This window comes from Kouleothrix sp. (assembly GCF_046328425.1).
Classification (GTDB): domain Bacteria; phylum Chloroflexota; class Chloroflexia; order Chloroflexales; family Roseiflexaceae; genus Kouleothrix.
Map to the genome: position 1 here is coordinate 111,848 of NZ_JAXLWP010000015.1, position 57,671 is coordinate 169,518.

The 57,671-nt window shown below is 67.2% G+C and carries 46 protein-coding genes (2 of these 46 running past the window's edge); 23 read left to right on the plus strand and 23 right to left on the minus strand.

Going from position 1 to position 57,671, the window contains the following annotated elements; genetic code table 11:
- Positions 1–687 carry the 5' portion of a 2-oxo acid dehydrogenase subunit E2 gene (locus U0177_RS15420; RefSeq protein WP_409571532.1) on the minus strand. It extends 366 nt beyond the left edge of the window, so the window shows 687 of its 1,053 coding nt (coding positions 1–687); the start codon lies at positions 685–687; its stop codon lies beyond the left edge, outside the window.
- 24 nt (positions 688–711) lie between these two features.
- Positions 712–1,785, minus strand: coding sequence for a CAP domain-containing protein (locus U0177_RS15425; protein ID WP_409571533.1), 1,074 nt, complete (start codon positions 1,783–1,785; stop codon positions 712–714).
- Between the two features lie 378 nt (positions 1,786–2,163).
- Here U0177_RS15425 and U0177_RS15430 point away from each other — a divergent pair, with 378 nt between their 5' ends.
- Positions 2,164–3,057, plus strand: a complete 894-nt coding sequence (locus U0177_RS15430) for a tetratricopeptide repeat protein (protein ID WP_409571534.1) — start codon at positions 2,164–2,166, stop codon at positions 3,055–3,057.
- A 77-nt stretch (positions 3,058–3,134) separates the two neighbouring features.
- Here U0177_RS15430 and U0177_RS15435 read toward each other — a convergent pair whose 3' ends face one another.
- The 8 genes from U0177_RS15435 to U0177_RS15470 all read right to left on the minus strand — a co-directional run bounded on the left by U0177_RS15435 (position 3,135) and on the right by U0177_RS15470 (position 15,655).
- Positions 3,135–4,124: an electron transfer flavoprotein subunit alpha/FixB family protein gene (locus U0177_RS15435; RefSeq protein WP_409571535.1), complete on the minus strand. Its 990-nt coding sequence runs from the start codon at positions 4,122–4,124 to the stop codon at positions 3,135–3,137.
- 128 nt (positions 4,125–4,252) lie between these two features.
- Positions 4,253–5,011: an electron transfer flavoprotein subunit beta/FixA family protein gene (locus U0177_RS15440; protein WP_409571536.1), complete on the minus strand. Its 759-nt coding sequence runs from the start codon at positions 5,009–5,011 to the stop codon at positions 4,253–4,255.
- A gap of 145 nt (positions 5,012–5,156) precedes the next feature.
- Positions 5,157–6,401, minus strand: a complete 1,245-nt coding sequence (locus U0177_RS15445; RefSeq protein ID WP_409571537.1) for an acyl-CoA dehydrogenase family protein — start codon at positions 6,399–6,401, stop codon at positions 5,157–5,159.
- A gap of 116 nt (positions 6,402–6,517) precedes the next feature.
- Positions 6,518–7,318: an IclR family transcriptional regulator gene (locus U0177_RS15450; RefSeq protein ID WP_409571538.1), complete on the minus strand. Its 801-nt coding sequence runs from the start codon at positions 7,316–7,318 to the stop codon at positions 6,518–6,520.
- 310 nt (positions 7,319–7,628) lie between these two features.
- Positions 7,629–9,437 (minus strand): ABC transporter ATP-binding protein, encoded by a 1,809-nt coding sequence (locus tag U0177_RS15455; RefSeq protein WP_409571539.1) that lies wholly within the window; start codon positions 9,435–9,437, stop codon positions 7,629–7,631.
- Between the two features lie 89 nt (positions 9,438–9,526).
- Positions 9,527–11,353 carry an ABC transporter ATP-binding protein gene (locus U0177_RS15460; protein WP_409571540.1) on the minus strand — a complete coding sequence of 609 codons (1,827 nt, stop codon included), beginning with the start codon at positions 11,351–11,353 and terminating at the stop codon, positions 9,527–9,529.
- Between the two features lie 186 nt (positions 11,354–11,539).
- Positions 11,540–13,144, minus strand: coding sequence for a heme o synthase (locus U0177_RS15465; protein WP_409571541.1), 1,605 nt, complete (start codon positions 13,142–13,144; stop codon positions 11,540–11,542).
- 189 nt (positions 13,145–13,333) lie between these two features.
- Complete coding sequence (locus U0177_RS15470) at positions 13,334–15,655, minus strand: protein kinase domain-containing protein (RefSeq protein ID WP_409571542.1); 2,322 nt, start codon at positions 15,653–15,655, stop codon at positions 13,334–13,336.
- A gap of 133 nt (positions 15,656–15,788) precedes the next feature.
- Here U0177_RS15470 and U0177_RS15475 point away from each other — a divergent pair, with 133 nt between their 5' ends.
- The 3 genes from U0177_RS15475 to U0177_RS15485 all read left to right on the plus strand — a co-directional run bounded on the left by U0177_RS15475 (position 15,789) and on the right by U0177_RS15485 (position 19,095).
- On the plus strand, positions 15,789–16,907 hold the full coding sequence (locus U0177_RS15475; RefSeq protein ID WP_409571543.1) for an ArsA family ATPase: 1,119 nt from the start codon (positions 15,789–15,791) through the stop codon (positions 16,905–16,907).
- Positions 16,908–17,566: 659 nt separating this feature from the next.
- On the plus strand, positions 17,567–17,761 hold the full coding sequence (locus tag U0177_RS15480) for a hypothetical protein (RefSeq protein ID WP_409571544.1): 195 nt from the start codon (positions 17,567–17,569) through the stop codon (positions 17,759–17,761).
- A 176-nt stretch (positions 17,762–17,937) separates the two neighbouring features.
- The gene (locus tag U0177_RS15485; RefSeq protein WP_409571545.1) at positions 17,938–19,095 is read left to right on the plus strand and encodes a 6-phosphofructokinase; all 1,158 of its coding nucleotides are present in this window, start codon (positions 17,938–17,940) and stop codon (positions 19,093–19,095) included.
- A 183-nt stretch (positions 19,096–19,278) separates the two neighbouring features.
- Here U0177_RS15485 and U0177_RS15490 read toward each other — a convergent pair whose 3' ends face one another.
- Positions 19,279–21,258, minus strand: coding sequence for an ATP-dependent helicase (locus U0177_RS15490; RefSeq protein ID WP_409571546.1), 1,980 nt, complete (start codon positions 21,256–21,258; stop codon positions 19,279–19,281).
- 452 nt (positions 21,259–21,710) lie between these two features.
- Here U0177_RS15490 and U0177_RS15495 point away from each other — a divergent pair, with 452 nt between their 5' ends.
- Together U0177_RS15495 and U0177_RS15500 are read left to right on the plus strand one after the other, a co-directional pair.
- Entirely contained in the window at positions 21,711–25,907 is a 4,197-nt protein-coding gene (locus U0177_RS15495; RefSeq protein WP_409571547.1) for an alpha-amylase family glycosyl hydrolase, read from the plus strand.
- A 300-nt stretch (positions 25,908–26,207) separates the two neighbouring features.
- Positions 26,208–28,268: a carboxypeptidase-like regulatory domain-containing protein gene (locus U0177_RS15500; RefSeq protein WP_409571548.1), complete on the plus strand. Its 2,061-nt coding sequence runs from the start codon at positions 26,208–26,210 to the stop codon at positions 28,266–28,268.
- Positions 28,269–28,455: 187 nt separating this feature from the next.
- On the opposite strand, the gene hemW is transcribed toward U0177_RS15500, so the two are convergent.
- Positions 28,456–29,766 carry a radical SAM family heme chaperone HemW gene (gene hemW / locus U0177_RS15505; RefSeq protein ID WP_409571549.1) on the minus strand — a complete coding sequence of 437 codons (1,311 nt, stop codon included), beginning with the start codon at positions 29,764–29,766 and terminating at the stop codon, positions 28,456–28,458.
- 120 nt (positions 29,767–29,886) lie between these two features.
- Between hemW and U0177_RS15510 the strand changes: the two genes are divergently transcribed.
- Entirely contained in the window at positions 29,887–30,606 is a 720-nt protein-coding gene (locus U0177_RS15510; RefSeq protein ID WP_409571550.1) for an SDR family oxidoreductase, read from the plus strand.
- 143 nt (positions 30,607–30,749) lie between these two features.
- Here U0177_RS15510 and U0177_RS15515 read toward each other — a convergent pair whose 3' ends face one another.
- The 8 genes from U0177_RS15515 to U0177_RS15550 form a co-directional block, all read right to left on the minus strand.
- Positions 30,750–31,754, minus strand: a complete 1,005-nt coding sequence (locus U0177_RS15515) for a hypothetical protein (protein ID WP_409571551.1) — start codon at positions 31,752–31,754, stop codon at positions 30,750–30,752.
- 350 nt (positions 31,755–32,104) lie between these two features.
- Positions 32,105–33,142: a phosphotransferase family protein gene (locus U0177_RS15520; protein WP_409571552.1), complete on the minus strand. Its 1,038-nt coding sequence runs from the start codon at positions 33,140–33,142 to the stop codon at positions 32,105–32,107.
- Positions 33,143–33,510: 368 nt separating this feature from the next.
- Complete coding sequence (locus U0177_RS15525; RefSeq protein ID WP_409571553.1) at positions 33,511–34,263, minus strand: WecB/TagA/CpsF family glycosyltransferase; 753 nt, start codon at positions 34,261–34,263, stop codon at positions 33,511–33,513.
- A 322-nt stretch (positions 34,264–34,585) separates the two neighbouring features.
- On the minus strand, positions 34,586–35,239 hold the full coding sequence (locus tag U0177_RS15530; RefSeq protein ID WP_409571554.1) for a 50S ribosomal protein L25: 654 nt from the start codon (positions 35,237–35,239) through the stop codon (positions 34,586–34,588).
- A gap of 118 nt (positions 35,240–35,357) precedes the next feature.
- Complete coding sequence (folP, locus tag U0177_RS15535; protein WP_409571555.1) at positions 35,358–36,260, minus strand: dihydropteroate synthase; 903 nt, start codon at positions 36,258–36,260, stop codon at positions 35,358–35,360.
- Between the two features lie 118 nt (positions 36,261–36,378).
- The gene (locus U0177_RS15540; RefSeq protein WP_409571556.1) at positions 36,379–36,609 is read right to left on the minus strand and encodes a hypothetical protein; all 231 of its coding nucleotides are present in this window, start codon (positions 36,607–36,609) and stop codon (positions 36,379–36,381) included.
- A gap of 69 nt (positions 36,610–36,678) precedes the next feature.
- A complete protein-coding gene (locus U0177_RS15545; RefSeq protein ID WP_409571557.1) occupies positions 36,679–37,329 on the minus strand; it encodes a DedA family protein in 651 nt (216 codons plus the stop codon).
- A 125-nt stretch (positions 37,330–37,454) separates the two neighbouring features.
- Positions 37,455–39,209, minus strand: coding sequence for an NFACT family protein (locus U0177_RS15550; protein ID WP_409571558.1), 1,755 nt, complete (start codon positions 39,207–39,209; stop codon positions 37,455–37,457).
- 188 nt (positions 39,210–39,397) lie between these two features.
- Between U0177_RS15550 and U0177_RS15555 the strand changes: the two genes are divergently transcribed.
- The 8 genes from U0177_RS15555 to U0177_RS15590 all read left to right on the plus strand — a co-directional run bounded on the left by U0177_RS15555 (position 39,398) and on the right by U0177_RS15590 (position 46,910).
- Entirely contained in the window at positions 39,398–40,030 is a 633-nt protein-coding gene (locus tag U0177_RS15555; RefSeq protein WP_409571559.1) for a guanylate kinase, read from the plus strand.
- A gap of 82 nt (positions 40,031–40,112) precedes the next feature.
- Positions 40,113–40,619, plus strand: coding sequence for a GatB/YqeY domain-containing protein (locus tag U0177_RS15560; protein WP_409571560.1), 507 nt, complete (start codon positions 40,113–40,115; stop codon positions 40,617–40,619).
- A gap of 19 nt (positions 40,620–40,638) precedes the next feature.
- Positions 40,639–42,858, plus strand: a complete 2,220-nt coding sequence (locus U0177_RS15565; RefSeq protein WP_409571561.1) for an HD family phosphohydrolase — start codon at positions 40,639–40,641, stop codon at positions 42,856–42,858.
- Between the two features lie 143 nt (positions 42,859–43,001).
- The gene (ybeY, locus tag U0177_RS15570; protein ID WP_409571562.1) at positions 43,002–43,472 is read left to right on the plus strand and encodes an rRNA maturation RNase YbeY; all 471 of its coding nucleotides are present in this window, start codon (positions 43,002–43,004) and stop codon (positions 43,470–43,472) included.
- Between the two features lie 92 nt (positions 43,473–43,564).
- Positions 43,565–43,954: a diacylglycerol kinase family protein gene (locus U0177_RS15575; protein ID WP_409571563.1), complete on the plus strand. Its 390-nt coding sequence runs from the start codon at positions 43,565–43,567 to the stop codon at positions 43,952–43,954.
- A gap of 25 nt (positions 43,955–43,979) precedes the next feature.
- Positions 43,980–45,248 (plus strand): glycosyltransferase family 4 protein, encoded by a 1,269-nt coding sequence (locus U0177_RS15580; RefSeq protein WP_409571564.1) that lies wholly within the window; start codon positions 43,980–43,982, stop codon positions 45,246–45,248.
- A 109-nt stretch (positions 45,249–45,357) separates the two neighbouring features.
- Positions 45,358–45,813, plus strand: coding sequence for a hypothetical protein (locus U0177_RS15585; protein WP_409571565.1), 456 nt, complete (start codon positions 45,358–45,360; stop codon positions 45,811–45,813).
- The gene (locus U0177_RS15590; RefSeq protein ID WP_409571566.1) at positions 45,813–46,910 is read left to right on the plus strand and encodes a phospholipase D-like domain-containing protein; all 1,098 of its coding nucleotides are present in this window, start codon (positions 45,813–45,815) and stop codon (positions 46,908–46,910) included. Before U0177_RS15585 ends, U0177_RS15590 begins: the two co-directional genes overlap by 1 nt.
- A gap of 76 nt (positions 46,911–46,986) precedes the next feature.
- On the opposite strand, the gene U0177_RS15595 is transcribed toward U0177_RS15590, so the two are convergent.
- Positions 46,987–47,325 carry a hypothetical protein gene (locus U0177_RS15595; protein WP_409571567.1) on the minus strand — a complete coding sequence of 113 codons (339 nt, stop codon included), beginning with the start codon at positions 47,323–47,325 and terminating at the stop codon, positions 46,987–46,989.
- Between the two features lie 442 nt (positions 47,326–47,767).
- Here U0177_RS15595 and U0177_RS15600 point away from each other — a divergent pair, with 442 nt between their 5' ends.
- Both U0177_RS15600 and fabF read left to right on the plus strand, forming a co-directional pair.
- Entirely contained in the window at positions 47,768–48,664 is an 897-nt protein-coding gene (locus tag U0177_RS15600; protein ID WP_409571568.1) for an undecaprenyl-diphosphate phosphatase, read from the plus strand.
- A 294-nt stretch (positions 48,665–48,958) separates the two neighbouring features.
- Positions 48,959–50,404 carry a beta-ketoacyl-ACP synthase II gene (fabF, locus tag U0177_RS15605; RefSeq protein ID WP_409571569.1) on the plus strand — a complete coding sequence of 482 codons (1,446 nt, stop codon included), beginning with the start codon at positions 48,959–48,961 and terminating at the stop codon, positions 50,402–50,404.
- 7 nt (positions 50,405–50,411) lie between these two features.
- Here fabF and U0177_RS15610 read toward each other — a convergent pair whose 3' ends face one another.
- Positions 50,412–50,807, minus strand: a complete 396-nt coding sequence (locus U0177_RS15610; RefSeq protein ID WP_409571570.1) for a response regulator — start codon at positions 50,805–50,807, stop codon at positions 50,412–50,414.
- A 223-nt stretch (positions 50,808–51,030) separates the two neighbouring features.
- Between U0177_RS15610 and holB the strand changes: the two genes are divergently transcribed.
- The 6 genes from holB to U0177_RS15640 all read left to right on the plus strand — a co-directional run bounded on the left by holB (position 51,031) and on the right by U0177_RS15640 (position 57,015).
- Positions 51,031–52,059, plus strand: coding sequence for a DNA polymerase III subunit delta' (holB, locus tag U0177_RS15615; RefSeq protein ID WP_409571571.1), 1,029 nt, complete (start codon positions 51,031–51,033; stop codon positions 52,057–52,059).
- Positions 52,060–52,127: 68 nt separating this feature from the next.
- Entirely contained in the window at positions 52,128–53,228 is a 1,101-nt protein-coding gene (locus tag U0177_RS15620) for an ABC transporter ATP-binding protein (protein ID WP_409571572.1), read from the plus strand.
- 81 nt (positions 53,229–53,309) lie between these two features.
- Entirely contained in the window at positions 53,310–54,215 is a 906-nt protein-coding gene (locus U0177_RS15625; RefSeq protein ID WP_409571573.1) for an ABC transporter permease, read from the plus strand.
- Positions 54,212–55,078 carry an ABC transporter permease gene (locus U0177_RS15630; RefSeq protein WP_409571574.1) on the plus strand — a complete coding sequence of 289 codons (867 nt, stop codon included), beginning with the start codon at positions 54,212–54,214 and terminating at the stop codon, positions 55,076–55,078. Before U0177_RS15625 ends, U0177_RS15630 begins: the two co-directional genes overlap by 4 nt.
- Positions 55,079–55,195: 117 nt before the next feature.
- On the plus strand, positions 55,196–56,449 hold the full coding sequence (locus tag U0177_RS15635) for a PotD/PotF family extracellular solute-binding protein (protein WP_409571575.1): 1,254 nt from the start codon (positions 55,196–55,198) through the stop codon (positions 56,447–56,449).
- A 74-nt stretch (positions 56,450–56,523) separates the two neighbouring features.
- Positions 56,524–57,015 carry a GNAT family N-acetyltransferase gene (locus tag U0177_RS15640; RefSeq protein WP_409571576.1) on the plus strand — a complete coding sequence of 164 codons (492 nt, stop codon included), beginning with the start codon at positions 56,524–56,526 and terminating at the stop codon, positions 57,013–57,015.
- Here U0177_RS15640 and U0177_RS15645 read toward each other — a convergent pair.
- Positions 56,969–57,671, minus strand: partial view of a hypothetical protein gene (locus tag U0177_RS15645; RefSeq protein ID WP_409571577.1) — the 3' portion only. 131 nt of this gene lie beyond the right edge of the window; the window shows 703 of its 834 coding nt (coding positions 132–834); the start codon falls outside the window, past its right edge — the gene reads right to left on this strand; it ends in the stop codon at positions 56,969–56,971. The two genes, U0177_RS15640 and U0177_RS15645, sit on opposite strands and share 47 nt — an antisense overlap.

Consider the following 57,671-nt stretch of genomic DNA (forward strand, 5'->3'; position numbering starts at 1 on the left):
CCGCTGCGGCACGACAATGCGCTCGTCGTCCCACCAGCCATTGAGCAGCGGGAAGCTGAGCAGCGCCTGCACGGCGGCGTGGGCCACGCACAGCCACGGCTCGATCGCCAGGCCACGCCGGGCAAGCGCGGGCGCCAGGCGTGCGCAGGCATCGATCGCCATCGCCATATCGGCTTCCATCGCGCTGAGCACTGCGGTGTCGGGCGGCGCGAAGGCCCCCACCAGCGGCGCGCCCTGCGGCACTGGCGCTGCATGCTGCTGCGGCACAGGCGTATCGGCGCCGACCGCCGCCAGCACATCGGCCGCGACGACGCGCCCGGATGGGCCGCCGCCAGCAACGCCGCGCAGATCGAGGCCGTGTGCCGCGGCGATGCGCCGGGCCAGCGGCGTGGCGCTCGGCGCGCCACGCGCCGGTGGCGCTGTGGGCGAAAGCGCTGGCGCGGGCTCCCCCAGGGCAAGCACAGCCACCGCCGCGCCGACGGCGGCGCTCGCGCCGGCGGGCACGAGCACGCGCTCGACGCGGCCGTCGCTGGGCGCGGGAAGCACTGCCTCGACGCGATCGTTAAGCGCGATCAGCAGCGGCTCGCCGGCGAGCACTGGCTGGCCGGGCGCTTTCAGCCAGCGCAGAATGGCAATATCGGCGCCGCCAAGCGGCAGCGCGGGCAGGCAGTACTCGGTCGACATCATTGTCTCGCTTGTTTCAAAACGCAATCAGCGCGTGCCAAACACCTGCGTCCAGTATGCGCGGTACCCCAGCCGATCGTCCGGATCGTCGACATAGCCCACACCGGTGTCGCGCAGCGCGCAGTTGAGCATGTTGGCGCGGTGAGGCGGGCTATTGAGCCACTGCGCCACGGCGTCGGCGGGCGTGCGGCCGCCGGCCGCGAGGTTCTCGGCCGCGCGGCGGTACGCATATCCGGCGTCGGTCATCCGCTGAAACGACGAGCGGCCATCCGAGCCGGTATGGCTAAAGAAATCGTGCGCCGCCATGTCCTGGCTATGGGCCTGCGCCACTTGAACCAGCGTGGCGTCGGGCGCGAGCGCCGGGCAGCCTGCAGCGGCCCGCTGGGCATTCACCAGATCGAGCACCTGGGCCGCCTCGGGCGGCATAGTCGGGGCGGCCGAGCGCGAGCCCGCCTGCTCGGCGCCGAGCAGCCCCAGCAGCACCACGTAGGGCGTGCCGGCGTTCTCCGGGTGGTACTCGAAACGCGCGCGCTCGAACCACTGCGTCAGGTAGGTTCGGCCGTCGGTTGGATGCTGCTCGCGGGCAGCCTCGGAGAGCGGCATACCAAACAGCGCCAGGCTTTCGGCGAAGCTTGCGCCGGGCCGCCCGTCGAACTCGAGGCCCTGGCTCGACCAGGAGCGCCAGAACTCGGGCGCGATCGCGTGGCCGGTTTCGGCGAAGCGATGCGCGGCGCCGGCCCTGGCCTTGGGAAAGCTATACCAATCGCGGCCGGCACGCGCGAGCGCGTCGGCGCCCTGGCGGCCCAGCAGCACATCATACGGCGCGGCGTTCTCGGGATGTAGCTCCAGCCGCTCGCGCTCGAACAGCTGGGCCTGAACCTGGCGCCCTTCGACCGCCTGGGCAGCCTGCGCTGAGATCGGCAGGCCAAACACCGGCAGGCCACCATTCTGCTCCCAGTAGCTCAGCAGGCGGCCACATACCCGCTGGCCAGTTTCAGAAAAATCGCGGCAGCGCTCTTGCGCGCCGGCCCGGGGCGGAACCAGGCCGGCGAGCGCGAGCAGCATCAGCGCGACTGCTAATCGCCGGTACGTGTGGATCATGGCTTCCGCGATGCGCGCTGCCGGCGGCCTGGCGTCGCGCACTAATAACCGAATGAACAGGCGTGCATTATACCATCTCGCCTGGCGCATGCTGGCCTCACACGGCAAATGCGGCGCCAAACCATCCCGAAGGGAGTTGGTCACAAGGCTTTCCATCGCCCTTGGTACAGGCTCATGCAGGTTCGATCCGCGTTTTCAGGGCAACTGACGAAAGGCGAAAGACGGCGCTAATTCGTCTTTCGTCTTCGTCAAACTCGGTTCGGATGTGTGATAGCCTGCACTTAGAGCCGCGTAATTGCCGCTTGACAGCGTACGGCACATAGTAGTACATTTGTGCTGCAAGAAACGGCTTCCCACATAATTTCCAAGGAGTGACGCATGGCCACCGACACGCCGGCCGATTTCGACAAACTATGGGACTACAGCCAGCCAGCCGCGAGCGAGGCGCGCTTTCAAGCGCTGCTGCCACAGGCCGAGCGCGCCGGCGACGCCAGCTACCTCGCGCAGCTTCTCGCCCATCTGGCGCGGGCGCAGGGCTTGCAGAACCACTTCGATTCAGCGCACGCCACGCTCGACCGCGCCGCCGTGCTGATCACGCCCGAGCTGCACAGTGCGCAGGCACTCTACCTGCTCGAGCGCGGGCGGGTCTTCAACTCGGCCGAGCAGCCCGAGCAAGCGCGCGCGCTGTTTCTGCAGGCTTGGGAGCTGGCACGAGCGCACGCCGACGACGGCAACGCCGTCGACGCCGCGCACATGCTTGGCATTGTCGAGCCGCCGGCGCAGAAGCTGGAGTGGGAGCGGCGGGCGTTTGAGCTGGCCGAGCGCAGCGAGCAGCCGGCGGCGCGCAAGTGGTACGCGACGCTGCTCAACAACATGGGCTGGTCGCACCACGAGCTTGGCGAACACGAGCAGGCGCTGGCGCTATTCGAGCGGGCGCTGGCCGCGCGAGAGGCGGCCGGCGACGCGCAGCTGATACACATCGCGCGCTGGTGCATCGCGCGCGAGCTGCGCGCGCTGGGCCGCTACGGCGAGGCGCTGGCAATGCAGCAGCAGCTTGCCGCCGCCCTGGAGCAATCCGGCGCGAGCGATGGCTATGTCGACGAAGAGATTGCCGAAAACCTGCTGGTGCTCGGCCAGAGCGACGCGGCGCGCCCATACTTCGCGCGGGCGCATGCCGCCCTATCGCAGAATGCCTGGCTGGCGCGCAGCGAAGCCGCGCGGCTGGAGCGGCTCAAAGCCCTGGCCGAGGCAGATGCGCGAGGTGATAGCTAGCAATACGCGGCAAGTGGCAGGCAGCAGAAGGCAGCAGGCACGCTAAATGCCTGCTGCCTTCTGTTTACGAGCCCGCGCTAGTGGCTGGCGCGCTTCTTAATCTCGTTGGTGAGCAGCGGCAGCAGCTCGTTCACATCGCCGACGACGCCATAGCTCGCCACGCGGAAGATCGGCGCCTCGGGATCCTTGTTGATCGCGACGATCGTGCGCGAGGTGCGCATACCCGCCAGGTGCTGGATCGCGCCGGAGATACCGCAGGCCACGTACAGCTTCGGGCTGACGGTCTTGCCCGTCTGGCCGACCTGGTGCTCGTAGGGCACCCAGCCGGCATCGACCACCGCGCGCGACGCGCCGTACGCGCCGCCGACCGACTCGGCCAGCGGCGGGATCAGCTTGAAGTAGTTCTCGGCGTTGCCCAGGCCGCGCCCGCCCGACACAATAATCGAGGCGTCGGCCAGGTTCACCGCGCCCTGCTTGGGCGCCACATTTGTCACCTTGGTGCGGATAGCAACGGCAGGCAGCGGCTCGCTCAGCACCTCGCCGGTGCGGCCGGCCTGCTCGGCGGCCTCGGCAAAGCTCTGCTTGCGCACCGACACCACCGCAGGCCGCGCGGCGCCGAACACCAGCGTATTGACGACATTGCCGCCGTGCGAAGGCCGCGTCGCGCTGATCTGGTCGCCGTCGATCGCCAGGTTGGTAGCGTCGGCGGCCAGGCCCACGCCCAGCTCGGCGGCCAGCGCGCCGCTGAAATCGCGCATCTGGAAGCTGGCGCCGGTGAGCACAAGCTGTGGCTGGTACTTCTGCGCCAGCGCCGCCGCCGCGCCCACGAAGCCGTCGGTGGTGTACTGCGCCAGCGCCGGGTCGTCGACCACATACGCTTTGTCGGCGCCGTAGGCGAACGCGCGCTCGGCCAACGCGCCAACGCCCGCGCCCAGCACGAGCGCGGCCAGCGGCGCGCCGCTCGCGTCGGCAAGCTGGCGGCCCTTGCCCAGCAACTCGCGCGAGATCGCCGCGATATTCTCGCCCTGGCGGGCCTTCTCGATCAGAACCCAGATTTCATTCGACATACTATGCTCCTGAGAATTCAGAATTCAGAGTTCAGGAGTCAGAAGTTCAATATCGCAGATCCGAGGCGCCTCACATGCAGGCGCTGCGGCGGCGATCTTCTGTTTTCTGACTTCTGGCTTCCAAATGCTCAAATCACCTGGTTTTCCATCAGCTTGTCGACCAGCTTGCGAACTTTTTCCGCCCCGTCGGCGCCCTCGACCAGCTCGCCCTTGGGGCGCGGCGGCGGGGGTACGCGCGCGGTAATGCTGGCGGCCGTGCCATCGGCGCTTACGCCCAGGTCGGCGGCGCCCCAGGTCGGGATCTCGACCTTGGCGACTTTTTTGATGCGCAGCAGCGAGGGATAGCGCGGCTCGTTGATGTCTTTCACCACGGTTGCCACCACCGGCAGCCCGGCCTCGACCGTCTCGATCTGCTCTTCCAGGTGGCGCTCGACCACGATCTTCTTGGCGCTATCGCTGATGTCGAGGAACTTGCCGACATACGTCAGCTGCGCCCAGCCGAGCGCGCGCGCCAGCGCCGGGCCAAACGCCCCGCTCTCGTCGTCGGTCGAGTTGCGGCCGGCGATCACCAGATCGACATCGCCGAGCTTCTTGATCGCCGCGGCGACAGCCTTGGCGGCGCCCAGCACGTCGAGCTTGGCGAACGAGGGATCGTTCAGCAGCAGCGAGTCGGTGGCGCCCATGGCCAGGGCGCGGCGGATCTGATCTTTCCACTCGTCGGGGCCGAGCGAAAGCACGGTGACTTTGCCGCCGAGCTTCTCGTTCCACTGGAGCGCCTCTTCGACGGCATACTCGTCGAACAGATTCATGATCTGCTCGATGCCTTCGGCGTTGATGCTCAGGTCGGCGTTGATCTTCACCGAGTTATCACGCGGAACCTGTTTCATACATACGACGATATGCATTGACACTCTCCTATCGAAATCAAGGGGTATAACGCGCTGCATTGTAGCATACGCCCCGCGCCCCATTAAGATCGAATTGACAACTGTACTGTGCATGTCGGCAACTCAGCCGCACAGATCGTGGCGTTTACTCCCACTCGGCGGGATCGTAGGCCGGCAGCTCGCGGCGCAGCGGCTTGTTCTCGCGATTGCCAAGCGCGAAGTCGGCCTGGAGCAGCTCTTGCAGCTCGCGCGTGCCCTCGTAGATGATCGCGCCGCGGGCGTTGCGCAGGTAGCGCTCGACCGGGTACTCGTCGGAGTAGCCATACGCGCCGTGCACCTGTATCGCGTCGTCGGCGGCCTCGAAGCTGCTGACGGTGGCGTGCCACTTGGCCAGGGTGGTTTCGCGGGTGTTGCGGCGGCCTTGGTTCTTCATCCAGCCGGCGCGGTACACCAGCAGGCGGCTGGTGTCGAGCTTGCGCACCATGTGGCTGAGCATGCGCTTCACCAGCTGGTGATCGGCGATCGGCACGCCGAACGTCTGGCGCTCGACGGCGTACTTGAGGCTGGCCTCGAGGCTGGCCTGGATCAGGCCGGTGGCGCCGGCAGCTACAGTGTAGCGGCCGTTGTCGAGCGCGGCCATGGCGATCTTGAAGCCCTCGCCCTCCTCGCCCAGCAGGTTGGCCGCCGGGACGCGCACGTCCTGCAGCACCACCGAGCCGGTGTTGCCGGCGCGCACGCCTAGCTTGCCGTGGATCGGGTGGCTGCTGACGCCCGCAAACGCGCGCTCGACGATGAAGCACGAGATGCCGCGGTTGCCCTTGGAGGTGTCGGTCTTGGCGAACACCAGAAAGTGGTCGGCAATATCGGCCAGGCTGATCCAGGTCTTCTCGCCATTCAGGATGTAGTCGTCGCCGTCGCGGCGCGCGGTGGCAAGCATCGCGCCGGCGTCGGTGCCGCTGTTCGGCTCGGTGAGGCAGTAGCCCGCGAACTTGGTGCCCTGCGCCTGTGGCGCAAGGTACTTCTGCTTCTGCTCTTCGCTGCCCCACTGCAGAAGCGAGAGCGAGTTCAGGCCGGTGTGCACGCTCAGCACCACGCGCAGCGCGCTATCGATGCGCTCGAGCTCTTCGCACACTACCGCCAGCGCCAGGTAGTCCATGCCGGCGCCGCCGTACTTCGCCGGGATGCAGATGCCGAGGAAGCCCAGCGCGCCCATCTTCTGCAGCAGCGGCCGGATGTGTGGGCGCGCCTCGGGGCCTTCGGCCTGCGCGCCGCTGCGATCCCACTCGCGGATGTACGGCGCCACCTCTTTCTCGGCGAACTCGCGCACGCTCTTGCGCAGCAGCTCGTGCTCTTCGCCCAGAAACATGTCGTAGTTGGCGGTGAAGTCCATAGCCACTCCTTATCGATGCGGGTTACAGGTTTACAGGTTCGCGGTTGCAGTATATGTTGCGCGCCTAGGCATTGCGCCGAATTTGTGCCTTTCTGGCTAGTTGAAACGTATTGGCGCTAGCCGCGCGCAGCGGCGTAGCCCAGCGCACGCGAGATCCGATCGGCGGTGGCCACGACGGCGGGCGCCAGCTCGCGCTCGAGGCGCGCGCGGCTGATGGTGGCCGCTGGCCCCGAGGCGTTGATCGCCGCCACCGCGCGCCGCGTATGGTCGCGGATGGGCGCTGCGACGCCGCGCAGCCCCACCGCCAGCTCCTGGTCGCTCACTGCATAGCCGCGCGCGCGGATGGCCGCCAGCTCGGCTAGCAGCGCCTCCCGGTCGCCAATCGTGTGCTCGGTCGTGCGCGCGAGCTCGGCCTGGCTCAGGCGCGCGGCCAGCTCGGCCTCGGGTAGCTCGGCCAGCAGCACTTTGCCCAGCGAGGTGCTGTGCGCCGGCAGGCGCGAGCCAAGCCCCAGCACCAGGCCGACGATCGCGCGATTGCGCACGCGGTCGATGTAAATGATGTCGAGGCGCTCGAGCACCGCCAGGCTCACGGTCTCGTCGAGCCGCTGGGCGAGCCATTCGAGCTGTGGGCGCGCCAGCTGCGGCAGCTCGAGGCCGGCAAGCGCCGCGAACCCCAGCTGGAAGACCTTCAGCCCCGGCCGGTAGCGCCGCTTCTCGGCGTCGTGCTCGAGGTAGCCCTGCTGCTCGAGCGTGCTGATGATGCGAAACACGCTGCTCTTCGGCAGCCCAAGCTCCGCCACGATCTCGTGAAACGACAGCGCCGGCCGCGCGGCCGTGAAGAGTGTGAGCACCTCCAGGCCGCGCGCCAGCGCTTCGATCGTATATCGCGACTTCGTTGTCGGCTCAAGTTGTTCCATTAGATGAAACTTTGTTTTATTGGGCGAACCTGCCCGATTGTAGCACTGCAGCTCGTGCTTGTCAATGCTGGTCGGATGCCGGCCAGGGCTCGTGCAACGTCGGCCCTCACCCCCTTCCTCCCCTCTCCCGCGCGCCGGGAGGGGGATTATTGTTGGCGGTGTGGTGCGATCGCGGCGACGACCGCACCACACCGCCAGCTGTGTTCACCCCGTCCCCTGACAGGGGAGGGGTAGGGGGAGGGGTTGACAGACTTTGCACGAGCCCTGGGATGCTGGCGCCCGGCGCGAGCACCCGACCAGACAAGCAACACTACGGCTTGGCGCTGAGCTGCTCGGCAAACTGCATCTGGTAGAGCCGGTGATAGTAGCCGCGCCGCGCGAGTAGCTCGTCGTGGCTGCCGTCTTCGACGATATGGCCCTTGTGCATCACGATGATCCGGTCGACATCGCGCACAGTCGAGAGGCGATGCGCGATCACGATGCTGGTGCGGCCGTGCAGCAGCCGCGCGAGCGCGGCCTGGATCAGCGCCTCGGTCTCGGTGTCGACGCTGCTGGTGGCTTCGTCGAGGATCAGCAGCACCTCGGGGTTGAAGGCTATCGCGCGCGCGAATGCCAGCAGCTGGCGCTGGCCGACCGACAGGTTCGAGCCGCGCTCGCGCACGGTGTAGCTGTAGCCGCCGGGCAGCCGGGCGATGAACGGCGCGGCGTTGGCCACTTCGGCGGCGCGCTGGAGCTGCTCGTCGTCGATCTGCTCGTTGTGCAGCCGGATGTTCGAGGCGATCGTGCCGCTGAAGCACACCGGATCCTGCGGCACGGCGGCGATGTGGCGGCGCAGCTCGGCCTGCGCCAGCTCGCGGATGTCGACGCCGTCGAGCGTAATCGTGCCGCGCTGGATGTCGTAGAAGCGTGCCAGCAGGCTGATCAGCGAGGTTTTGCCCGCGCCGGTCGCGCCCACCACCGCCACCGACTGGCCGGCCGGGATCTTCAGCGAGATGCCGCGCAGCACCCAGTCGGCATCGGTGGGCTGCTGGCCGTAGCTGAACCACACGTCCTTCAGCTCGATCTCGCCGCGCACCGGCTGAGGCAGCGCGCGCGGGTGCTCGGCCTCGCGCACGTCGGCCTGGGTGTCGAGGATGCGGAAGATGCGCTCCGACGAGGCCATGGCGCTCTGCAGCGTGTTGTAGTTTTCGGCGATCTGCCGGATGGGGCCGAATGTTTGGTCGGTATACTGGATGAAGGCCACGAGCACGCCGATGCTGGCCAGGCCGCCCAGCACCATGGTGCCACCCAGGTTCAGCAGCAGCACGGTAGCCGCCACGCCCAGGAAGCTAACGGTGGGGAAGAACAGGGCGAACGCCATCAGCACGCCGAACTGCGCCCGCCGGTAGTCGGTGCTGAGGTCGTCGAAGCGCAGGCGGCTCTGCTCTTCGCGGTTGAACAGCTGCGTCACCAGAATGCCGGTGATCTGCTCGTTGAGGTAGGCATTGATCCGCGCCAGCCGCTGACGCACCGCGCGGAATGCCGAGCGCATCACGCGCTGGAACAGCATCGTAGCGACGCCCATGACCGGCAGCATGATGAAGCTGATCAGCGCCAGGCGCCAGTTCAGCGCCAGCATGGTGATCACCACCAGCACCAGCCGCGCGCTGTCGCCCAGCAGCGCGACCATGCCCTGCGCCAGGAACTCATTCAGCGCGTCGACATCGTTCGTCAGGCGCGTCAGCAGGCGCCCGACCGGGTTGCGGTCGAAGAACGACAGGCTCATGCGCTGGATGTGGCTGAAGATGCGCATGCGGATGTCGACCATGATCTGCTGGCCCGACGACTGCATGATATACGTCTGGCCGTAGCGGCAGGCGAACGCGGTAAGCAGCGCCAGCAGGTACAGCACGAAGATCGGGATGACGCCTGCGGGGTCGCGCGCGGCGATCGGCCCGTCGATCGCCCGGCTCACCAGGTAGGGCGGCGCCAGCTCGGCGAACGCCGCGCCGAACAGCAGCAGCATCGCCACTGCCAGGCGCCGCCAGTACGGCCGCACAAACACCAGCAGCCGGCGCATCAGCCGGCCATCGTAGGCCTTGCCAAGTATCTCGTCGTCTTCGAAGTTGGTCTGAGACATGGATACCTCCTCGTTCGACGGGAGCCAGGAACCAGCGGCCAGCAGCGCTTTGGTGCGTGTATCTTCGCCTGCTTCCTGCCTTGCGCTGCCTACTCTTCGTCACCCAGCTCGGCCTCCAGCAGCTCGCGCCGGTACATTGCTGCGTAGCGCCCGCCCTGCTGCAGCAGCTCGCGGTGGCTGCCCTGCTCGTCGATGTGGCCCTCGTGCAGCACAATCACCTGGTCGGCGTCTTTCACCGTGGCGATGCGCTGGGCGATGATGATGCTGGTGCGCTCGCGCATGACATCGCGCAGCCCGGCGAGGATCTGCGCGGCGGTGTGCGTATCGACGCTCGAGAGCGCGTCGTCGAGCACCAGAATGGCCGGGTCGCGCAGCACGGCACGCGCAATCGCGGTGCGCTGCTTCTGCCCGCCCGAGAGCGTCACGCCGCGCTCGCCGATCAGCGTGTCGAGGCCGCCGGGCAGCTGTGCCAGATCGTTGCTCAGGCGCGCGATCGTCACGGCACGCTCGATCGCATCGTCGCCGGCGTTGGGCCGGCCGAAGGTTACGTTCTCGCGCAGCGGCACGCTGAACAGAAACGTGTCTTGCGGCACGTAGCCGATCGCGCGGCGCAGCTGCTCGAGCGGCAGGCTGCGGATGTCGTGCCCGTCGATCAGCACCTGGCCCTCGTCGGGGTCGCGCACGCGCGCCAGCAGGTTCACCAGCGTGGTTTTGCCCACGCCAGTCGCGCCGACGATCGCGAGCGACGAGCCAACCGGTACGCTGAACGAGATATGGCGCAGCACCCAGCTGCCACGCGCAGGCACGCCGTGCAGATCGGGTGCTACGGCGTGCGCGGCGCTGTCTTTGTCTGCGCCGCGCTTTGCTTCTTCCTCGTGCGAGAAGCGGACGCCGACATCGCGGAACTCGATTGTCCCGGCGAGCGTCGCCGGATCGGCCGGCAGCTCGGGCGAGGCAATGCCGGGCTTGCGGTGCAGCACCTCGGCGATGCGGCCCATCGAGGCCGACGCCTGCTGATACAGGTTCACCGTCCAGCCGAGGTTGACCATCGGCCAGGCCAGCAGGGCCAGGTAGGTGTTGAACAGCACCAGGTCGCCGAGCGACATCGCGCCCGAGGCTACGAAGCGGCCGCCTACCAGCAGCACCACCGCGCCGATCAGGCCCATCACCACGGTGATCGCGGGCCAGAGCAGGCCGCTGAGCAGCACGTAGCGTACATTCGACGCGCGGTAGCGCTCGTTCTCGGCATGAAACATGCGGATCTCGTCGTCTTCCTGGGCGTAGGCCTTGATCGTGCGGATGCCGCTGAAGTTCTCCTGCGCGCGGGTCGAGAGATCGCCGAACTGATCCTGCACGCCGCGAAAGATCCGCTGCATGCGCCCGCCGATCGCCACGAACAGGATGGTAATGATCGGCAGCAGCGCCAGCACCAGCAGCGCCAGCAGCGCATTGGTGCGGAACAGCAGCGTGCCGGCGATCGAGATGAACAGCGTGGCGGTCATCAGCGAGTTGAGGCCGGGGCCAAGAAACTGGCGCACCGCCGAGAGATCGTTGGTCACGCGGGTCATCAGGTCGCCGGTGTGCGCGCCGCCGTAAAAGCCCTGGTCGAGCGTCAGCAGGCGGCGGAACAGCGCGCCGCGCATGTCGAACTCCACCAGGTAGGCGGCGCCGGCCACGAACAGGCGCTGCCCGAAGCGGCACAGGCTGTCGGCCAGCGCCAGCAGCAGCATCACCCCGCCGGCGCGCAGCAGGTCGCCGGCAACCACGCCGCGCGTATTCAGCTCGTCGACCACCGCGCGCAGTATCTGCGGGATGATCGCGGTAAGCACGGCCGACCCAGCCGCGCACATGAGGCCGAAGATCAGCCGGCGGCGGTAGCGTGCCACAAACGGTAGGACATGGCGCAGATGTTCCACGGCGGCACCTCCTTTGCGGGTAGCGAGGACGGAGTGGGGACGGCAAGAAACGCGCCATTGCACATGGCGCGTCAAACCTGGACAGTATAGCACCAGCAGTTGGGCGAGTCAGTAGGACTTTTGACGGAGGTTTGTGGCGAAGCGCACGCGCGGCGTCAGCCAAGGCCGCGCGTGCGTGCAGGCTCGCTAGGCAAACACCAGCCGATCGACGACCATGGCCACGAACAGCAGCGCGAGGTAGAGCAGCGAGTACTTATACAGCGCCCACGCGGCCGGGATCGTGCCGTCGCGGCGCAGCAGCAGGGCGTAGCGCAGGAAGATCGCGCCGAACGCCAGCGCCATGAGCATGTACGGCAGGCCAAACATCCCCAGCGGCGTGGGCAGCAGCGACACCACCAGCATGATCAGGGTATAAACGACGATCTGGCGGTGCGTCTCAGCCTCGCCGGCCACCACCGGCAGCATCGGCACGCCCGCGCGGGCGTAGTCCTTCGCGCGGATGAGCGCCAGCGCCCAGAAGTGTGGCGGCGTCCAGTAAAAGATGATCGCGAACAGCAGCAGCGACGGCAGCGAGAGCCCGCCGGTAACGGCAGCCCAGCCGACCAGTGGCGGGAACGCGCCCGCGCCGCCGCCGATCACGATATTCTGCGCGGTGCTGCGCTTGAGCCAGCGGGTATAAATGATCACATAGTACAAGTAGCCGGCCAGCGAGAGCAGCGCGGCGACGAGGTTCACAAATACCGCGAGGATGGCGAAGGCCAGCGCGCCAAGCGCAATGCCAAGCACCAGCGCGTGCCAGGCCGGAATACGGCCGCTGGGGATCGGCCGGCGGCTGGTGCGGCCCATGTTGATGTCGATATCGCGGTCGGCCCAGCAGTTCACCGCGTGCGCGCCCGACGCCATCAGCCAGCCGCCGAGGCACGTCCAGGCCACCAGCGCCAGCCCCGGCACGCCAGCCGGCGTAATATACATACCCACGATCGTGGTAAGGATCAGCAGCGTGATCACGCCCGGCTTGGTCAGGCTGATGTAGTCTTTCAGCTTCGAGGGCTGCGTGCTGCGCGCCACGGGCTGCGCGCGATCGGCGGCCTTGTACGCCTGAAACGACTGCGGCGGCAGGTACATCACCAGCGCCACCTGCACAATCAGCGCGGCCCAGGCGGCCACGCCCATCGCGAGGTGCGCGCCACGGATCGCATAGAGCGACATGATCGCCCCATTCAGCGCCAGCGCTACCTGGATCATGCCGACGACCACCTGCACCGCCATGAACGTAAGCGCCCAGAACGCCGCGCGATGCACCGAGCGCACCGCGCCTTGGCGCCAGCCGGCATACGCCAGCAGCCACACGCTCAGAGCGGCGATGCCGGCAAACACGCGGTGGCCGAGCGCAATCAGCGCGAGGTTATGCTGCAGATCGCCGACATCGCCGGCCGCGCAGAATGGCAGCGCCAGGCAGGCCCACAGCGCGCCGGAGTTGGCCACCAGCGTGCCGGCCACCAGCGTTAGGTACACCAGCGCCAGCGTCACCAGCGCCAGCCTGCGGTAGCGCTGCAACGCGTGCTGCGCCCGGCCGCCCAGCCTGGCAGCCTCGCGGCCAGGCATGCGCGCGCCCACAAACGCAAACAGCGCCACGCCCAGCACCGCCAGCGCGGCCGCGCAGAGCGCAGTGGCCCCGAACGCCGGCGCGGCGCCGCTGATCACGGCTACGAGGTACGCCAGCGCCGCAGCGACGATCAGCAGGCGTTGCGCTGTGGCAGTACGAGCAAGCGAGGCGATGGTTGTGTCCATGGCGTCTTTCCAGCAATGGCTGCGCGCCAGCACAGGGCCGGCTCACAGATGGTGATAAGCATTGGTTCTGGATCGGCGCGAGTGTAGCATAGGTGCATAGCTGTGTCAAACATCACAAAAATTGACACGCCGCATTGTTTTGCCCTGCATGCGGTCATCGCTCGGCGCGCGCCACGCGGGCGGGCTGACTCAGGGCAGCTTCGCCAGCTCGGCATCCACCAGCGCGCGCTGCTTTTCGTCTTTCGCTTCGGCCGCCAGCCGCAGCGCTTCCTGAAAGTCCTCGCGCGCGCCTGCGGTATCGCCTGAGGCCGCGCGCGCCTTGCCACGCTCGAAGTACACCACAAACGTGCCGTCCTGCTCGGCCGCGCCGTTCAACGCCTGCAGCGCGTCGTTGGGCTGGCCGAGCGCCTGATATGCGCGCGCCAGGTCGACCGAGGGCATCGCGCTTGTGCCGTAGAACAGCTCGCCGGTGCTTCCGACTTGGTCGGGGTGCTCGCGCGCGGCTTTGAGATCTTCGAGCGCTTCGCGCGCGCGGCCCTGCGCCAGCAGCACGACGCCGCGGCCATAGCGCGCAGGCCAGGCGGCGTCGCCGCCAATCAGCAGCGCCTGCTCAAACGCCGCCAGCGCCTGGTCCTCGCGGCCAAGCGCGTGGAGGATGAAGCCACGTAGCCCGTGCGCCTCGGGCGAGGCTACGTCGAGCGCCACAAGCCGGTCGGCGTCGGGCAGGGCGGTGGCGTAGTCGCTCTGCCGCACCAGAAACCTGGCCCGGTCGATGATCACGTTGCGGTCGTCGGGCGCGGCCGCCACTGCCGCGTCGAAATCGCGCCGCGCCTCGGCCACATGCCCCTGGCGCTCGTTCAGCAGCGCGCGCAGGTACAGCGCACTGCTGAGCTTGGGCTCGAGCTTGAGCACATAGTTGGCGTCGCTCAGCGCGCCGTCGAGCTCGTCGGAGTAGTACTGTATCCACGCGCGATCAATACGCGCCGGCACAAAATCAGGGCCGACCTCGACCGCGCGATCGAGATCGCGTCGCTTGCCGGCGGCGTCGTTCTTCGGGTAGCCGAGCAAGCTCGCGCGCTGGTAGTATGCGCGCACAAGCGTCGGCTCTAGCTCGATCGCGCGCGTGTAGTCGGCGATGGCTTCGTCGACTTTGCTGGTGCGCCCGTTCAGGTAGCCGCGCGCGTAGTATGCGAGCGCGTTGTTTGGCTCAAGGCTCAGCGCACGCTCGATATCGGCGCGGGCCGGCTCGGCCCCGTTGTAGATCGCGTTGGCCACGCCGCGCGCCGCAAGCAGGCTGGCGTCGTCGGGGTGGGCTGCCAGCGCGGGCGCGAGCGTCTCGAGCGCCGCCGAGCCGTCGTTGATGTCGAGCTGGCGCATGGCCGCTTCGAGCGCCTGGCGCGCGTCGACCGCCGGTGCACCTGTTGCGGCGGCAGCGGCAGGCACTGCCGGCGTAGCAGCCGTCTCTGTGGCGCCGCCGCCGCGTGTCAGCGCAAACGCCAGCGCGGCTACAATCACCAGCGCGAGGGCGCCCGCGCCAACCAGCCACGCGCGCGAACCTGGCCGCCGGGGTGCTGCACTCGCGCCCTGGACTGTCGCGGGCGGCGCCACGGCGCTCGCGGCGCTGGGGCCAGGTTCGGCGGCCAGCTCGGGCAGCGTGAGCGTCGCGGGGCGGCCGGGCTCGGCGGCCGGTGCCGCCACCGCAGCGCGCAGCGCCCGTGCAAACACCACACAATCTTGGAAGCGGTCGTCGGGATTCTTGGCGAGGGCGCGCAGCACCACGCGCTCGATCGGCTCGGGGATCGCCGGGTTCAGCTGGCGCGGCGGGCGCAGCGGGTTGTGGATGTGCATCAGCGCAACTGCCAGCGGCGTCTCGGCTATGAATGGGCACTCGCCCGTAAGCGCCTGGTATAGCACCACGCCAAGCGAGTAGATATCGGTGCGCGCGTCGACGGCCTGGCCGCGCAGCTGCTCGGGCGCCATATACGCCGGCGTGCCTACCATCATGCCCTCGCCGGTGAGCTGCGAGGTATCGCTGTAGATCTTGGCGATGCCGAAATCGGACAGCAGCGCGTCGCCGTCGCGGCCGATCAGCACATTCGCCGGCTTGACATCGCGGTGGATCACGCCAAGGCTGTGGGCGTAGGCCAGCGCGTCGGCCACCTGCGCGACAAGCTCGGCAGCCCGCGCGGTCGTCAGCCCGCCGGCAGCGATCAGGTCGGCCAGGTCGCCGCCGTCGGTGAAGCGCATCACCAGGTACGGCACGCCATCGTCCTCGGCGACATCGTACACCGGCAGGATGTGGCGGTGCTCGAGCCGGGCGATCGTGCGCGCCTCGCGCTCGAAGCGTGCGCGAAAGCCTGCCTCGCGCGCGAGGTGCTCGGGCAGCACTTTGATCGCCACATAGCGATCCATCGCCGCGTGATACGCTTTGTACACTGTCGCCATGCCGCCAACGCCAAGCTGCTCGAGCACCCGGTACGGACCAAGCTCACGGCCAATCAGGTCAGGCATTTCGCGCCTCGCTTGCAAGCTGTCTGATGCTGGATGGTGCTGAGTATACCATGCCAGGCTACTCCCCGAAGCCACGCGCAGAGCAGCTGTGGTACACTACCTGCGATATTGGCACAGCGTCGAGGCAAGCACTATGGCCGCCATTCTGGTCTTCACCGGCGCCGCCAGCTCGGGCATTCTCAGCGCCGCGGCCGCCACCGCCCTCCATGCCGCGTCGCAGCAGCGCGTGCTGCTGCTCAGCGTCGGCGCCCCAGGCGCGCTCGGCGCGCTGCTGGGCGCGCCAGCCGGCTTCGCGCCGGCCGAGGTCGCGCCCGGCCTCGACGCGCTGGCGATCGACGGGCTGGCCGAGGCCGCCGCAGCCTGGGAGCGCAGCCGCAGCCGCATGCCTACTGGCGCGGCGGCCGTCGCCGGCGACGAGCTGCCGATCGTGCCGGGCGCCGAGATGGCTTTCGCGCTGGCGCGGCTGCGCGAGCTGGCCCCGCGCTACGATCTGGTGGTGGCCGATGCCGGCCCGCACGACATGCTGCTGCGCGCGCTGGCGCTGCCCGACGCGCTACGCTGGGGCGTGCGCCTGCTGTTCGGCCTCGATCGCGGGCCGGGCAAGAGCAACGACTCGATCGGCCGCGCGCTGCTGCCCACCAGCCTCATTCCCACCGACGCCTACTCCGGCATCCAGGACGCGCGCGTCGGCATTGAGTCGCTGCGCGACATGCTGCTGGAGCCGGGCGCTGCGGCCGTGCGCTACGTGCTGCGCCCCGACGCGCCGGCCTTCGCCGAGGCGCAGCTGGCCGTGCCGGCGCTGCAGCTGCACGGCCTGGCGGTGCAGGCGATCGTCGCCGGGCCGCTGCTGCCCGCGTCGCTGGCGGGTACGCCGCTTGGCGGCGCGCTCGCGGCCCAGGATCGGCTGCTCGAGAGCGCGCGCTCGGCCTGGCCCTCGCGCTCATTCCAGCGCTTCGAGCTGGCCGACGGCACAGGGCTCGGCGCACTACGCGCGCAGGGCGCGCAGCTGGCCGCTGCGCCGCCCGGCCCGGCCGCCGCGCCGATCGCGACGGTATGGCAGGGCGCGCCGGCGCTGGCGATTGCGCTGCCGGGGTTGCCCAAGGGCGCGCTGCAGCTCACGCTCAGCGGCGACGAGCTGATCGTGCGCGTGGGGCCATACCGCCGCCACCTGCTGCTGCCCGATTCGCTACGCGGCGTGGCGAATATCAGGGCCACCCGCGAGGGCGAGCACCTGGTGGTGCGGCGGCGCTAGCACACCCCCGCAGGGCTCCGCCGCATCCCAGGCGTCAGCACCGAGCCGGCCGGGTGGCCGGCGGCGGCCTACCGCGATGCGCGCGCGCAGGCCAGCGCTCGGCAGAGCGGCCGGGGCCGTTGGGCACAAAACCGACACGTTTTAGCTACCGTTTAGAGCATGCATCCCCGCTCGTTTCCCCGTATACTGAGGCAGTCGGGTCGCGCTGGTAGGCTCAGCATACGTAAGCACGAGTTCCTTCTCGGCGTTCAGCCAACGTTGAAAAGTGAAGATCGCCGTACAGCGTATGAAGTGGATGGTGGTGGTGGGGAAGATCGCTGGTACGACAAGAGAAGCAGGCAGTGGCGACCGTGGTGCATGCCACGGCGACGTGTGAAGAAACGGCAGCGACGGCTGAAGATCGGCGGCCAACGCCCGAAGTAGCCGGCGATGCACATCACACCGGCAGCCACGCAGCCTGCCCGGCATACGCGCCCCTGGCCAAACGCGTATGTCCGCTCTTCGCGATCTCTGCCAGCGCGCACCGACACCCGGTATTGGTTAGGCATGGTTCAAACAACTTCCCAGGTCGTTGCCCTAAAGGCGTTCCGGCGCGAGCAATCGCGCCGGTACAGTTTCACGCCGAAACCCTGTGAAATAACCCTGCCTTCGCATCGAGCATGAGCGAAAAAGCGGCGCTCGACGCGCTTAGCGCGTGGATTGCGCGCTACCACAAGATTGCGAAGATTGCGCTACGCGACAAGCCCGCGCTGATCGAGAAGATCGGCGGCAGCTCGCGCAACAGCCGCACTTCAGCCCAGCGTGGCGCGCCGAAGAAGGCTGCCGCTACGCGCGCGGCCAAAAAGAACGCTTAGCTCCGCACGATCTCCGCGTAGCCGCGCTGCCTTGCGGCGCGGCTGCCCCTCCAGCAGCGTGCTGCCCCCCGGTTGCTTCAGCCTCAACCCGTAGTACAATAGCTGCCCGCACAGCGCAGTGTGGGAACAGCGAAGCCGCTTGGAACAACGCCCATTTTGCTACTGGAGGAGCAACGATGCGTATCGGTATTCTGACCGGCGGCGGCGATGTACCGGGCCTGAACCCGTGCATCAAGGCGGTGGTCAACCGCGCCGGCGACGCCGGCTGGGATGTAGTCGGCATTCGCCGCGGCTGGGGCGGATTGCTCAACTTCAACCCCGACGACCCCGCCAGCGCCGATGAATGGATTCAGCCGCTCACTCCCGCCTCCGTCCGCACCATCGATCGCTACGGCGGCACCCACCTGCATACCTCCCGCACCAACCCGGCGCGCGTCGGCGAAGCAATGATGCCCGAGTTTCTGCGCGGCAAGTTTGCATTCACTGGCGCCAAGAACACGGCCGACTGCACGGCGCACGCGCTGCGCGTGCTCGAGCACCTCGGCATCGACGCGCTCATCCCGATCGGCGGCGACGATACGCTCTCGTTTGCCGTGCGCATGCACAAAGAGGGCGTGCGCGTCGTGGCCATCCCCAAGACCATGGACAACGACGTGTTCGGCACCGACTACTGCATCGGCTTCTCCACCGCCGTCACGCGCTCGGTCGAGTTCATCAACTCGCTGCGCACCCCCACCGGCTCGCACGAGCGCATCGCGGTGGTCGAGCTGTTCGGCCGCAACTCGGGCGAGACGGCGCTGATCTCGGCGTACCTGGCCGATGTCGACCGCGCGCTGATCTCCGAGGTGCCGTTTGATGTCGAGCGCCTGGCGCGCCAGGTTGCCGACGATAAACGCGCGAATCCCAGCAACTACGCGATGGTGGTGATCTCGGAGGGCGCGTCGATGCTCGGTGGGCAGGTGGTCGAGTATGGGCAAGAAGACGCGTACGGGCACAAGAAGCTGGGCGGGATCGGGCAGATCACCGGTGAGGCGCTCAAGCAGCTGACGGGCATCGACATTGTGCACCAGCAGATCGCCTACCTGATGCGCGCCGGGGCGCCGGACTCGCTGGACCGGATGGTGGCGATCAGCTACGCGAACCTGGCGGTGGATCAGCTGCTGCAGGGGCACAGCGGGCGGATGGTGGCGCTACAGAACGGGCAGTACACGACGGTGCCGGTGGACACGTGCACGCAGGGGCTGAAGCGCGTGGACGTGAACGAGCTGTACGACACCGAGGCCTACCGCCCCAAGGTGCGCCACGTGCTCGCCAAGCCTATGTTCCTGTACTAGCGCCCTTTTTGCGGCCGTACATGCTTGGCCGTCAACCGCGCCCGTTCCCCGACAAACACGAGAACGCGGTGTCCTCGCGCGTGGCAGGCTTGGAGGGCGCAAGCCCTCCAACATGACTCTTTTTAGCTGGTCGCGGCCACGGCGGTGGCCGCGACCAGCTAAAAAGATGGCATTGTCAGCGTGTCATCTCTGCGCGCGCTCCTTGCCATACGCCTCGATCTCGGCTAAAAACCGCGAGGGCTTGGCCTGCGCGCCGCGCACACGCCCCGCCGACCACGAGAGGTGCAGCCGTTCGCCGGCGCGCGTCAGCGCCACGTAGCACAGCCGGCGCTCTTCCTCGATGCCTTCGGGCGAAACCAGGCTGCGCTCGTGCGGCAGCGTGCCCTCTTCCAGCCCGGCCACAAACACGATCGGCCACTCAAGCCCCTTGGCCGAATGAATCGTCAGCAGCTGCACCTGATCGCGCTCGTCGTCTTTCTCGTCGGCGCTGGTCAGCAGCGCCACCTCCTGCAAGAACGCGCTCAGGTCGGTGTGCTCGGCTGCGGCGGTCATCAGCTCCTGCAGGTGCTCGCGCGCGTCGGGCAGCTCTTCGGCCGAGAAGCGCTTTTCGAGCGCGGCCACGTACCCGCTGCGCTCGAGCACGTCGGCCAGCAGGCTGTCGGGCGGGGTGGTGCCTGCGGCGAACGTGCGCCAGCGCGCCAGCAGCGACGCCAGCAGGCGCGCACCATCCACCGCCTTGGCCGAGAGCGCCTTCCAGGCCGCCGGCTGGGCCAGCGCCGCCGAGAGCGACACGCCGTTCTGCGAGGCGTAGCCCGAGAGTGCTGCCAGCGCCTGGGCGCCCAGGCCGCGCGCGGGAACATTCGCGATCCGCACGAGGCTCAGGTTGTCGCTGGGGTTGGCGATTGCGCGCAGGTAGGCCAGCGCGTCGCGGACGACCGCGCGATCGTAGAAGCCGGTGCTGCCGCGCACGCTGTAGGGGATGCGCGCGTGGCGTAGCGCCGCCTCGAAGCCGCGGCTGAGGTGGCGGGTGCGGTACAGAATCGCGATCTCGCGGAACTTGCGCCCCTGGCGCGCCAGCTCGTTGATGCTGCGCGCGATCTGCTCGGCCTCGTCGCGGCCATCTTTCGCATCAAAGATCAGCAGCGGCGACGCAATCGCCCCGGCCGACGCGCGGCCCGAGGCCGCTTGCGCATGCTTCGCTGCCGCATCGGGCAGGGCCGAGCGCAGCGCCATAGGCGCCACAGCCTTGCTGTGCCGGATGATCGCGTAGGCCGCGTCGAGGATCGGCTGGCGACTGCGATAGTTCGTGGCTAGCTCGATCACGCGCGCATCGGGGAAGTCGTTCTGGAAGCGCGCGATGATCGTATGGTCGGCGTTGCGGAAGCCGTAGATCGCCTGCATGCCATCGCCCACCGCGAATAGCGAGCGCGGGCGCCCGGCCACCGGGCGCGTCAGCAGCTCGACCAGCGCATACTGGCTCGGGTCGGTGTCCTGGTACTCGTCGACCAGCACATGGCGCCACTTGGCCTGGTAGGCTTCGAGCACATCGGGGTGCTCGGCGAACAGCTGGTGCGTCAGCAGGATCATGTCGTCGAAGTCGAGCGCGTTATGTCGCGCCAGCGACTGCTGGTAGCGGCGGTAGCAGCCGGCAACAAACGCGTCGAGCGGCGTCTGGGCGAAGCGCGCAGCCATGCGCGGCGAGAGCAGCCGGCTTTTGGCGCGCGAGATCTGGCGCAGCAGGTCTTCCGGCTCGAGCAGCGCCGGCGGCCGGTCTTTCGCGGCGTCGAGCGCGTCGGCCGCGAGCTGTAGCTGCTCGTCGGCGGCGTAGATCGTGAAGTCGGCGGTGTAGTGGCCGATCCGCCCGGCGATCTCGGCGCGCAGGATCGCGCCGCAGACCGCGTGGAATGTGCCGGTGGTAAGCCCGCGCGTGCGGCCGCCGAGGATCGCGCGCAGGCGCTCGCGCATCTCCTTCGCAGCCTTGTTGGTGAACGTCAGCGCCAGGATCTGGCCGGGCGGCACCTGGTGCGTTTCGATCAAGTAGGCGATCCGCAGCGTCAGCACGCGCGTCTTGCCGCTGCCGGCGCCGGCGCGCACCAGCACCGGCCCGATCGGCGCAGTGACGGCGGCGCGCTGCTCGGGGTTGAGCGAGGCCAGAATATCCATGAGCGCAGTGGAGCCCTTCTGCTGTGCGATTCCAGTACCTGAAGCGGCCACGATTGAGCCGGCCGGCGCGGTATTATCCCACACCCCACCGAAGAGTCAAGCCCTGGGGGCGCACGCACGGCGCGGTGAAAGTCCTTTGCCCACCCCCGCGCTCCCTTTCCCGCACCTAGAAGAAAGGGTAGGTGGTGGCGTTGAAAGCCAAGCACGCTGCGCTACCGCTGGCGCCGCATCGCCCGCGAAAATTAACACTTTTTTCATCTATTATTTCTTCCTCTTGATCGGTTTAGAAGCCGTGATATACTCAGATCATCCATCGAACGGCGCCACACATTTCAAAACTCGCCATGCTTTGCCACGCCCTACCGCGGCGCGCAGCAGTGGGGCAGGCTGCCACAGGCCGGTGATCACGCGGCGCTGCTCGAGCTAATCGGTTCTCGTGCAAAGGAGCAAGTATGTACCGTCCACGCAACCAACGCTGGTTCGCCCTCCTTGCCATGCTCGGCGTGATGCTCGCGGCGCTGGTGCAGCCGGCGCGCACGCCCGCCGCGCTCGCCGCCGGCGACCCCAGCAGCGTCACCATCGCCGGGACGCTGCAGAAGGCCGCCGGGTGCGACAATAACTGGGATGCCGCCTGCGCGACCACACACCTCAGCTACGACCAGAACGACGACGTATGGCAGGGCAGCTTCACGCTGTCGGCCGACAGCTACGAGTACAAAGCCACGTTGAACGACCAGTGGATCGAGAGCTACGGCCTGAATGGCGGCGGCGACAACATTCCGCTGAACCTGGCCGCCAGCACTGCAGTGAAGTTCTACTACGACAACAAAAGCCACTGGATCACCGACAACCAGCGCTCGGTGATCGCCGTGGCGGCCGGCAGCTTCCAGAAGCAGCTCGGCTGCCTGGAGAACTGGGACGCAGGCTGCCTGCGCTCGTGGCTGCAGGATCTCGACGGCGACGGCACCTACACCTTTGAAACCACAGCGCTGCTGGCCGGCAGCTACGAGGCCAAGGTGACGATCAACGAGAGCTGGGACGAAAACTACGGCCAGGGCGGCGTGCCCGGCGGCGCGAATATCGGCTTCAACGTGCCGACCGACAACGCCAAAGTCTCGTTCAGCTACAACGCCACCAGCCACGTGCTGAGCATCCTTGCCGGCCACGCCCCCGACAACAACGTCGAGTGGAATGGCCTGCGCCACGACTCGCGCGACACGCTGTACCGCAGCCCCGGCGGCGCAGTGCCGGCCGGCACGCCGGTGACAATCCGCTTCCGCACCTTCCACAACGACGTCACCAGCGTCAAGCTGCGGCTCTACGACCTGAACGCCAGCGGCCAGCGCCTGGTGCCAATGACGATCGCGGCCAGCGACACGCCGTGCTACCAGCCCGGCCTCGAAAGCGAGACCTGCGACTTCTGGGCCGCAACGCTGCCGAACGATGCGCCGAATAACTACTGGTACCGCTTTGTCGTCAGCGACGGCAGCAAGACGGCCTACTACGCCGACAACACCAGCGCGCTCGACGGCGGCCTTGGCGCGCCAAGCGCCGACCCGCTCGACCAGAGCTGGGCGCTGATGGTGTACGCCGGCAACTTCAAGGCGCCAGCTTGGGCCAAAGATGCGGTGATCTACCAGATCTTCCCGGATCGCTTCCGCAACGGCCGGGCCGACAACGACGCCAAAACCGGCGACGTACGCTACGACGACCCGGTGCTGCGGCTGCCGTGGGGCACGCTGCCCGAGGGCTACTGCCGCAACTACGCAGGCGCCACCACCACCAGCTGCCCGTGGCGCTTCGGCGCGCCGCCGAACACGCCGGCCACCCAGCTCGAGACGCCGCGCGGCCGCGACTACATGGGCGGCGACCTCAAAGGCGTCGACCAGAAGCTCGACTACCTGAAATCGCTCGGCATCAACACGCTGTACTTCAACCCGATCTTCGACGCCGGCTCGAACCACAGCTACGACACCCAGGATTACTTCAAGATCGACCCATACTTCGGCACGCAGAAAGACTGGGAGAACCTGAACAAGCACGCCGACCAGCTGGGCATCCGGATCATTCTCGACGGCGTGTTCAACCACATGTCGTCGGACAGCCCGTTCTTCGACCGCTACCACCACTACAGCACCGTCGGCGCGTGCGAGTCGGCGGCGTCGCCCTACCGCGGCTGGTTCCACTTCCGCGCCCCGCAGGGCAACGAGCCGGGGGTGTGCGCGCCCTCGACGCCCGGCGGCAGCGACACCTATTACGACGGCTGGTTCGGCTTCGATAGCATCCCGGTGCTGACGAAGAGCAACGCCGATCTGCAGAAGTATTTCCTGACGGCGCCTGCGAGCGTGTCGAAGTACTGGCTGGATGCCGGCGCCGAGGGCTGGCGGCTCGACGTGATGGGCGACGCATCGTTCCCGAATGGCTACTGGGAAACCTTCCGCCGCGTCGTGAAGCAGAAGAACAAAGACGCGCTGATCATCGGCGAGCTGTGGCAGAAAGACAGCACGCTGCTGCGCTTCCTGCGCGGCGACCGCGCCGACGCGACCATGAACTACCGCCTGCGCGACGCGGTGATCGGCCTGCTTGCGCCACAGAACTTCGACGCGAAGGGCTTCGCCGACAGCGGGCACCCGATCAAGCCATCGGAGTTTGCCGCGCGCCTGGCCTCGATCCGCGAGGACTACAGCGACGCGACTTTCTACGCGCTGATGAACCTGCTGGGCAGCCACGACACCGCGCGGCTGCTGTGGGCGCTGACCCCTGGCGCCGAGAATCCCACCGACAAAGAGCAGAACGCCGCGAACCTGGCCGCCGGCAAGCAGCGCCAGCGCCTGGCCGCGCTGATCCAGTTCACTGTTCCCGGCGCGCCAACCGTGTACTACGGCGACGAGGTGGGCATGACCGGCGCCGACGATCCCGACGACCGCCGCACCTACCCATGGGCCGACCTGGGCGGCAGCCCGGACACGGGCATGTTTGGCCACTACCGCAGCCTGGCGACACTGCGCCGCAGCAATGGCGCGCTCACCGACGGCGATTTCCAGGTACTGCTGGCCGACGACGCCAACGACACAGTCGCCTATGGCCGCAAGACCACCGCGCAGGCTGCGATTGTGGCGCTGAATCGCAGCGCGCAGACCCGCACGCTGAGCATCCCGCTCGGCGGCTACATCCCCAACGGCAAGGTGTTCAAGGCGCTCTATGGGGTTGGCAACAGCGCCGGCGCAAGCTTCAGCGTAACAAACGGCGCGCTCCAGCTGACGCTCGCTCCGCTGAGCGGCATGCTGCTGGCGACTGGCAACACCGACCTCAACCCGCCGCCCGCGCCGAAGAGACTCGCGATCACCGGCGAGGGCAATGGCAGCATCAGCCTGCGCTGGCAGGCGTCCAGCGGCGCGGCCGGCTACACGATCTACCGCAGCCCGCTGAGCGGCGGCGGCTGGGTGAAAGTCAACAGCAGCCCGCTGGCTGGCCTGAGCTTCACCGACAGTGGCCTGCAGAACGCGCGCCGCTACTACTACGTCGTGAAAGCGCTCGACAGCGCCGGCAACGAGAGCGCGGCGTCGAACGAAGTCAACGGCCTGCCGCACCTGACGATCGGCTGGGCCAATCTGCAGTGGCCGCCCACGCTGAACCACACCATCAGCACATCCACGCGCACCGACAATGTCTACGGCCAGGTATACATCGCCGGCGTGACCAACCAGCCCGGCGCGACGCCGAGCCTGGTCGCGCAGCTTGGCTTCGGCCCAGCCGGCAGCAACCCGGCCGGCAACGCCAGCTGGACCTGGGTCGACGCCACGTTCAACAAGGACGACAACAACAACGACGAGTTCGTGGCAAGCCTGCTGCCCGAGCAGGCCGGCACGTTCGACTACCTCTACCGCTACACCACCACGGCCGGCCGCGACTGGATCTACGCCGATCAGAACGGCCTGATCGCGGCTGGCCAGCTGCCCGCCAAACCCGGCAAGCTCACGGTCAACGCGAGCACCGACACCACCGCGCCGTCGAAGCCGGGCAATCTGCGCGTGGTGGCGGCTTCGCCGGCCGGCATTCAGCTGGCCTGGGACGCGGCTACCGACGATGTCGCGGTGTATGGCTACGAAGTGCGCCGCAGCAACACGCCCGGCGGCCCCTACACCACCATCGCGCTGGCGGGCGGCGGCGCCACAACCTACAACGACACGACGGTGGCCGAGGGCACAAGCTACTCGTACGTGGTGCGCGCGGTCGACACCTCGTTCAACCGCTCGGCGGACTCGAACGAGGTTGCCGCCACCGCACAGCTGCGTACCGTAACGCTGGTGTTCAACGTCACGGTGCCGGCCAGCACCGACGGCACCGGTAAGTCGGTGTACATCGCCGGCTTCCTCGACCGTCTAGACGGCAACTTGCCGCAGTGGAACCCCGGCGGCGTGGCGCTCACCCGCGTCGACGCGACGCACTGGACGATCACGCTCACCGGCAAAGAGAGCACGCAGATCGAGTATAAGTACGCGCTCGGCGCGTGGGATTATGTCGAAAAAGACGGAACCTGCGGCGAGGTCAACAACCGCCAGCTGACGCTGAGCTACGGCAGCAACGGCACCCAGGCGGTCAACGACACGATCGCGAACTGGCGCAACGTGTCGCCGTGCGGTAACTGATCGGCTCCTGACACCGCTGATCTGTTGGGCTCTGTGAGCGCAACAGCCAACACCCCGGCCCTGGTCTCGGCGGCAATGCCGCCGAGACCAGGGCCACACCAACGATCACGTGAACCAATCTGCTCTCATCGTGCACGCTTCTAAACCCCATCAGGCTCAGCACGGAGTACAATGCCCCCACGCAATCGCCCGCCCTGCCGAAGCCGAAGGTGCCAGGTTGCCCGCTGGGTTGCCCTGCATATACGCACGCAGCCAGCCCAGGCATCTCCACGGCAACAATACTCCTGAAGGAGGTGGGTTATGCGACGAAAACCAACACCTGTGCAGCCTCCACGCTGGCACTTTGCCTGCGTCGGCGCGCTGCTATGCGCCAGCCTACTGCTCGGCTGCATACCCAAGGCAGCCGTGGCGCAAAGCTCGTTCGACACGATCGTCCAGCACGATCTCGACTTCGCCGCGCGCCAGCTCGGTGCAAGCCTGAGCAGTATTAGTTCGGCCAGCAGCTATCCCTCGACAACCAAAACCTCCGGCGCTTGGAACACCACCGGCGCCAGCAGCTGGACCAGCGGGTTCTTCCCCGGCGCGCTCTGGCGCATGTACGAGCGCTCGGCCGACGCCTCCTGGAGAACCGCCGCAGCTCAACGCCAGACCGGTATCGCCGGGCAAAAAACCAACGCCGGAGATCACGACATCGGCTTCAAGGTTTTCACCAGCTTCGGCAACGGCTACCGCCTCACCGGCGACGACGCCTACCGCCAGGTTGTGCTCACGGCTGCAGGCACGCTCGCCAGCCGCTACAGCCCAACCGTCGGCTGCATCCGCTCGTGGGGCTCGATCTCCGACGCGAAAGACTTCGAGGTGATCGTCGACAACATGATCAACCTCGAGCTTTTGTTCTGGGCCTCGAAGCATGGCGGGAAAAGCGAGTGGTACCAGATGGCGCTCAGCCACGCGCTCAAGACGCGCGAGAACCACGTGCGCCCCGACGGCAGCACCTACCACGTGGTCGACTATAACCCAGCCACCGGCGCGGTGAAGAGCAAGCGCTCGGCCCAGGGCTACAACACCGAGTCGACCTGGGCGCGCGGGCAGGCCTGGGCGGTCTATGGCTTCACAATGGCCTATCGCGAGACGAGCGACCCGCGCTTCCTCGATACTGCCCGCGCCACCGCCGACTACTTCATCGGCCATCTGCCCAGCGACAAGGTGCCCTACTGGGACTTTGAGCTGCCCAGCCTGGCCGGCCAGCCGCGCGACAGCTCGGCCGCCGCGATCGCCGCCTCGGGCCTGCTCGAACTAAGCCAGCTCGAAACCGACGCCGCGCGCAAGCAGACCTACCTGGACAGCGCCAGGGCCATCCTGACCTCGCTCTCGTCGCCGGGCTACCTGGCCGAGGGCACCAGCTACCGTTCGATCCTGCTGCACGGCACGCGCAACAACAACTCGAGTAGCGCCGACGGGCACGATACTGGGCTGATCTATGGGGATTATTACTTTGTCGAAGCGCTGCTGCGCACCGGTGCCCACCCAACGATCACTGGCAGCATCACCGGCCGCGTGACCGACCGCACAACCAGCCAGCCGATCGCGGGCGCGACGGTCGCGGCCAGTGGCGCCAGCGCCACTACCGCCGCCGACGGTAGCTACACGCTTGCCGGTATCGCCGCCGGCAGCCAGTCGCTCACCGCAGCTGCGGCCGGCTACGATCCGGCCCAGCAAGCCGTAACCGTGCCAGAAAACGCGAGCGTCACCGCTGATTTCGCGCTCAGCCCGGTATCAGGCGCGCCGATCAAGGCGCTCACATTCGAGGGCGGCAGCCTGGTCGGCCCCAGCGGCGCCGAGAGTGTCTCGGGCACCGGCGCCACCCTCGACACCACCACGCCGCTCAAGGGCGCGGCCTCAGCGCGCCTCCAGGGCAACACCTACCTCCAGCAAGGCTTTGCCGCCGCCGACAACCTGTATCTTTCGCTGTACCTCAAGCTGAACGCCGCGCCCACCGCAGCTGTGCGGATCGTACGCGTGGCCAACGGCGGCACCACTGTCGGCAACCTCGTGCTCAACACCGACCGTACGCTCCAGCTGCGCAACGGCAGCTCATCGATCGGCAGCCACTCGGCCGCGCTGGCGCTCGGGGCGATCTACCGGGTCGGGCTGCATCAAAAGAAAGGCACGGGCGCCAACGCGGTGCTGGAGGTATTCCTGGCGCAGGGCGATGCGCCGTTCCCGGCAACGCCGTTCGCAACAATCGTGAACGGCACCTGGGCTAGCTCGGCCAGCCAGATCCAACTGGGCGCGACCAACGGCAAGGCGATCGACGCAACCTTCGACGACATCCGTCTCGACGCCGCAGCCATGCCCTAGTCACGGCAACGCAAAGCACAAGGCGTCGTGGCCTAGGCGCGTCTCACCCAGGCCACGATTTGGTGGGGGTTTGGGGGCGGCTTCGCCGCACCCAAGTTTCTTTTTCTTGTGCGGCGCCCGGCTTGCCGGGCGCCGCACAAGAAAACACAAGTAATCAAACGGAGTTGGTATCAGACAATCTCTAAAGCTAGACGAAGCGCTCGAACACATGGTTGCCGAGCATGCGGCCGCGCGCGCTCAGGCGCACTCCCAGCTCGTCGCGCTCGAGCAAGCCTAGCCCGGCCAACTCGGCCAGCTCGGCAGCGTAGACCTCGGCCATGTCGGCGCCACAGCGGTCGCGGAAATGCGCGTAGCTCACACCGGCGTTGATGCGCAGGCCCATAAACATCGTCTCGGCCTGCAGGTCGCGCGCGCTCAGCTCGGTGATCTCGGCGATTGGCGCGCGCCCGGAAGCCACGCGGCCGATATACTCGTCGATGCCCAGCACGTCGGCGTAGCGCCGTGGGAAGGCGTGGCCGTGCGCCCCCGCGCCGGCCGCGAGGTAGTCGGCGTTCAGCCAGTAGGCCAGGTTGTGGTGGCAGGCGTACGCCGGGATGGGCAGCTGCGCGGAGGCCGCGGCGTGGGGCGGCTGCGCAGTCGCCTGCGCGTCGGCGTGCCGCGCCCAGTTCGAAATCTCGTACTGCGCGTAGCCGGCCGCGCCGAGCAGCTCGATCGCGCGCTCGTACATCTCGCCGGTATCGTCGTCGTCGGGCACGCTGACGCGGCCGCCCTGCACCTGCGCGAACAGCGGCGTGCTCGGCTCGAGGATCAGCGAGTACAGCGAGAAGTGCTCGGCATCCCAGCCGGCAATCTCGCGCAGCGTCGCCTCCCACTGCGCGGGTGTCTGGCCCGGCAGGCCAAAGATGAAATCGAGGTTGACATTCTCAAAGCCGGCGCGGCGCGCGTCGGCATAGCTCGCGCGCGCCTCGGCCGCCGTGTGGATGCGCCCAAGCACACGCAGCGTCGGGTCGTGCAGGCTCTGTACGCCCATGCTCAGCCGGTTCACCCCCAGGCCGCGCAGGCCGCGCAGGTAGTCGCGGCCGAGCACAGTGCCAGGGTTGGCCTCGACGGTCACTTCGGCGCCGGCCAGCGGCACGATCGCGTCGGCGGCGGCCAGCACGCGCTCGAGCAGCGGCAGCGGCAGCATGCTCGGCGTGCCGCCGCCCAGAAACACCGTCGGCCGCAGGTCGGCGCGCAGCAGCGCCCCCGGCGGCGCGCCCGCCGGGCGCGGCAGCGCGAGGCGGGGCGCGCCCAGCGCCGCGCGCCACGCGTCCAGCTCGCGGCACAGCGCCAGCACGTACGCCTCCATGCGGTCGTCCATGTTCGCGTAGGTGTTGAAATCGCAGTAGGCGCAGCGGCGATGGCAAAACGGAATGTGGATGTACAGGTGGCGCGCGCTTGGCGGCGCGGCGACGCGCAGGTCGCCGGGGTAAGATGTCGCGGGTATCAGGTCGATCATAGCCGCCATGATACCATATCCGGCTCGCCCCTGGCGCGCAAGCGCCGCGCCTGCACGTTTGCCCGCCTCTGGCTGAGCATGTATAATCGGCCCGCATACTCAAAGAGAAACGAGGCCCGGATGAAGCTTCAGGGGCGGGTAGCAATAATAACCGGCGCGTCGAGCGGCGTCGGCTACGAGACGGCGCGGCTGCTGGCGCGCGAAGGCGCGGTGGTGGCTGCGGCGGCACGCCGGCGCGACAAGCTCGAATGGCTGGTTGGCGAGATCGCCGGCGATGGCGGCCAGGCACTCGCAATTCCCACCGACGTCACCGACTCGATCCAGGTGGCGCGGCTGGTCGACAGCATCTACAACCTGTTTGGGCGCGTCGATATTCTGGTGAACGCAGCCGGCGTTGTGCTCAAGGTCGCGCCACTCGAGCAGTTCAGCGATCAAGAGTTCCACGCCATTCTCAACACCAACCTCGGCGGCGCGTTCTACGCCGCGCGCGCGGTGATACCGCACATGAAGCGCCAGCGCAGCGGCACGATCGTCAACATTGGCTCGCGCGTCGGGCGGGTAGGCGTCGCGAACATCGCGCCGTTCTGCGCCGCCAAGTTCGCGCTCTCGGGCATGTCGCAGGCGCTTGGCAACGAGCTGCGGCCCTCGAATGTGTACGTCACCACGCTGTTCCCCGGCATGATCAACACCGACATCCACCCGCTCAACCCGAGTGAGGAGTTTCGCCGGCAGCTGATCACCGCCTACGACCTGGCGCAGATGGTGCTGTGGGCATGCACGCTGCCGCCGTCGCTGCGCATCGACGAGCTGCCGGTGATGCCGCGCCACGTCGACATGTGATCACGCTCAGAGCCTGCCTGATAAGGAGGTGTGCGAGGGGCATAGCCCCTCGCGACCTCCTCTGGCGTGTGGCGACCACATTCGTGGCGGCCACACGCCAGTGAGGGTGGTTTGGAGGGACGAAGTCCTCCAAAGCACTCTTTTCAGCCAGCTTCTCCGGGTACTAGGTCGTCGCGGCAATCCACCGCGCGCGCGCCGTAGGCGAAGGGGAAGGCGGTGCGCCAGCCGGCGCGGCCGACGATCGGGGGCAGGATGTCACGGTGGGCGTAGTTGCGCCGGATGTAAGCGCCGCGCGCGAAGATCGCCTGCCAGGCCCGCCACGTCACCAGCGGGTCGCCGGTGGCGCGCAACACCGCCGCCGCCAGGTCGCCCCACTCCTGCTGGGCGCGCGCGGCGCGCAGGGCCGCAGGCACCGCCCGAAACGCCGGCTCGTAGCGCAGATCGGCGTACGCCCGCGCGATCGCGTACTGGCTCAGCAGAATAGCCGTCAGCTCGTTGAACCAGGGCAGCCGCGCGTAGTGCTCGCCCTGGTCGCGCATGCGCGCGTGTATCACCGCGTGCACCTGCTCGTGCAGCAGCGTCTCGATAAACTCGATCTCGGCGAAGCGCCCGCCAATGATCGCGTCCATCTGCACTGCCACCGCCGAAAGCCAGGGCACATACTGGCCGGTGCTGTGGAGCTCGGGCGGCCTGAGCGCCACGTAGGCGTCGCAAAACGGGCGCGGGCCGGGCAGGCGCGCGCCGACGCGCTCGAGATGCCCCAGCGCGCACAGCGCCAGGTCGAGGTATGGCTGCGCCGCAAACCGCTCGAACCACGCCGCCGCCTGCTCGGCATAGCGCGTCGCGTGCGCGCGCCGTTGCTGGTCGCGCAGCAGCGCGCGCACCTTCTGCCCCAGCGCGTCGATCGCCGGCTCGCGCAGATCGCGGCCGCGCTGAAGCCTGGCGATCTGCTCGCTCACCAGCGCTGCCAGCTCGGGCAGGCCGGCATCATCGGGCCGCGCCATCACATACTGGCACAGCCGCGCGCAGAAGCCGGCCACGTCTTCGCGCTCGCGGAATTCGCTATACGTGTGCCAGGCATTCAGGCCGACCAGGCATTTCATCGTCGCGGCCGGCGAAATTCGCACGGTCAGCGTTCCGATCGTCACACGAGCCATAGCTATGCATCTGTGTTGAGTTCACGCCGCCAGCGGGTGGGGCGCGACTATACCACAGGTTGGCCGAGTCGAAAATGCCGCCTGTACTATAGACGTACGTCGCGGCGTTTTTTGCATATTGCCGTAAGAAAACGAGCGCCCGGCCGCTGTACAGCGGCCGGGCGAATGGTGGCGACGGCCGCGTGAGCAGCCGTGAGGCGGTAGAGGTGCGGCTGGGGGCTTCGTGTGAAGGTTCTATACTTGCGCCGGTGGCACGCGCCGCTCGTGTTCACCGTGTCTATGTATTCAAACGCTGGCGCGGGCAAAATTGTTCCATCCTGAAGATGAGAGAATGGTGAAATCTAGATGAGCGCGCGCTCGTGCGCGGCGATCAGCCGCGCGAACTGCTCGGCCAGCGCCGCGACGGTGCCTGGGGGCTGGCGGATCAGCTCGAACGCGGCGGCCTGCTGCGCCTGACGCTGCTGCGGCGTCAGGTATGGCAGTGTTGAGCGCCCCGCCACACGCGCCAGCAGCGTGCCAAGCGCGTGGCGCGTCGCGCGCGCCTCGAGGCCATTCAGCCATGGCACCGCGCCCAGACCCTCCGAGTAGCAGCGCCAGAAGTGCACGGCCGCGCCGAGCAAGGCATCGCGCCCCTCGGCTACATGGTTCGCCTTGCCGAGCAAATGCGCCAGCGCGAAGCCAGGGTCGAAGGCCGGGTCGCCGAAGTGCGCGGTCTCGTGGTCGATCAAAATCAGGCGTCCGGCGCGAATAAGCACATTCTTCGGGCTGTAGTCGCCATGCACCAGCACCTGCCGGCGCGTGCGCGTCTCGCTGATCAGCGCGTCGTAGAATGCGCCCGTGGCGGGCAGCTGCGTCCAGGTATAGACATAGTACGGCTCGATCCGCAGCGTTTCAAAGAACGAGCGGTCGTTGAACAGCGGCGCCAGTTCGCCGGCGCGCAGAAACGAGTTACGCTGCAGCGTGGCCAGGATGCTGCCATACTGCTCGACATACGCCGCGTCGACCTGGCCAGCCAGCAGGGCGGCCTTCCAGGCAGTGTGCGGCTCCGGCGCGGCGCGCATCGCGAGCAAGAACTGCGCGGGGTCTTCAAATACCAGCGGCGTGATCGTGCCCGCCGGGGTAAGCTGAGCCAGCCAGCGCAGCGCCAGCGCCTCGCAGTGGATGCGCTCGGGGCTGCTATACCACTCGACCGGCACGCGCAGCCGGCGCAGCGCCTGCTTCAGCACCCAGGCCTCGCCGCTTGGGCGCTCGACCAGCACCACGCGGTTCGAGACGCCCCCGCCGAGTGTGCGGATGGCTGGCTGCTCGGCTGCGCCAACTCGGCCGGTGGCGCGCAGGTATGCCAGCAGCGCCTCGGGCTGCTCGATATCGATTGTCATAGCTGGGCCGGCCGTGAATTGGGTGGGATGTTTAATTTCATAGTGCTGAATCGTACCACGCCGCGCGAGCCGGCTGCATCCGCATTTTGGCGTAATTCGCCTGCCTGCATGGTACTGTACTTTCTGTTGTGCTGAGAATTTGGCGCTTTGCGCCACATTCTCAGCGCCATCCGTGAAAAGTACCGCTCCGCCGAAGGCCAAAACGCGCACCGCTAATATGCTGTTCGCTTGATCACATATAGCATTGTGTTGCACGACGTGGCTTCGCCACGTCGTGCAACACAATACGAAATGGGGCGGCGAAGCCGCCCCAAACCCCCACCAAAGTGTCAGGAATCAAGCGAATTTGGTATAACATGCGCAGCCAGCTAGCTGCGCGGCCGGGGCTCGCGCAGCGCGGCCCACAGAAACAGCGGCACCGCCACCAGAATGCGCCGCCAGCGACGCGGCTGGCGGATCAGCCGGTACAGCCACTCCAGGCCGGCCCGCCGCATCCACGCGGGCGCGAGCGGCACTTCGCCGGCCAGGTAGTCGAACACACCGCCAACTCCAATCGCCACCGGCACGCCCAGCGCCGGCTGGTTGCGCGCGATCCACAGATCCTGAGCTGGGTGGCCATACGCCACCAGCAGCACATCGGGCCGCGCCTGGGCAATCAGCGCGCGAATGCCCGGCTCGTCGGCCGGGCGCGGCGAGCCGGCATGGCAGCCCGCCACGCGCAGCCCCGGGTAAGCGCGCTCAAGCTCATCTGCGGCGCGCTCGGCCACGCCGGGCGCCGCGCCAAGCAGAAAGATCGACCAGCCGTCGCGGGCAGCGCGCGCCGCGATCTGGCCGGCCAGCGCCACGCCGGTGACACGGCCGCGCAGCGGGGTGCCGCGCCAGCGGGCCACCAGCAGCAGCCCAAAGCCGTCGGGGGTGGCCATGTCGGCGGCGGCCAGCACCTGGCGAAACACTGCGTTTCGCCGCGCCTCCATCACAAACTCGGGGTTGACCGTGACGACACGATGCGGCCCGCCTGCCGCGATATAGCCGGCCACACGCTCGATCGCCTCGCCCTCGAGCACGTCGTCGATCGCCACGCCGAGAATATTCACACGCCGGCGCGAATCTTCAGCAACCATGTTCGAAAATTGCCCTCAAAAGCTCTTGACAGACCCGATCGTTTCGGGTATAGTAACCGCAACATCCTGATATGCCGTTTAGGCGCAAAGGAGGTGATGCCCATGAGTAATGAGCGTAAGGGCATCACCGGGAGCACGGCTCGCTAGTCTGCTCCGGTGATGCCCGACCTTAGACGAAAGCCCTCGCCACTGGCGGGGGCTTTTGTATGCCCGCCAGCCGCAGAATATCGCAGCTCCGGCCGCGCGGCGATGTTTCGGAAGCATGGCACAGCGCGGCCCCCGCCAGTTGGCGGGGGCCGCGCCGCTCGGGCGCCTGCCAGCGCTACGCGCCGTTGCCGTCCTCGTCCTCACGCGTCTCGCGCACCAGCTCGGGCTCGGCCGCCGCCTCGCCGGCCTCGGCCTCTTCGGCCTCCTCAGGCCGCGTCTGCGTCAGGCTTACCACCAACTCGTCGGCCGGCGTCGCGATCTCGCCCTTGGTCTGAAGCACGATATCGCCGACGTGGATGCTCTTGTCGAAGCTATCGAGCCCGCTGACATCGATTTCGATGACCGAGGGGATATCGGTGGGCAGCGCGCGCACCTCCAGGCTCGTGAGCACCTGGTTCAGCAGCGCGTCGCCGCGGCGCACCAGCTCGGATTCGCCGACAATATGCAGCGGCACGTCGACCGTCACCTCGATGCGCAGGTCGACCGCCAGGAAATCGACGTGGGTGATGGCGCGCGTCACCGGGTGGCGCTGCAGGGAATGAATGAACACCGACACGCTCTTCTGGCCAGGGATATTCAGATCGAGCAGGCCAGTGCGCCCGGCGTGGCGATACGCGTCGCTGAACGTGCGCGCGTTCAGCTGCACCGTGAATGGCCCAACGCCTTTGCCATACACAGTCGCCGGCAGCAGGCCGGCGCGCCGCAGCTTGTTGACTTTCTTCCCGGTGAGTGTCCGGTTCTCAAGATCGAGGGTGATGCGATCAGCCATTGATGTTATGCTCCTTCAAAGCTGCCAATACCTTCGCTATAGCTAGGGGCATTGCCCGGTAGCTCCGAGTCGGAGAGTGTACCATAGAGCTTCCACACGCGCAAATCGCCACCGCACCTCAAGCGCCGCGCACGATCGCGTCGGCGATCCGCGCAGCGCGCACATTCATCTGGACATTATGCACGCGCACGATATCGGCGCCGGCGGCGATCGCCAGCGCCGTAACGGCGGCGGTACCTTCGTCGCGCTGGTGCGGCGGCAGGCCTAGCGGCAGTCCAATGAACGACTTGCGCGAGGCGCCGATCAGCAGCGGCAGCCCGAGCGCGCGCAGCTCGGCCAGGCGGCGCATCAGCTCAAGGTTCTGGGCCGGTGTTTTGCCAAAGCCGATGCCGGGGTCGGCGATGATGCGCCCGCGCGCGATGCCCTGGGCCTCGGCGTAGGCCACCGACTCGCGCAGCTCGGCGGCGATATCGCCGAGCAGATCGGCATACTCGACGCGCGGGTAGTGCCCGCCCAGCGCGCCGACGCGGGCCTCGGCGCGGCGGTTGTGCATCAGCACGATCGGCACGCGCCGCGCCGCCACCAGCTGCGCCAGCGGCGCGTTCCAGCCGCGATCGGGCGTGCGCAAGCCCCAGATATCGTTGATCATGCGCGCCCCGGCGTCGAGCGCGGCGGCGGCAACCTCGGCGTGGTAGGTATCGACCGAGATCGGCAGCGCAAGCTCTGCGGCGAGCGCGCGGATGGCCGGCAGCACCCGTCGCAATTCCTCCTCGATTCCGATCGGCTCGGCGCCCGGCCGCGTCGACTCGCCGCCGACATCGAGCAGGTCGGCGCCCTCGTCGGCGGCGCGGCGTGCCTGCGCCAGCGCTGCGGCGGCAATATCGGCGCCGGGCGTCGCCAGCCCGTCGGCGCTGAATGAGTCGGGGGTTACATTGATGATCGCCATCACATAGCTACGCGAGCCCCATACCAGCCGCGCATCGCCAAGTTCGAGCGTGGGTGAACCTGCTTGCTCGGGCACGCTTCGCCCCCTATCCATGAGTCGCCAGATCGCCAATACGACAAGATGACACGACCACAAGGTCGCCGAGCGAACTTGTCATCGTGCCATCTTGCTGGGCCTTATGATGCAGCTACAGCTACGGCTCGCGGGCCAGCGCAGCCGCGCGCTCGCGGCGGTAGGTGCGCAGGCCGACCCACAGCAGCAGCGGCACCAGCACCGGCCACCACGGCTGCAGATCGCGAAAGTTTTCGAGGAACAGCCGCAGCGGCGCAAGCTGCGGTATCGCCAGGGCCTGATCGACGATCGAGCCCTGCGCCTGCTCCGGCGGGCTGGGCAGCGGCTGCGAAAGCAGCTTCCGTAGGGTCATGGGCGGCCTCCATAGGCTTGTAGCGCCTTTGGCGCCCCGCGCATCCGCGTGAAGAGGCGGCCGGCGCGCCTAGACGGCCGGTGCCTTGGCGCGGCGCCGGCTGCGCAGATACTCGAACACCATCGGCAGCACCGAGATCAACACGATCGCCAGCGTCACAATCTCGAAGTTCTGTTTCACAAACGGTACGTTGCCGAACAGGTAGCCCAGAAACACAAAGATCGCGACCCAGGCCACGCCGCCAATGAAGTTGTACGTGATGAAGCGGCTGTAGTTCATACGGCCAACGCCGGCCACAAATGGCGCGAACGTGCGTACGATCGGCACAAAGCGTGCCAGAATGATTGTTTTGCCGCCGTACTTTTCGTAGAACTCGTAGGTCCGATCGAGGTGCTCTTTCTTCAGCAGCGGGATGTTGTACTCGAACAGCTTCACGCCCAGGCGCGCGCCAATCAGGTAGTTGATCGTATCGCCGAGCACCGCCGCAGCCGCCATGATCGCGAATAGCAAAAACACGTTCAGCGTGCCGCTGCTGTCGATCGCCGCCAGCGCGCCGGCCGCAAACAGCAGCGAGTCGCCGGGCAGAAACGGCGTGACCACCAGGCCAGTTTCACAAAAGATCACCACAAACAAAATCACATACGTCAGCGCGCCATACTGCTGGATGAACAAACTCAGATATTTGTCGATGTGCAAGACGAAGTCGATGATGCTGCCCATTGATCTAAATCCTTTACGATACGTACTAATAAACAGCAGCCCCACGCGATGCTAATCGCAGGGCACTGCGATCGATTGTACTTGATACTCGGAAGCGCTGTCAACCGCAGTTTGTAACAATCTGTTTAAGGAAGCGGTTCATTCGATGCGCGCGGCGCGGCGCGGATGGTGCGCTCGGCGTGGTAGCTCACCAGGCCGGCCGGGGCATCCGGGATGCGCCGCACCTGGCTGCGCCTGGCGATGTCGATCTCGACCGCGCTCTCGCCGCGGCCCTTCGAGTAGTAGGCCGCCAGCTCGGCGGCGCGGCGTAGGGTTGGCTCGGGAACCTCGCGGCCGGCGCTTTTGATCAGCACGTGGGCGCCGGGCATGCCGCGCGCGTGCAGCCACACGTCGTCGGCCGCGCCGATCTTGAATGTTACCTGCTCGTTCTGGCCGGCGCTGCGGCCAACGTAGATCGCATAGCCGTCGGGCGTGTCGACGCGCAGCGGCGGCTGGCGGCGCTGCTTGGCGCCCGGCCGGCCGGCGGCGCGCAGGTAGCCTTGCTCGGCGGCCTCGCGCGCGATGCCTTCAATCTGCTCGAATCCCTCGGCCAGATCGAGCAGCGCCAGCGTCTCGTCGAGCCCGGCCAGCCGCGCCTCGACCTCGTGCAGGCGCTCGGGCACGCCGGCCAGCGCGCCCTTGGCTTTGTCGTAGGCGCGAAAGCGATCCTGGGCATTCTCGGCCGGGGTTCGCTGCGGGTCGAGCGCGATCGTGCGGCCTTCGACCTCGAGCGCGGCCTGGCCCGGGCGCAGGCTGTGCAGAAACGCGTAGATCATCTCGCCCTCCCAGCGCAGCCGATCCAGCTCGGCGGCGCGCTGCAGCTCGGCGGCCAGGCTGTGGCGCTGGGCAAGCAGGCGCTCGCGCGCCTCGAGCAGCAGGGCGCGCACGGCATCGCGGCGCTGCTGGTGTGAGCTGAGCCGCTCGTGCGCGCCGTAGAACGCCTCGACCGCCGCGCTGGTCGACTCGGCCGGCGCCGCGCCGGGAAGGTGCGTCAGCATATACGGCGCGAAGGCCAGCGGCTCGCCCGTAGGGCCGCGCGCCAAGCTGGGCTCCGGCGCGTCGGCCCATAGGCCGCGCAGCGCCAGCGCCAGCCGGGCCCACGGCAGATCGGGCGCGAGCGGCGTATCGGCGCTGCCGGTGGCGCGAAACACCACCTCGCGGGCGGCCAGTGGCGAAAGGCCGCGGTAGGCCGCTACCATCGCGCGCGCCAGCTGTGGCTCGGAGCCGTCAAGCAGCGCGCGCAGGCCCTCGGCGGTGGCGTGGCGCGGGTCGCGCTTCTCCTGGCGCGGCGGCAGCTCGTACGGCTCGCGCGGCAGCACCGGCCGGCGGCTCAGGCGTGGCGGGATATGGCGCAGGCTCTCGAGGATCAGGTTGTCGTCGCCAACCAGGATGACATTGCCGCGGCGCTCCATGGCCTCGACAACCAGCTCGCAGCGGCGCGTCTCGCCCTCGGCCAGCGGCTCATCGTCTTCGGGCGGCTCGTCGGCTTCGTCGGCCGGCGTGTTGCGCGGTTGCGGCCCTTTGACTATACTTAGCAGCAGTACTCGTTCGAGATCGGGCTGCTCGATCGCGACGACGCGCCCGCCGACAACATACTTGCGCAGCAGCAGCAGCAGCGGCGTCGCCCGTTCGACCCCACGCGAAGGCTTGGCCGCGCTCAGGTGCGCGCGCGTGAACTGCGGATGCGCCGACAGCAACAGATGCCAGCGCCGGCCGGCCGCGTAGATCTCGAGCGCGACGCTCAGCTGGCTTGGCAGCAGCGCGCGCTGAACGCGCCCCCCTAGAATGGCTTCCCGTAGCTCTTCGGCTACCGCAGCGAGCGCGAGCGCATCGAAGTACATATGCCTGCCGATCGTCTTTCGGGCACCCGCCGAAACACGGCTATCTCAGGGTTTCGCGCTCGCAGAGCGGAAAACCAGACGCGAAACGATACCAGCATACCGCGGTGCCGCGGCCCGATGCGAGCAGCACAAGCGCCGGGCGCGAACGCCGCGCGATTGAGCCGAGATTATAGCATGCAGGAGCATCGATGAGCCAGACACAACTGAACCCGCTGCTTGAAGGCCACGCGGCCCCACCGATCCTGGTGGTGCTATCGGGGCCGTCGGGCGTCGGCAAAGATTCGATCCTGATGCGGATGCGCGACATCGGCTTCCCATTTCACTTCGTGGTGACGGCCACCAGCCGCCCGATGCGCCCGGGCGAGCGCGACGGCTACGACTACCACTTCGTCAGCGAGGCGCAGTTCAGCGAGATGATCGCCGCGGGCGATCTGCTGGAGTGGGCCGAGGTATATGGTCACTACAAAGGCATCCCCAAGAGCGAGGTGCGCCAGGCGTTGCAGAGCGGCCGCGACGTGATCCTGCGCATCGACGTGCAGGGTGCCTCGACGATCAAGCAGCTCGCGCCCGACGCCGTGTTCGTGTTTCTGGCGCCTGGCAGCTTCGACGAGCTGCGCAACCGCCTGCAGTGGCGCCGCACCGAATCACCCGACCAGATGGAGCGGCGGCTCGAGATGGCCCACCAGGAGATGGCCGCGCTCGACGAGTTCGATTATGTCGTGATCAACCGCGAGGATCACCTCGACGACGCGGTTGGCCAGATCCGTGCGATCATTGTGGCCGAGAAGCACCGCGTGCGCCCGCGCCGCGTCAGCCTGTGAGCCGCGCCGCGCTGTGGCGCGCCGGTTTCGGCTACATCTGCTACAATACAGGCGCATGTGTAGCGAGCTACTGGAAGACGATATGAATATACAAGAACAGCTTCAGCAGGATCTCAAAGCCGCCATGCGCGGCGGCGACCGCTTTCGCGTCGGCGTGATCCGCATGGCGCTGGCCGCGCTTCAGAACGCCCAGATGGCGCTAGTGAAGGCCGAGTTCGACGCCAGCGCGCCGGCCGAGGGCGACGCCAGCGGCGAGCCGATCGTCGTCGTACTCAGCGAGGCAGCCATGCAGGAAACGATGGTCAAAGAGGTGAAGCGCCGGCGCGACGCGGCTGAGCTATACCTGAAAGGCGGCCGGCCCGAGCTGGCCGAGCAAGAGCAGCGCGAGGCCGAGCTTCTAGAAACCTACCTACCGCGCCAGCTCACTGCCGCCGAGCTGCGCCCCATGCTGGCCGAGGCGATCGCCGGCCTGGGCGCGCGCGGCGTGGCCGACATGGGCAAGGTGATGCCGTCGCTGATGCAGCAGTTCAAAGGCCGCGCCGACGGTCGCCTGATCAGCCAGCTCGCACGCGAGATCCTGAGCAGCTAGACGCTAAGTAGGTGGAGCGATGCGACGCAAATGGGGGCTGCGGCTGGGGCGCAGCTGGCGCGAGAATCGCCAGCTGCGCGCGGCCGGCGAGGGCGATCAGTCGCTGATCGCCGCTCAGAACGAGGTGTACCAGCGCCGCATGCTCGTTGGCGTCTGCGTGCTACTGGGCCTGGCGCTCTGGTCGCTGCTCATGCTACGGCCGCTCACCAACCCCAACCTGCAGCCGGGCAGCCCCAGCCCGATCGAGATTCGCGCGCCGCGCACGGTGTCGTTCGCCAGCAAGCTGCTGACCGAGCAAGAGCGCATTCGCGTCGAGAGCGCGCCCGATACCGTCGTCTATACCCGCGATCCGAGCATTCCCGTCGAGCAGCGCGCCCAGCTCGCCAACGCGCTGCAGACGATCGAGCAGATCCGCAACGATCCCAGCCTTACCGGCGGCCAGAAGCGCGACAAGCTCGTGAGCCTGCCGTTGCCCAGCAGTACGCTTGCCATCTCGCCGGCGCTCGCGCTGCAGCTCACGCGCATGCCCAACGACGCCTGGAGCCTGGTGCGCGACCAGGCCCTGGTGGTGTACGACCGGGCGCTCAGCGACCACGACTACACCCTCAGCGAAGAGGATGTGCGCAACCTGCGCGAGCGCTCGATGCCGTACTGGAGCTCGCTGGTGGCGCGCGGCGAGCAGCAGCAGCTGGTGCTGCTGTTCAGCGAGGCGTTTGTACGGCCCAACCGGCTGCTCGACGCCGACGCCACCCAGGCGCGCAAGCAGGCGCTGCGCAATCAGGTGGCCTCGGTGCTCGTGACGATCCAGGAGGGCGAGAATATCGTTCACGCCGGCGATATCGTCACCCCGGCGATCCAGGAAAAGCTCGAGGCGCTCGATCTGCTCGAAACCCAGATCGACTGGCTGAGCGTCGGCGGTAAGGGGCTGCTGGCCGGGCTGCTGGTTGGCGTGTTTGGCATCTATGTCTACAAGATGCAGCGCAATATCTGGATGGTCAGCCGCACGCTGCTGGTGGTCGCGGTGCTGTTCGCGCTCACCGCGCTGGCCGCGCGGCTGGCGCTGCCGCTCGGGCGCAGCTGGGTCTACGCCTTCCCGCTCGGCATGACCGCGCTGCTGCTCGCCACGCTATTTCCGCGCGGGCTGGCGCTGATGTTGGTGACGCTGCTGGCCCTGGTGATCGCGTTTCTCGACGACAACCACGCCAACGCGGCCGTGGCGCTGCTGCTCGGCAGCATGGCCGGAATCCTGACGATCGGCCGTGGCGAGCGCTGGCTGCATTTCGCGGCGGCCGGCCTGACGATCGCCGTCGTCACTGGCCTCGCCCAGGCCGCGTTCTGGCTGAACGACCCCAGCGGCGCGCTTGGCAACCAGTGGCTGCAGATCGTGCTCTCGAGCGCGATCAATGGCGTGGCGTCGGCGTTTATCGCGCTGGGCCTGTTCAACCCGGTCGGCCACCTGGCCGACGTGGTGACGCCACAGCAGCTGATGGAGCTGGCCCACCCGGCCCAGCCGCTGCTGCGCAAGCTGATCCGCGAGGCGCCCGGCACCTACTACCATAGCCTCTCGGTCGGCAATCTGGCCGAGAGCGCGGCCGAGCAGATCGACGCCGACGCGCTGCTGCTGCGCGTCGCCTCGTACTACCACGACATCGGCAAAACCATCAGGCCCTACTTCTTCACCGATAACCAGAGCGACCGCGAAAACGTGCACAACGACCTCGACCCGCACACCAGCGCCGGGATCATCTGCGACCACGTGACCGAGGGCGAGAAGATGGCCCGCGCCGCCGGGCTGCCGCGCCAGGTGATCGAGTTCATCCGCGCGCACCACGGCACCAGCGTGATCAAGCACTTCTACCAGCTCGCGCTGCAGCAAGAGGATAGCGTGAATGTCGACGATTACCGCTACCCCGGCCCCAAGCCGCGCACCCGCGAGCAGGCGATCATGATGCTGGCCGACTCGGTCGAGGCGACGGTGCGCTCAAAGGCCCAGAGCGGCAAGATCTTCTCGGCGCGCGACGACGCGCACAACGGCAATGGGCGCGCGCGGCAGGGCATGCAGACGCTGGAAGAGCTGGTGAACTCGATCATCGACGAGCGCATCCGCAGCGGCCAGCTCGACGAAAGCAGCCTGACGCTGAGCGATATCGCCAAGATCCGCCAGGCTTTCATCTCGACTTTGCAGGGGATCTATCACCCGCGCGTCGACTATGCGCCCCAGGTGGTAAAGCATTCGTGATAGGCCGGCAGCCCAGCGCGCCAAACGCCCGCGTCCTGGCCATTCGCCCGTTACACGGTACTATTCTCGTATATTGCATGCGCTTGTTCCGCGCTCCGGGCCAAAAAAACGCATACAGAAACGTGCCTTAGGTGTAGTTGACAATGCTAGACGTAGACATCCAGATCGATGACCGGTTTGCCGATGCCGTCGACCCGGCGCTGATCGAGCGCGCAGTGGCGGCGGTGCTGGCGGCCGAGGCAGTCGCTGAGCCGATCGAGCTGAGCGTGCTGATCAGCGACGACGACGAGCTGCACGAGCTGAACCGCGCCTACCGCGGCGTCGACGCGCCCACCGACGTGCTGTCGTTCGGCGACGACGATGCCGACGATGGGCCGGCGTTCGTACGGCCGCCCGGCACGCCGCGCTACCTAGGCGACCTGGCGATCTCGTACGAGCGCGCCGTGGCCCAGGCCGCCGAGTACGGGCACTCGCGCGAGCGCGAGCTGGCCTACCTGGCCGTGCACGGCGTGCTGCACCTGCTGGGCTACGACCACGAGCGCGGGCCCGAGGACGCCGCAGCTATGCGCGCGCGCGAGGAGGCAGTGATGACCCAAATCGGCCTGCCGCGATAACGGCGCCCTGCAGCTGGCCACGCCGGCTGCGCGCCATTCATTAGACACACGCTATGATCGCTTCCCAGCCACCAACGCCACCCGGCGGCCATATGCGCGCGACAACCCTGCGATCGTCGTTTCGCTATGCCTTCGCCGGCCTGCGCTACCTGCTCTGGACCCAGCGCAACGCCAAGATCCACAGCGCGATCGGCCTGGCCGCCGCCGCACTTGGGCTGCTGCTCGGCTTCGACCGCTACGAGTGGCTGGCGCTGCTGATTACGATCGTGCTGGTGCTTGCGGCCGAGGGCGCTAACACCGCGATCGAGGCGGCGGTCGACCTGGCGTCGCCGGGCTACCATCCGCTCGCCAAAGTTGCCAAAGACGTTGGCGCCGGCACCGTGCTGCTGACTGCCATCGCCGCCGTGGCGATCGGCCTGGTGCTGTTTGTGCCGCACCTGTGGCCGATCGTGGTTGCGCTTGTCCGCAGGTTCGAAGGTTAAACGCCGTACGAGTTCGGAATACGCCGTGAACGTCTTGCTACTGTCGCCCTACCCGCCCTACCCGCCGCACGGCGGCGGGACCATGCGGATCTACCAGCTGATCCGCGGCCTGGCGCAGCGTCACACGCTCACCTGCCTGACGTTCGCGCCAGACCTCGCGGCCGAGCATGCGCTCGCGCCGCTGCAGCGTATCTGCCGGGTGATTACGGTGCGCGGGCCAGCCGAGCGCAGCCTGGCGCGCCGCGCCTGGACCACTCTGGCCTCGCCGCTGCCCGATATGGCGCTGCGCAACGCCGACATGGCCTACGCCGCCGCGCTGCGCGGGCTGCTCGCCACCGAGCACTTCGATATCATCCAGGCCGAGAGCATCGAGATGGCCGGCTACCTCCTGCAGGCCCAGACCTACGCGCGCCAGGCCGCTGCTGCCGACGTGGCGCATCCGCAGGCGCAGCGCACGAAACTGATCCTCGACCAGTTCAACGCCGAATATGTGATCCAGAAGCGCGCGTTTCTGGCCGACGCCCGGCGCCTGCGCCGCTGGCACGCCGCCGGCTATTCGCTGGCGCAGTGGCTCAAGCTGGCGCGCTACGAGGCCCAGGCCCTGCGCGGCTGCGACGCGGTGCTGGCCGTCGCCGACGACGACAAACGCATTCTTGGCCGCCTGGCGCCGCGCGTACCAATCGAGCTGGTGCCAAACGGCGTCGATACCGAGGGGTTCAGCCGGGCGGCGCTGCGCTACGAGCGCGCCGGGGCGCTGGTGTTCGAACCCGCGACGCTGGTATTCAGCGGCACGCTCGACTACCGGCCGAATGTCGACGCGCTGGTGTGGTTTGCAGCTAGTGTGCTGCCGCTGCTGCGCGCGCGCCGCCCCGACATTCGCCTGATCGCCGTAGGAAAGCGCCCCGCCCCGGCGCTTGAGCAGCTCGCCCGCGCTGGCATGCTCGCGCTTACAGGCCAGGTGGCCGACGCACGCCCGTTTATCGCTGCCGCGCCGGTATACGTCGTGCCGATGCGCATTGGCGGTGGTGTGCGGCTGAAGCTGCTCGAAGCGCTCGCGCTCGAGGCGCCGGTGGTGAGCACGCGCATGGGCGCCGAGGGCATCGCCGGGCTGCACGATGGCGAGCACTGCCTGCTGGCCGACCAGCCCGAGCAGTTCGCCGATGCGGTGCTGCGGCTGCTCGACGATCGGGCGCTAGGCCAGCGCCTGGGCGCAGCCGGCCGGGCGCTGGTGCGCCAGAGCTACGATTGGTCGGCGATCGTGCCGCGCCTCGAAGCAGTGTATCAGCACGCCTGAGCTGGTTATGCCCCCGTGCTATACTCACTCGTAGCGCCCTGGAATACGGCGCGTCGTGGCGATTCAGCGGCGCCGGGTGCCGCTGGCGTACGCATAAAGGGCAAGACATATGACCAACACCAGCCGCCAGCAACAGGTCGTCGAGCGCATTCTTGAAGACGAGCGCCTGCGCGGCGACCTCGACGACAGCGCCGCTAAAACGCTGCTCGATTGGGCCACCGCGCGCGCGGGGGGCGTCGCCGCCGACCCAACCCAATCCGACGAGCAGGTCGAATCCGCCGCGCGAGAGGTGCGCAAGGCGACGCTTGTGGCCGCCCGCTCCGGAGAGAGCGACCCGCGCCGGCTAGTGGCGCTGGCCGAAGCGGCGCTGCCCGAGCTAGCCGCCCCCACCGCAGCCATTCCCGCCCAGCGCGCCGATGCCCCCACCGCTGCCACCGGCCTGGCTGCCCAGGGCGCGCTTCAGGCCGGCGCTGGCGCGGGCGCTACGCCGATCGAGCGCGCGATCCAGCGGCCGCGCCGCAGCCGGCTGGCCCGGCTGCTGAAGCAGCTGCGCGGCAGATCGTGATGCCGCGCCGGTTTGGCGCCGCGCTCGCGCTGCTGCTCGCCATCGCCGGGCTGTGTGCCTGCCAAGGCGAGGGGCTGGCGCGCTTTGGCGGAGCCGCCGGCGCGACCACGCCCGATCGCGCGATCGACGTGTTTTTTACCACGCCCACACTGATCTACCCCGACAAACCCTGGCAGCGGCAGGCGGTGCCGCTGCTGCGCCGCTTTCTGGCCGACATCGACGCCGCGCGCAGCAGCATCGACCTGGCATCGTTTGATTTTGACCTTGGCGAGATCACCGACGCGCTGATCCGCGCCCGGCAGCGTGGCGTAACCGTGCGCCTGGTGATCGACAGCGAAAACCTGAGCGCGCCCGAGACATCCGAGCAGGCCGGGCGCTTCGCACGAGCGGGCGTGGCGCTGCGGGCCGACCGGCGCGAGCCGTTTATGCACCACAAGTTCGCGGTGATCGACGGCCGGCTGGCCTGGCTTGGCTCGTGGAATATGACCGAGAACGACACCTACCGCAACAACAACAACATGCTGCGCCTCGCCAGCCGCGAGCTTGCCGCCGACTACAGCCGCGAGTTCGAGCAGCTGTTTGCGGGGCGCTTTGGCGGCAGCAAAACCAGCGATACTCCCTTCCCGGCCACGCGCGTGGGTGAGGCGCGGCTGGCGGTATACTTCTCACCCGAAGACGGCGTCGCGCAGCATGTGCTCCAGCGCATCGCCAACGCCAGGCGCAGCATCGATTTCATGGCCTTCTCCTACACTGCCGCGCCGATCGCCGACGCAATGATCGCGCGCGCACGCGCCGGCGCCAGCGTGCGCGGCGTAGTCGAGGCCCAGAATGCGAATGGCAGCCAGGCGTCGTTCGGGCAGCTGCGCGCAGCCGGCATCGATGTGCTCACCGACGGCAACTGCTACATGATGCACCACAAAGTGATAGTAATCGACGAAGCGACGGTGATCACCGGATCGTACAACTTTACCAGCAGCGCCGAGCACGATAATGACGAAAACCTGATCATTATCGACGATGCCGCAGTAGCGCGGGCATACCTAGACGAATTCGAGCGCGTGTATCGCTGGGCGCGCAATCCGTCACGATGCCAATAAAAAACCACGTGGCCGAATACACATCGGCTGGCCACGTGGTTCCACACACAACTCGCCCAGGTAATGCACAAATACGCTAAGCGTTTTTCTTCTTGCGCCCGCGCCCTTTTGGCGCAACTGCCTCGGGGGCATCGGTTGAGACAGCCTGGGCTGCGGCAGTTACCTGAAACCGCAATAAATCGTCTTTTGTGCGCCGGAAATCAATCGTTAAGTTGCGTCGGCGCGCGGCGGCCTTCAATCGGTTGCGTACGGTTAAACGATTCTCGCCCGGATCCAACAGCGCCTCGCCATAGTCGCCTTCGCCATACTCACCTAGAATTTCGTCGTATTGCTCTTCAATTAGCTTACGCTGGCCCTTACCCTTGTTTTCGATCGCCCGCACTTCGTCCTGTGAGAGTTTGCGCACATTTGGCATTGTTCACCTCGCATAATAAGCGTATATACGGCTAATGCCCATCATAATACAGTTAACATTTTTTTGCAAGCATCATATTTGAAAACCGGCCATCGCTTGTTTTTGGCAATAAGCATTCGTGATCAGGCCGATAAGGTTATGTCGAAATAGCCAGGTGGGCTTTGTGCGTACGATTAGCCGGCATAAGCACAACCTGCCGATCAGGCTGCTTGACGCCTGTTTGCGCGGATTGCACAGCGTATTAGCCGCGCGATCACACATTCTGCCATGTCTGACCGAATAGTTATCTGGCGCACCGGCTTTTCTGGTATAATCGATGATAGAGGTGTTTGCTATGCGAAAAGCGTATCGACACCAGAATAGCATTGTGAAGGGAGAGCCCGCGCGCATGCAAGAGCAGTCATCGTCATCGACCCAGGCAACTCAAAAAGCAACCCTCAGCATGAACGCGCCAGTGCTCGCAGCACTCACTGCGATAGCTTGCGTACTCCTATCGTTTTTTGGCTACACCCAGCCGGTGATCATGGGCATTGTGCAAGGTTTAGGCGAATTTCTACCGATCTCGTCGTCGGCGCACTTGATTCTGGTGCCCTGGCTGTTTGGCTGGCATGGCGGCGTGATCGATTCGCTGACCTTCGATGTCGCGCTGCATATTGGCACGCTGGTGTCGCTGCTGATCTACTTTTGGAAAGATTGGCTGATGCTGCTGCGCGCCATACCCGGCCTGGCCGAGTGGGCGCTGGCCAAGATGCGCGGCGACCCGACGCGGCGGCGCAACCAGGCCGAGCACATCCTCAGCTCGGTGATCTTCGCTACCGTCCCCGGCGCACTGCTCGGCGTGCTGCTCGAAAAAGCCGCCGAGCAGGCGCTGCGCGCGCCACTGCTGATCGCCACAACTCTGACAATTATGGGCGTGCTGCTGTACGCCGCCGACCGGCTGCAGCCGCAGATCAAGCCGCTTGAAACGATCTCGTGGCGCGATTCGCTGCTGATTGGCCTGGCCCAGGCCTGCGCGCTGATCCCCGGCGTGTCGCGCTCGGGCGGTACGATCACCATGGGCCGGCTGCTGAAATTCGACCGCCAGGCCGCCGCGCGCTACTCGTTTCTGCTGAGCGCGCCGATCACCGGCGCCGCTGTGGCGCTGAAGCTGCCCGATATGCTGGCCATCCCGCGCAGCGAGATCGATGTCTTCCTGATCGGCGTGCTGGTTTCGGGCGTGGTCGGCGCGCTCGCGATCGGCTTTCTGCTCGATTACATCCGCCGCGCCGGCTTTGGCGTGTTCGCGCTCTACCGTGTGCTGCTGGCGCTGGTGATTGTGGCGGTGTACTTCACACGCTAGCCACCTGCATCGCGCCACGCCGGCCGCGTTTCAGTGCAAAGTCAGATTCTCTCCGCCTTTCCTGCTGCGGGAAAGCGGTAGATACAGCCCAGTGTGGCGGTTTCGGCAAGGCCGAAACCGCCACACTGGTTTGTGTTCGTCTCATGTGCCCGGGGCAGCAATCAAATGGCGTTGCGCTAGCCCGGCCGGAAGCGCCAGACGGTTGCCGCGCCCTCATGCCCATGCTATAATCCTGGCCGCGAACCTGCTTAACCCGTGAATAGCGCAGTACAACGCCACAGCGAAGGAAACCGTATGCGCCATAATCATAAACAACCGCAGCTTACGCGCGCAGCGCTGCGCCAGCGCCTGCTCCAGCTGGTGCGCCAGGGCGCGGCGGAAACGACGATCGACGCCCAGATCGACGACTTACTCGAAGAGATCCTGCACGACGAAGAGCTGATCGACGACGACCTGGTGGCGCAGCCCGCGCCGGCATGGGCCGACACGCGCGACGAAGACAGCCGCGTGGTAGTGACAGGGATGGGTGTGCTGACGCCGCTGGGCATTGGCTTGAGCGCGTTCTGGAGCGGCCTTGCCGCCGGACGCAGCGGCGTCGGGCCGATCACGCTGTGCAACCCCGGCGACTCGCCCAGCCGGATCGCCGCCGAAGTGCCTGGCTTCGAGCCACGCGATTACCTCGAAGCCAAAGAGGCCCGCCGGATCTCGCGCGCCAGCCAGTTCGCGGTAGCCGCCGCGCGCATGGCCCTGGCGGACTCGGGGCTGGCCGTGAGCGACGACAATCGGCGCGAGATCGGCGCGCTGATCGCCAATGGCAGCAGCTCGCCGCCCGACACCGAGCTTGCCGCGCGCACGCTGATCGAGCGCGGCTTCGGCAAGGTCAATCCGTTCTATATCACCGGCTCGCTGCCAAACATGCCCTCGTGCCAGGTGGCCATTCAGCTGGGCCTGCTGGGCTACAACACCGCGATCGCCACCGCCTGCGCCGCCAGCTCGCAGGCGATCGGCGAGGCCGCCGAGGTGATCCGCCGCGGCGACGCGGCGGTGATGCTGGCCGGCGGAACCGAGGCGCCGATCTGCCAGCTGACGCTGGCCAGCTTCTGCGCGATCCGCGCGCTCTCGACGCGCAACGACGACCCCGCGCGCGCCTCGCGGCCGTTCGACGCCGCGCGCGATGGCTTTGTGCTCGGCGAGGGCGCGGGCGTGCTGGTGCTCGAACGGCTCTCGGATGCGCGGCGCCGCGGCGCGCGGATCTACGCCGAGATCATCGGCTATGCCTCGACGTGCGACGCCTTCCACGTTACCGCGCCGCACCCCGAAGGCGACGGCGCCGCCCGCGCGATGGCCGCGGCGCTGGCCCGCGCCCGGCTCAGCCCGCAGCAGATCGATTACATCAACGCACACGCCACCAGCACGCCCGTCGGCGATGTGTCGGAAACGCTCGCGATCAAGCGCGCCTTCGGCGAGTATGCCAACAGCGTGCCGATCAGCTCGACCAAATCGATGATCGGGCACCTCACCAGCGCGGCCGGCGCGGTCGAGGCCGCCGCCACCATCCTGGCGCTCCAGCACGGCCTCATCCCGCCGACGATCAACCTCGAGCAGGCCGACGCAGTATGCGACCTGGACTACGTGCCGAACCAGGCGCGCCCGGCGGCGCTGCAGATCGCGATGTCGAACTCGTTCGGCTTTGGCGGGGTGAATGGCGTGCTGGTGTTTCAGAAGCCAGGGGGCGTGTAGGCCGCGATTATGCCGCCAGCGGCGCGCAGGGCATGTCCGGCAGCAGCCGCTCGATCCTGCGCAGCAGCTCGTCGATGTCGAATGGCTTGTCGACAAAGTCGGTGCAGCCGATCCGCCGCATCCAGGCCCACGGCAGCAGCGTGTCGTAGATCGTGGTTCCGAGAATTGGCGTGGCCGCCAGAACCGGCTCGGCGTGCAGCCGCCGCGTGGTCTCCCAGGCAGGCTGGCCGGGCAGCGACAGCGCCGAGAGGATCAGGTCGGGCTGGGCGCTGCGCGCGGTGCACAGCGCTTCGTCGCCAGGCGCCGCCTCGATCACCCGAAAGCCGACGCCACGCAACAGCCGCCCGACAATATCGCGGTGGTCGGATGCGTCGTCGATGATCATGATCGTGCGCTGTGCCATAGGGCGGCCTCACGAGCGGCTGCGTGCGGGTTCCACTTACTACAAATGCGCCGCCGCACAAAAAAGTTTCGCACACAAACTATTTTAACCGAACGTTAATTACTAGTGGCCGTCGCAGCGGCTATTTCGCAATCCAATGCGGAATCAAGTCGTGAGCAATTTGTAACGCTAATGCTGCGCTTACGCGCCGCCGGCCGATGGCCAGGGCGCCAAGGATACACGAATGAGCTGGGATATTGTCGGGCACGCCTGGGCGATCGATTTCCTGCGGCGCTCGATCGCCGGCGGCAGGGCGGCCCACGCCTACCTGATCAGCGGGCCGGCCGGCGTGGGCAAATCGCGGCTGGCGCTGCGGCTGGCCCAGGCGCTGAACTGCGAGCGCGGCGGCCCCGACCCGTGCCTGCAATGCCGAGCCTGCAAGCAGATCGAGCGCGGCAGCTACCCCGACGTGCGCGTCGCCGGCATGGCCAGCCAGACGGCCGGGCTCAAGCCCGAGGAAGCCGCGCGCCAGCGCGACCTGAAGATCGACACCGTGCGCGACTGGCTGGCCGATATCAACCTGCGCCCGTACGAGGGCCGGCGGCGCGTGTTCATCCTGCACGACGCCGAGCGGCTCACCGAGGCAGCCTCAAACGCAATGCTCAAGACGCTCGAGGAGCCGCCGCCCTACGCCACGCTGGTGCTGGTGGCCCACACCGCCGGCGAGCTGCTGCCGACGATCGTCTCGCGCTGCCAGCCGCTCAAGCTGCGGCCAGTGGCGCGCGCGGCGGTGGCGGCGGCGCTGCGCGAGCGCTTCAACCTCGCAACGGCCGACGCCGACCTGCTGGCGGCCTGGAGCGGCGGGCGGATCGGCTGGGCCATCCACATGATCGCGCACCCCGACGAGCTTGAAGCGCGCCAGGGCCAGCTCGACGAGCTGATCGCCATGCAGCTACAGCCGCGCGCGGCCGGCTTTCGCTGGGCCGAAGAGCGCGCCAAGCAGTACCGCTCGGGCGAGCAGGCCGCCGTGTTCGAGGCGCTCGGGCTATGGCAAAGCTGGTGGCGCGACGTGCTGGTGACGGCGGCAGGCTGCCCCGAGCAGATCATCCACATCGACCGGCGCGCCGAGATCGAGCAGGCGGCCGCACGCTTTCACCTGGCCGAGATCGAGCGCTTCGTGGCGCGTCTCAACGACACCGCCCGCCAGCTGCGCGAAAATGTCAATCCGCAGCTAGCGCTCGAGAATGCCCTGCTGCACCTACCTGGCGCGTAGCACGAGTATGGTATAATCGCCGCTATTCCCATTCCGGCCTCAATCGCTGTGCGTACTGGAGGAAGCTCGTGAAGGATGGCTATGCCATAGAGATGCGCGATGTCGTCAAGCGCTTTGGCGAAGTCAACGCAGTCGACCATGTGACGATGGAAATTCGAAATGGCGAGTTCTTCTCGATGCTCGGCCCCTCGGGCTGCGGGAAAACCACCAGTCTACGCATGATCGCCGGCTTCGAGTACCCCACTGCCGGCGAAATTCTGCTGAACGGCACGCCAATCGGCACGACCCCACCATTCCAGCGCAATGTGAATACGGTGTTCCAGTCGTATGCGCTGTTCCCGCACATGAGCGTGGCCGAAAATGTCGCCTTCGGGCTCGAGATGAAAAAGGTGCCGCGCGCCGACATCACCAGGCGCGTCGACGAGGCGCTCGACATGGTGCGCCTCAGCGGCTACGGCGAGCGCCGGCCGCGCCAGCTCTCGGGCGGCCAGCAGCAGCGCGTGGCGCTGGCGCGCGCGCTGGTGAACCGCCCCGACGTGCTGCTGCTCGACGAGCCGCTTGGCGCCCTCGATCTGAAGCTGCGCAAGGAAATGCAGATCGAGCTGAAACGCCTGCAGGAGCGCGTCGGCATTACGTTCATCTTTGTCACGCACGATCAAGAAGAGGCGCTGACGATGAGCGACCGGATCGCGGTGATGAGCGAGGGCAAGGCGCTGCAGATCGGCACGCCGACCGAGATTTACGAGCGGCCAAACTGCCGCTTTGTGGCTGATTTCATCGGCGAGTCGAATTTTATTCGCGGCCGCGTCAGCGACCTCAGCGCCGGCAGCGCGACGATCAGCGACGGCGCCGGGCTGACGCTGCGCGGCCAGCTGGTGCAGCCGCTCACCGTCGGCGACGAGGTGTATGTGTCGGTGCGGCCCGAGAAAGCACGCCTGTCGGTGCAGCGGCCGGCCGACCCGCCCGCGAACATGTTTCAGGTCACAGTCGATCGCGTCTCGTATATCGGCAGCGACACGCGCATCATGGTGCAGCTTGGCCAGGATCGCCTATTCAGCGTGTGGGAGCAAAACACGCGCTCGACCGTCGACCGCGACGCCTACTGGCAGCGCGGCGAGCAGGGCTATTTGTGGTGGCCGGTCGAGAACGCGCTCGTGCTGAAAGATTAAGCGCCCGGCCTGCCAAAGCACAACCCCGCTGCCGCAGGCTGCAACGCCTCGGCAGCATGCAGCACTGAAAGGGATCGCACCTTGACGACTGACACCGCTCCGATCAGCGAGGCGCGCCAGCAGGCGCTGTCCAAGGCGATCAATCGCAGCGAGCGCGGGCGGCTGTTCGCCCTGCTATTCCCCGGCCTGTTCTGGCTCAGCGTGTTCTTCGCCTTCCCGCTGTTCGTCATCCTGCTCTATAGCTTCCTCACCCCCGGCCCCACCGGCAATGTCATCTGGAAGTTCACACTCGGCAATTACGCCACGCTGTTCACCAAAGATCTGTATGTGAACGCCTACGTGCGCTCGCTGTGGATCGGCGTCATGACGACTGTGGTGTGCCTGCTGATCGGCTACCCGCTGGCGCTGTACATTGTGCAGCGGTCGCCGCGCTGGCGCAATGTGCTGCTGTTCCTGGTGCTGATCCCGTTCTGGACCAACTTCCTGGTGCGCACCTATGCCTGGATGATCATCCTGGCCAATAACGGCGTGATCAACTCGCTGCTGCAATCGATCGGCATGCCGCGCCTGACGCTGCTGAACACCACCGGCGCGGTGCTGGTGGGCCTGATCTATGGCGAGCTGCCGTTTATGGTGCTGCCGATCTATGCCTCGATCGACCGCTTCGACTTCACACTGCTCGAGGCCGCCTCCGACCTGGGGGCCGACCGGCGGCGGGCGTTTCTGCGGATCATGCTGCCGCTGACAATGCCCGGCGTGGCGGCCGGCTCGGTGCTGGTGTTCATCCCCACCGTCGGCCAGTTTGTCGTCTCCGACCTGCTGGGCGGCGCCAAGGTCGACATGCTCGGCAACCTGCTGCAGCGCCTGTTCACGCGCTCGAACCCGCCGAACTGGCCGCTCGGCTCGGCCATGGCGCTGATCTTCATGCTGGTGCTGACGATCGCGATTATCTTCTACTTCCGCACAACCACAGAGGAAGACCGATGATCGAAGCAAGCTCGCAATCGCAGGCGCGCCCTGCTACCGCCACGCGGGCCGCCGCGCGCACCAACTGGCGCACCGTGCTGCTGGGCGTGCACTCGGCGCTGATGTACGTGTTTCTGTACGCGCCGATCGTCATCCTGGTGCTGTTCTCGTTTACCACCGACAGCTTCGGCGCGCGGCTCACCGGCTTCACCTTCTCGTGGTACACCAAGCTGCTGCAGGACGAGCGCCTCATGGGCGCGGCCTGGAATACGCTGACCGTGGCGCTGGTGTCGACGATTATCTCGACGATCATTGGCACGCTGACGGCGCTGGCCATGGAGCGCTACCGCTTTCGCGGGCGCACCGGCATGGACGCGCTGCTGTACCTGCCGATCGTGATCCCCGAGATCGTCATGGCGCTGGCGCTGCTGGCGTTCTTCGCCTTCATGTTCGGCATCATCCAGAATATCACCGGCAGCCAGCTCAAGATGAGCCTCACCACCGTGATCATCTCGCATATCGCGTTTAGCATCTCGTTTGTGGTGGTGGTGGTGCGCGCCAGCCTGAAGGGCTTCGACCGGCGCCTCGAAGAGGCGGCGCGCGACCTGGGCGCGAATGAGTGGCAGACATTCTGGCGGATCACCTTCCCGCTGATCCTGCCCGGCATCATCGGCGGGGCGCTGCTGGCCTTCACGATCTCGCTCGACGACTTCATTATTAGCTTCTTCACCACCGGGCCCGGCACGTCGCTGCTGCCGATCGAGGTGTACGCCCAGGTTAAGCGCGCGGTTACCCCCAAGATCAACGCGATCTCCACGGTGATGCTGGTTATTTCGATGACGCTGGTGGCGCTCTCGCAGTTTGTGCAGCGCCAGCGCCGGTAGTTGGGCGCGGAGCGAAGCATAGAGGGTAGAGGATAGACAGCTGCCGCTATCCTCTATCCTCTTTGCCGCTCTCTGCTACCATCGCGTCTTCTGTCGGTATAGAAGGAGGATTTGCTCATGGCCCGCCTTAAGCTCTCGCTCGTACTTCTCGTGGTGCTGCTGGCGGTCTCCGCCTGCGGCGGCGGCGCAAGCTCGGAACCCACTGCCGCAAGCGGCGGCGCAAGCTCGGCGCCCACTGCCGCAAGCAGCGGCAGCACAAATGCCCAGGCCACCAGCGCGCCCGCGCCAACGCAAGCGGCTGCGCCGGCCGACCAGCCCACCGCGGCCAGCGCACCCGCAGCCGGCGAGCTGCAAGTCGACACGTCGAAGCTCTCGAAGGAGCTGCACATCTATAACTGGGCCGACTACCTGAACCCCGAAGTGCTGAAGAGCTTCGAGCAAGAATATGGCGTCAAGGTCACAATGGAGGTATACGACAACAACGAGGACATGATCGCCAAGATCCGGCCGGGCAACTCGGGCTACGATGTGGTGTTCCCGTCGGACTACGCCGTCGAGATCATGGCGCGCGATAAGCTGATCGCCACGCTCGACAAATCGCTGCTACCCAACCTGGCGCACCTGCGCAAGTCGAACCTCGACCTGTACTACGACAAAGGCAATGTCTACTCGATCCCGTATAACTATGGCACCACCGGCCTGGCCTACAACAAGAGCAAGTTCAGCGCGCCCGTCGACAGCTGGGGCGCCGTGTTCGACCCGAAGCAGGTCGAGCCGTACAAGGGCGAGGTGAGCATGCTCGACGACGAGCGCGAGGTGCCAGGCGCCGCGCTCCACTACCTCGGCAAATCGATGAACGACACCGATCCGGCCAATCTCAAGCAGGCCGAGGATCTGCTCAAGGCGCAGAAGCCATTCCTGGCCGCCTACGACAGCAGCAATGTCAGCCGCAAGCTCGCGGCCGGCGAGATCGTGATCGGCCAGATCTACAACAACAACGCAATGCAGGCGCGCACCGGCATCGACGGCGACTACTCCGGCAACGCCGACATCGTGTTCGTGGTGCCGAAGGAGGGCGGCACGATCTGGCAGGATAACGCCTGCATCGTGGCCGACTCGCCGAACATCTACACGGCGCACGTGTTTCTGAACTACCTGATGCGCCCCGAGATCGCCGCCAAGAATACGGCGTTCAACCAGGGCATCACCCCGAACGCCGACGCCGAGAAGCTGCTCGATCCGAAGATCCAGCAGCTGTATAAAGAAGGCTTCGCGCCCGACGACGCCACTATGAAGCGGCTCGAGTGGATCGTGAAGAACGAAAAGACCGTGGCGTTCACCGATCTGTGGACGGCGGTGAAGGGCGAGTAGCGCGGCACGGATTGCGGCTTGGGCGCACGGTCGCTTTTCGGCCGGCCGTGCGCCGGCATTTGGCCGAGGAAGCCATGGAGCTGTATTTTCGGCCATTGGCCTGGGCCGACGCGCTGGCGGTGGCGCGTTGGCGCTACCCGGCACCCTACCAGCTCTACGATCTGGCGCGCGGGCAGATGCTCGGCAGCGTGGCGATACACCGGGTTACGGCGCCGCTACGGCGCATCGGGTTCTATGCAGTGGCCTCGCACGACGACCCGCTGATAGGCGTGTTCTCGTTTCGCAAGCTTGGCTACGCGCTCGAGATCGGCCTGGGGCTGCGGCCGGATCTGACGGGGCAGCACCATGGCCTGGCGTTTGTGCGCGCCGGGCTGGCATTCGGGCGGGCTACCTACGCGCCCATAAGCTTCCGGCTCGACGTCGCTACCTTCAACCAGCGCGCCATCCGCGTCTACGAGCGCGCCGGCTTCGTCGCCGGCCGAAGCTTTACGCGCTACACCCGGCTAGGCGCCTACGAGTTCATTGAAATGACCCGGCCGGCGCACGATCCCACAGCCGCGCCGTAACGGTGATCCGCTCGCCGTCGCGGGTGATCGCAAACTCCAGCCAGCCGTCGCTCAGGTTGCGGATCGTCAGATCTTGCTCGCCTGGCCCGCCGCCTACCGCCCAGATCGACACGGTGTCGCGCGTGGGCACCCCGCTGAGATGCACGCCATTCGAGCGTACGTGGTTGACAAACCGAAAGGCCTTGGCCGGCAGCAGCGGCCGGGCGGCCATCACAAAGCGGCTGGCGAGGTCGCACAGGCCGCCGCCCTGGATCCGCTGCACGTCGGCGCTGCTAGCCGGCGCCGCCCCATCGGTCGGCGCTGGCGTCGGCTGCACTACCACGTACTTCCAGGGAAGCCGCTGCGGGCGCGGGCCAAGCAGCGCGTTGAACGAAAACACGTCGCCCGGCGCCAGCAGCACATGCGAGAGCGCGCCGCCATCCAGCGCTAGCGCAAGCCGAATATTCGCGCGCACCGCCCGGTTGGCCGGCGTGAACGAAACCGCCTTGGCTGCCAGCAGGCGCGGCGGCGGTGGCGTGGCGGTTGGGCTTGGCGACGGCGTGGGGCTCGGAGCCGCCGTGACGGTAGCGGTAGCGGTTGGGCTGGCCGTGGGGCTGGGCGTGTGCGTGGCCGTGGGGCTGGGTGCGCGGGTAGCTGTGGAGCTTGGCGCAAGCACG

Coding starts and splice junctions, on each gene's coding strand:
- U0177_RS15425 (WP_409571533.1), bottom strand. CDS start 1,785: ATGATCCACACGTACCGGCGATTAGCAGTCGCGCTGATGCTGCTCGCG.
- U0177_RS15430 (WP_409571534.1), top strand. CDS start 2,164: ATGGCCACCGACACGCCGGCCGATTTCGACAAACTATGGGACTACAGC.
- U0177_RS15435 (WP_409571535.1), bottom strand. CDS start 4,124: ATGTCGAATGAAATCTGGGTTCTGATCGAGAAGGCCCGCCAGGGCGAG.
- U0177_RS15440 (WP_409571536.1), bottom strand. CDS start 5,011: ATGAAACAGGTTCCGCGTGATAACTCGGTGAAGATCAACGCCGACCTG.
- U0177_RS15445 (WP_409571537.1), bottom strand. CDS start 6,401: ATGGACTTCACCGCCAACTACGACATGTTTCTGGGCGAAGAGCACGAG.
- U0177_RS15450 (WP_409571538.1), bottom strand. CDS start 7,318: ATGGAACAACTTGAGCCGACAACGAAGTCGCGATATACGATCGAAGCG.
- U0177_RS15455 (WP_409571539.1), bottom strand. CDS start 9,437: ATGTCTCAGACCAACTTCGAAGACGACGAGATACTTGGCAAGGCCTAC.
- U0177_RS15465 (WP_409571541.1), bottom strand. CDS start 13,144: ATGGACACAACCATCGCCTCGCTTGCTCGTACTGCCACAGCGCAACGC.
- U0177_RS15470 (WP_409571542.1), bottom strand. CDS start 15,655: ATGCCTGACCTGATTGGCCGTGAGCTTGGTCCGTACCGGGTGCTCGAG.
- U0177_RS15475 (WP_409571543.1), top strand. CDS start 15,789: ATGGCCGCCATTCTGGTCTTCACCGGCGCCGCCAGCTCGGGCATTCTC.
- U0177_RS15480 (WP_409571544.1), top strand. CDS start 17,567: ATGAGCGAAAAAGCGGCGCTCGACGCGCTTAGCGCGTGGATTGCGCGC.
- U0177_RS15485 (WP_409571545.1), top strand. CDS start 17,938: ATGCGTATCGGTATTCTGACCGGCGGCGGCGATGTACCGGGCCTGAAC.
- U0177_RS15490 (WP_409571546.1), bottom strand. CDS start 21,258: ATGGATATTCTGGCCTCGCTCAACCCCGAGCAGCGCGCCGCCGTCACT.
- U0177_RS15495 (WP_409571547.1), top strand. CDS start 21,711: ATGTACCGTCCACGCAACCAACGCTGGTTCGCCCTCCTTGCCATGCTC.
- U0177_RS15500 (WP_409571548.1), top strand. CDS start 26,208: ATGCGACGAAAACCAACACCTGTGCAGCCTCCACGCTGGCACTTTGCC.
- hemW (WP_409571549.1), bottom strand. CDS start 29,766: ATGATCGACCTGATACCCGCGACATCTTACCCCGGCGACCTGCGCGTC.
- U0177_RS15510 (WP_409571550.1), top strand. CDS start 29,887: ATGAAGCTTCAGGGGCGGGTAGCAATAATAACCGGCGCGTCGAGCGGC.
- U0177_RS15520 (WP_409571552.1), bottom strand. CDS start 33,142: ATGACAATCGATATCGAGCAGCCCGAGGCGCTGCTGGCATACCTGCGC.
- U0177_RS15525 (WP_409571553.1), bottom strand. CDS start 34,263: ATGGTTGCTGAAGATTCGCGCCGGCGTGTGAATATTCTCGGCGTGGCG.
- U0177_RS15530 (WP_409571554.1), bottom strand. CDS start 35,239: ATGGCTGATCGCATCACCCTCGATCTTGAGAACCGGACACTCACCGGG.
- U0177_RS15540 (WP_409571556.1), bottom strand. CDS start 36,609: ATGACCCTACGGAAGCTGCTTTCGCAGCCGCTGCCCAGCCCGCCGGAG.
- U0177_RS15545 (WP_409571557.1), bottom strand. CDS start 37,329: ATGGGCAGCATCATCGACTTCGTCTTGCACATCGACAAATATCTGAGT.
- U0177_RS15550 (WP_409571558.1), bottom strand. CDS start 39,209: ATGTACTTCGATGCGCTCGCGCTCGCTGCGGTAGCCGAAGAGCTACGG.
- U0177_RS15555 (WP_409571559.1), top strand. CDS start 39,398: ATGAGCCAGACACAACTGAACCCGCTGCTTGAAGGCCACGCGGCCCCA.
- U0177_RS15560 (WP_409571560.1), top strand. CDS start 40,113: ATGAATATACAAGAACAGCTTCAGCAGGATCTCAAAGCCGCCATGCGC.
- U0177_RS15565 (WP_409571561.1), top strand. CDS start 40,639: ATGCGACGCAAATGGGGGCTGCGGCTGGGGCGCAGCTGGCGCGAGAAT.
- ybeY (WP_409571562.1), top strand. CDS start 43,002: ATGCTAGACGTAGACATCCAGATCGATGACCGGTTTGCCGATGCCGTC.
- U0177_RS15575 (WP_409571563.1), top strand. CDS start 43,565: ATGCGCGCGACAACCCTGCGATCGTCGTTTCGCTATGCCTTCGCCGGC.
- U0177_RS15585 (WP_409571565.1), top strand. CDS start 45,358: ATGACCAACACCAGCCGCCAGCAACAGGTCGTCGAGCGCATTCTTGAA.
- U0177_RS15590 (WP_409571566.1), top strand. CDS start 45,813: ATGCCGCGCCGGTTTGGCGCCGCGCTCGCGCTGCTGCTCGCCATCGCC.
- U0177_RS15595 (WP_409571567.1), bottom strand. CDS start 47,325: ATGCCAAATGTGCGCAAACTCTCACAGGACGAAGTGCGGGCGATCGAA.
- U0177_RS15600 (WP_409571568.1), top strand. CDS start 47,768: ATGAACGCGCCAGTGCTCGCAGCACTCACTGCGATAGCTTGCGTACTC.
- fabF (WP_409571569.1), top strand. CDS start 48,959: ATGCGCCATAATCATAAACAACCGCAGCTTACGCGCGCAGCGCTGCGC.
- U0177_RS15610 (WP_409571570.1), bottom strand. CDS start 50,807: ATGGCACAGCGCACGATCATGATCATCGACGACGCATCCGACCACCGC.
- holB (WP_409571571.1), top strand. CDS start 51,031: ATGAGCTGGGATATTGTCGGGCACGCCTGGGCGATCGATTTCCTGCGG.
- U0177_RS15630 (WP_409571574.1), top strand. CDS start 54,212: ATGATCGAAGCAAGCTCGCAATCGCAGGCGCGCCCTGCTACCGCCACG.
- U0177_RS15635 (WP_409571575.1), top strand. CDS start 55,196: ATGGCCCGCCTTAAGCTCTCGCTCGTACTTCTCGTGGTGCTGCTGGCG.
- U0177_RS15640 (WP_409571576.1), top strand. CDS start 56,524: ATGGAGCTGTATTTTCGGCCATTGGCCTGGGCCGACGCGCTGGCGGTG.